Source organism: Sodalis sp. RH15, from assembly GCF_047324255.1.
Lineage (GTDB): Bacteria > Pseudomonadota > Gammaproteobacteria > Enterobacterales > Enterobacteriaceae > Acerihabitans > Acerihabitans ligni.
On sequence record NZ_CP178738.1, the window covers coordinates 2,817,298 to 2,874,968 of the forward strand.

The 57,671-nt window shown below is 57.1% G+C and carries 48 protein-coding genes (1 of these 48 running past the window's edge); 33 read left to right on the forward strand and 15 right to left on the reverse strand.

The window, feature by feature from the left end:
- The 4 genes from ACL2XO_RS13000 to ACL2XO_RS13015 form a co-directional block, all read right to left on the reverse strand.
- A protein-coding gene (locus ACL2XO_RS13000; RefSeq protein WP_203521737.1) for an ABC transporter ATP-binding protein crosses the window boundary here: on the reverse strand, positions 1 to 315 show its beginning. The gene continues 453 nt to the left of window position 1, outside the view; 315 of the gene's 768 nt are visible here — the first part of the coding sequence; it begins with the start codon at positions 313 to 315; its stop codon lies off the left edge, out of view.
- On the reverse strand, positions 312 to 1,043 hold the full coding sequence (locus ACL2XO_RS13005; RefSeq protein ID WP_413742890.1) for a GntR family transcriptional regulator: 732 nt from the start codon (positions 1,041 to 1,043) through the stop codon (positions 312 to 314). The genes ACL2XO_RS13000 and ACL2XO_RS13005 overlap by 4 nt, the downstream gene beginning before the upstream one ends.
- 311 nt (positions 1,044 to 1,354) lie before the next feature.
- Entirely contained in the window at positions 1,355 to 2,188 is an 834-nt protein-coding gene (locus tag ACL2XO_RS13010; protein WP_413742891.1) for a glycosyltransferase family 8 protein, read from the reverse strand.
- A 60-nt stretch (positions 2,189 to 2,248) separates the two neighbouring features.
- Positions 2,249 to 3,631 (reverse strand): D-arabinono-1,4-lactone oxidase, encoded by a 1,383-nt coding sequence (locus ACL2XO_RS13015; RefSeq protein ID WP_413743059.1) that lies wholly within the window; start codon positions 3,629 to 3,631, stop codon positions 2,249 to 2,251.
- A 262-nt stretch (positions 3,632 to 3,893) separates the two neighbouring features.
- Between ACL2XO_RS13015 and ACL2XO_RS13020 the strand changes: the two genes are divergently transcribed.
- Together ACL2XO_RS13020 and nirB are read left to right on the forward strand one after the other, a co-directional pair.
- On the forward strand, positions 3,894 to 5,177 hold the full coding sequence (locus ACL2XO_RS13020) for a nitrate- and nitrite sensing domain-containing protein (RefSeq protein ID WP_413742892.1): 1,284 nt from the start codon (positions 3,894 to 3,896) through the stop codon (positions 5,175 to 5,177).
- Positions 5,178 to 5,406: 229 nt separating this feature from the next.
- Complete coding sequence (nirB, locus tag ACL2XO_RS13025) at positions 5,407 to 8,337, forward strand: nitrite reductase large subunit NirB (protein ID WP_413742893.1); 2,931 nt, start codon at positions 5,407 to 5,409, stop codon at positions 8,335 to 8,337.
- Positions 8,338 to 8,527: 190 nt separating this feature from the next.
- Here the strand turns inward: nirB and ACL2XO_RS13030 are convergent, their stop codons facing one another.
- The 4 genes from ACL2XO_RS13030 to narX form a co-directional block, all read right to left on the reverse strand.
- Positions 8,528 to 9,103 carry a hypothetical protein gene (locus tag ACL2XO_RS13030; RefSeq protein WP_413742894.1) on the reverse strand — a complete coding sequence of 192 codons (576 nt, stop codon included), beginning with the start codon at positions 9,101 to 9,103 and terminating at the stop codon, positions 8,528 to 8,530.
- A gap of 101 nt (positions 9,104 to 9,204) precedes the next feature.
- Entirely contained in the window at positions 9,205 to 13,185 is a 3,981-nt protein-coding gene (locus ACL2XO_RS13035) for a hypothetical protein (protein WP_413742895.1), read from the reverse strand.
- Positions 13,186 to 13,464: 279 nt separating this feature from the next.
- The gene (gene narL / locus ACL2XO_RS13040; protein WP_132921931.1) at positions 13,465 to 14,115 is read right to left on the reverse strand and encodes a two-component system response regulator NarL; all 651 of its coding nucleotides are present in this window, start codon (positions 14,113 to 14,115) and stop codon (positions 13,465 to 13,467) included.
- On the reverse strand, positions 14,112 to 15,929 hold the full coding sequence (gene narX, locus ACL2XO_RS13045) for a nitrate/nitrite two-component system sensor histidine kinase NarX (RefSeq protein WP_413724222.1): 1,818 nt from the start codon (positions 15,927 to 15,929) through the stop codon (positions 14,112 to 14,114). The genes narL and narX overlap by 4 nt, the downstream gene beginning before the upstream one ends.
- A 308-nt stretch (positions 15,930 to 16,237) precedes the next feature.
- Between narX and ACL2XO_RS13050 the strand changes: the two genes are divergently transcribed.
- From ACL2XO_RS13050 to ACL2XO_RS13140, 19 genes are all read left to right on the forward strand, one after another.
- Entirely contained in the window at positions 16,238 to 17,656 is a 1,419-nt protein-coding gene (locus tag ACL2XO_RS13050; RefSeq protein WP_413742896.1) for a NarK family nitrate/nitrite MFS transporter, read from the forward strand.
- Between the two features lie 204 nt (positions 17,657 to 17,860).
- Complete coding sequence (locus ACL2XO_RS13055; protein WP_413724224.1) at positions 17,861 to 21,637, forward strand: nitrate reductase subunit alpha; 3,777 nt, start codon at positions 17,861 to 17,863, stop codon at positions 21,635 to 21,637.
- The gene (gene narH, locus ACL2XO_RS13060; RefSeq protein ID WP_413724225.1) at positions 21,634 to 23,178 is read left to right on the forward strand and encodes a nitrate reductase subunit beta; all 1,545 of its coding nucleotides are present in this window, start codon (positions 21,634 to 21,636) and stop codon (positions 23,176 to 23,178) included. Before ACL2XO_RS13055 ends, narH begins: the two co-directional genes overlap by 4 nt.
- Positions 23,171 to 23,905 carry a nitrate reductase molybdenum cofactor assembly chaperone gene (gene narJ, locus ACL2XO_RS13065; RefSeq protein WP_413742897.1) on the forward strand — a complete coding sequence of 245 codons (735 nt, stop codon included), beginning with the start codon at positions 23,171 to 23,173 and terminating at the stop codon, positions 23,903 to 23,905. Before narH ends, narJ begins: the two co-directional genes overlap by 8 nt.
- Positions 23,906 to 23,907: 2 nt before the next feature.
- The gene (gene narI, locus ACL2XO_RS13070; protein ID WP_413742898.1) at positions 23,908 to 24,585 is read left to right on the forward strand and encodes a respiratory nitrate reductase subunit gamma; all 678 of its coding nucleotides are present in this window, start codon (positions 23,908 to 23,910) and stop codon (positions 24,583 to 24,585) included.
- 30 nt (positions 24,586 to 24,615) lie between these two features.
- Positions 24,616 to 24,960, forward strand: coding sequence for a nitrous oxide-stimulated promoter family protein (locus ACL2XO_RS13075; RefSeq protein WP_413724228.1), 345 nt, complete (start codon positions 24,616 to 24,618; stop codon positions 24,958 to 24,960).
- The gene (locus ACL2XO_RS13080; protein ID WP_413742899.1) at positions 24,957 to 25,313 is read left to right on the forward strand and encodes a DUF488 domain-containing protein; all 357 of its coding nucleotides are present in this window, start codon (positions 24,957 to 24,959) and stop codon (positions 25,311 to 25,313) included. Before ACL2XO_RS13075 ends, ACL2XO_RS13080 begins: the two co-directional genes overlap by 4 nt.
- 85 nt (positions 25,314 to 25,398) lie before the next feature.
- Positions 25,399 to 26,064 (forward strand): iron-sulfur cluster repair protein YtfE, encoded by a 666-nt coding sequence (gene ytfE, locus ACL2XO_RS13085; RefSeq protein ID WP_413742900.1) that lies wholly within the window; start codon positions 25,399 to 25,401, stop codon positions 26,062 to 26,064.
- Positions 26,065 to 26,549: 485 nt separating this feature from the next.
- Entirely contained in the window at positions 26,550 to 27,425 is an 876-nt protein-coding gene (locus tag ACL2XO_RS13090) for a MurR/RpiR family transcriptional regulator (protein ID WP_132921920.1), read from the forward strand.
- A 55-nt stretch (positions 27,426 to 27,480) separates the two neighbouring features.
- The gene (locus tag ACL2XO_RS13095) at positions 27,481 to 28,449 is read left to right on the forward strand and encodes an agmatinase (RefSeq protein WP_413742901.1); all 969 of its coding nucleotides are present in this window, start codon (positions 27,481 to 27,483) and stop codon (positions 28,447 to 28,449) included.
- A gap of 139 nt (positions 28,450 to 28,588) precedes the next feature.
- Positions 28,589 to 29,374: a transporter substrate-binding domain-containing protein gene (locus ACL2XO_RS13100; protein ID WP_413742902.1), complete on the forward strand. Its 786-nt coding sequence runs from the start codon at positions 28,589 to 28,591 to the stop codon at positions 29,372 to 29,374.
- Positions 29,375 to 29,392: 18 nt separating this feature from the next.
- The gene (locus ACL2XO_RS13105; protein WP_413724234.1) at positions 29,393 to 30,784 is read left to right on the forward strand and encodes an MmgE/PrpD family protein; all 1,392 of its coding nucleotides are present in this window, start codon (positions 29,393 to 29,395) and stop codon (positions 30,782 to 30,784) included.
- Positions 30,781 to 31,455: an amino acid ABC transporter permease gene (locus tag ACL2XO_RS13110; protein ID WP_132921917.1), complete on the forward strand. Its 675-nt coding sequence runs from the start codon at positions 30,781 to 30,783 to the stop codon at positions 31,453 to 31,455. The genes ACL2XO_RS13105 and ACL2XO_RS13110 overlap by 4 nt, the downstream gene beginning before the upstream one ends.
- Positions 31,452 to 32,114 carry an amino acid ABC transporter permease gene (locus tag ACL2XO_RS13115; protein WP_203521712.1) on the forward strand — a complete coding sequence of 221 codons (663 nt, stop codon included), beginning with the start codon at positions 31,452 to 31,454 and terminating at the stop codon, positions 32,112 to 32,114. The genes ACL2XO_RS13110 and ACL2XO_RS13115 overlap by 4 nt, the downstream gene beginning before the upstream one ends.
- Positions 32,107 to 32,856 carry an amino acid ABC transporter ATP-binding protein gene (locus ACL2XO_RS13120; protein ID WP_413724236.1) on the forward strand — a complete coding sequence of 250 codons (750 nt, stop codon included), beginning with the start codon at positions 32,107 to 32,109 and terminating at the stop codon, positions 32,854 to 32,856. The genes ACL2XO_RS13115 and ACL2XO_RS13120 overlap by 8 nt, the downstream gene beginning before the upstream one ends.
- Positions 32,857 to 32,905: 49 nt before the next feature.
- Positions 32,906 to 33,313 carry a RidA family protein gene (locus tag ACL2XO_RS13125; protein WP_165934117.1) on the forward strand — a complete coding sequence of 136 codons (408 nt, stop codon included), beginning with the start codon at positions 32,906 to 32,908 and terminating at the stop codon, positions 33,311 to 33,313.
- 11 nt (positions 33,314 to 33,324) lie between these two features.
- Positions 33,325 to 34,473: an acetylornithine deacetylase gene (argE, locus tag ACL2XO_RS13130; RefSeq protein WP_413742903.1), complete on the forward strand. Its 1,149-nt coding sequence runs from the start codon at positions 33,325 to 33,327 to the stop codon at positions 34,471 to 34,473.
- A gap of 216 nt (positions 34,474 to 34,689) precedes the next feature.
- Positions 34,690 to 35,892, forward strand: a complete 1,203-nt coding sequence (locus ACL2XO_RS13135) for a hypothetical protein (protein ID WP_413742904.1) — start codon at positions 34,690 to 34,692, stop codon at positions 35,890 to 35,892.
- Between the two features lie 550 nt (positions 35,893 to 36,442).
- Positions 36,443 to 37,624, forward strand: a complete 1,182-nt coding sequence (locus tag ACL2XO_RS13140; protein ID WP_413742905.1) for a hypothetical protein — start codon at positions 36,443 to 36,445, stop codon at positions 37,622 to 37,624.
- A 96-nt stretch (positions 37,625 to 37,720) separates the two neighbouring features.
- Here the strand turns inward: ACL2XO_RS13140 and ACL2XO_RS13145 are convergent, their stop codons facing one another.
- The gene (locus ACL2XO_RS13145; RefSeq protein WP_413742906.1) at positions 37,721 to 38,473 is read right to left on the reverse strand and encodes an IclR family transcriptional regulator; all 753 of its coding nucleotides are present in this window, start codon (positions 38,471 to 38,473) and stop codon (positions 37,721 to 37,723) included.
- Between the two features lie 477 nt (positions 38,474 to 38,950).
- Here ACL2XO_RS13145 and ACL2XO_RS13150 point away from each other — a divergent pair, with 477 nt between their 5' ends.
- From ACL2XO_RS13150 to ACL2XO_RS13205, 12 genes are all read left to right on the forward strand, one after another.
- Positions 38,951 to 39,343 (forward strand): RidA family protein, encoded by a 393-nt coding sequence (locus ACL2XO_RS13150; protein ID WP_132921911.1) that lies wholly within the window; start codon positions 38,951 to 38,953, stop codon positions 39,341 to 39,343.
- Between the two features lie 131 nt (positions 39,344 to 39,474).
- A complete protein-coding gene (locus ACL2XO_RS13155) occupies positions 39,475 to 40,257 on the forward strand; it encodes a transporter substrate-binding domain-containing protein (RefSeq protein WP_413726929.1) in 783 nt (260 codons plus the stop codon).
- 37 nt (positions 40,258 to 40,294) lie between these two features.
- Positions 40,295 to 41,017, forward strand: a complete 723-nt coding sequence (locus ACL2XO_RS13160; protein WP_203521705.1) for an amino acid ABC transporter permease — start codon at positions 40,295 to 40,297, stop codon at positions 41,015 to 41,017.
- Positions 41,014 to 41,661, forward strand: coding sequence for an amino acid ABC transporter permease (locus tag ACL2XO_RS13165; protein WP_132921908.1), 648 nt, complete (start codon positions 41,014 to 41,016; stop codon positions 41,659 to 41,661). The genes ACL2XO_RS13160 and ACL2XO_RS13165 overlap by 4 nt, the downstream gene beginning before the upstream one ends.
- On the forward strand, positions 41,658 to 42,410 hold the full coding sequence (locus ACL2XO_RS13170) for an amino acid ABC transporter ATP-binding protein (protein ID WP_132921907.1): 753 nt from the start codon (positions 41,658 to 41,660) through the stop codon (positions 42,408 to 42,410). The genes ACL2XO_RS13165 and ACL2XO_RS13170 overlap by 4 nt, the downstream gene beginning before the upstream one ends.
- A 55-nt stretch (positions 42,411 to 42,465) precedes the next feature.
- On the forward strand, positions 42,466 to 43,743 hold the full coding sequence (locus ACL2XO_RS13175; protein ID WP_413742907.1) for an alanine racemase: 1,278 nt from the start codon (positions 42,466 to 42,468) through the stop codon (positions 43,741 to 43,743).
- Between the two features lie 352 nt (positions 43,744 to 44,095).
- Entirely contained in the window at positions 44,096 to 45,244 is a 1,149-nt protein-coding gene (locus tag ACL2XO_RS13180) for a hypothetical protein (RefSeq protein ID WP_413742908.1), read from the forward strand.
- A 95-nt stretch (positions 45,245 to 45,339) separates the two neighbouring features.
- Positions 45,340 to 47,133 (forward strand): thiamine pyrophosphate-requiring protein, encoded by a 1,794-nt coding sequence (locus ACL2XO_RS13185; protein ID WP_413742909.1) that lies wholly within the window; start codon positions 45,340 to 45,342, stop codon positions 47,131 to 47,133.
- 106 nt (positions 47,134 to 47,239) lie between these two features.
- Positions 47,240 to 48,247 carry a TRAP transporter substrate-binding protein gene (locus ACL2XO_RS13190; RefSeq protein ID WP_413742910.1) on the forward strand — a complete coding sequence of 336 codons (1,008 nt, stop codon included), beginning with the start codon at positions 47,240 to 47,242 and terminating at the stop codon, positions 48,245 to 48,247.
- 6 nt (positions 48,248 to 48,253) lie between these two features.
- Positions 48,254 to 48,748, forward strand: a complete 495-nt coding sequence (locus tag ACL2XO_RS13195; RefSeq protein WP_132921903.1) for a TRAP transporter small permease — start codon at positions 48,254 to 48,256, stop codon at positions 48,746 to 48,748.
- Positions 48,745 to 50,031, forward strand: a complete 1,287-nt coding sequence (locus ACL2XO_RS13200; protein ID WP_203521698.1) for a TRAP transporter large permease — start codon at positions 48,745 to 48,747, stop codon at positions 50,029 to 50,031. Before ACL2XO_RS13195 ends, ACL2XO_RS13200 begins: the two co-directional genes overlap by 4 nt.
- Positions 50,032 to 50,056: 25 nt before the next feature.
- Positions 50,057 to 51,289, forward strand: a complete 1,233-nt coding sequence (locus tag ACL2XO_RS13205) for an aspartate aminotransferase family protein (protein WP_132921901.1) — start codon at positions 50,057 to 50,059, stop codon at positions 51,287 to 51,289.
- A 79-nt stretch (positions 51,290 to 51,368) separates the two neighbouring features.
- Here the strand turns inward: ACL2XO_RS13205 and ACL2XO_RS13210 are convergent, their stop codons facing one another.
- The 6 genes from ACL2XO_RS13210 to ACL2XO_RS13235 form a co-directional block, all read right to left on the reverse strand.
- Entirely contained in the window at positions 51,369 to 52,256 is an 888-nt protein-coding gene (locus tag ACL2XO_RS13210; RefSeq protein ID WP_413724246.1) for a LysR substrate-binding domain-containing protein, read from the reverse strand.
- A gap of 98 nt (positions 52,257 to 52,354) precedes the next feature.
- Positions 52,355 to 53,491 (reverse strand): ABC transporter ATP-binding protein, encoded by a 1,137-nt coding sequence (locus ACL2XO_RS13215; RefSeq protein ID WP_132921899.1) that lies wholly within the window; start codon positions 53,489 to 53,491, stop codon positions 52,355 to 52,357.
- 18 nt (positions 53,492 to 53,509) lie between these two features.
- On the reverse strand, positions 53,510 to 54,337 hold the full coding sequence (locus ACL2XO_RS13220) for a carbohydrate ABC transporter permease (protein WP_132921898.1): 828 nt from the start codon (positions 54,335 to 54,337) through the stop codon (positions 53,510 to 53,512).
- Positions 54,330 to 55,190 carry a carbohydrate ABC transporter permease gene (locus ACL2XO_RS13225; RefSeq protein WP_132921897.1) on the reverse strand — a complete coding sequence of 287 codons (861 nt, stop codon included), beginning with the start codon at positions 55,188 to 55,190 and terminating at the stop codon, positions 54,330 to 54,332. Before ACL2XO_RS13225 ends, ACL2XO_RS13220 begins: the two co-directional genes overlap by 8 nt.
- 3 nt (positions 55,191 to 55,193) lie before the next feature.
- Positions 55,194 to 56,462: an ABC transporter substrate-binding protein gene (locus ACL2XO_RS13230; protein ID WP_413742911.1), complete on the reverse strand. Its 1,269-nt coding sequence runs from the start codon at positions 56,460 to 56,462 to the stop codon at positions 55,194 to 55,196.
- Between the two features lie 25 nt (positions 56,463 to 56,487).
- On the reverse strand, positions 56,488 to 57,501 hold the full coding sequence (locus ACL2XO_RS13235) for a Gfo/Idh/MocA family protein (protein ID WP_413724249.1): 1,014 nt from the start codon (positions 57,499 to 57,501) through the stop codon (positions 56,488 to 56,490).
- Positions 57,502 to 57,671: the final 170 nt, after the last annotated feature.

Consider the following 57,671-nt stretch of genomic DNA (forward strand, 5'->3'; position numbering starts at 1 on the left):
TTTGCCCACCGTGCGCCAGGGCAATAAGCGGTCCTCCTGAAACAGATAGCCGACGGTCTGCCAGCGGTTGAACTGCGCCGCGGGCCGGTCCTGGATAAGGAGCTGGCCCTCGTCCGGCGGCAACAGGCCGGAGAGGATGTTCAGCAGCGTGCTTTTGCCGCAGCCTGAGGCCCCCAGCAGGGCGATGATTTCTCCCGGACGCACCTGGAAGGAGATATTTTCCAATACCCGCAAGGGTCCGAAGCTTTTACCGATGCCCTCGACGCGAATAACCTCCGCCCCGGCTTCCTGTGGTTCCCGTAACGAGACGCTCATTGGAACAGGCTCCTGTCGAGGATGGGCAGCAGCGCACCCTCTTTGCTCAGGGTGGCGTAGACTTTTTCCAGCGTCATGGCCTGGAAGGTTTCGATATGGCGCCGGGCAATCAGCTCCACCCGCCGGGCATCCCCTTCTTCGAACGCCGCAATCATGGCGTTATGATCGTGTTTGATCTCCGGCTTGACCTTTTGCACGTTGAACCCCAGCGCCACCAGCCGGGACATTTCGTCCATCAGGCTGGACAGCGTACGGATAAGATGGTTGTTGCCGGAGGCTTCGACGATGGCCAAATGAAACCGCTTGTTGGCGTTCATAAAGACCGTGATCTGCTCAGGCAGCGGCGCCTTTAGCTCAACGCGACAGGCGGCTTCCAACTCTTTGAGCAGGCTGATATCCACCCGACCTACCGCCAGCCGGGCGGCCAGGGGTTCGAGCTGGGCCCGCAGAGTAAAGATCTCCTCCACGTCCTGCACGGTGATGGGGGCGATGCGATAGCCTTTACGCGGGCGGGATTCCACCAGATGCTCATGACACAAGCGCGCCAGCGCCACCCGACAGCTGCTTTTGCCAATCAGGTACTTTTCCATTAATCCCGCCTCGGTAATCAGCGAACCCGGTAATAACCGGCAGCGCAGAATATCGTGGCGAATATGCTGATAAGCGCTATCCCCTAAGGACAGCTCTTTTCCTGCCGAAGCAGCGGGCGTCTTGAAATCTACTGACATCTGACCATCTCTTCATTATTTTGTGAGCAGCTCACAGAATATCTCTGAGGTGCTTAACATTGAGGGAGTCTAAAAGGTAAATTATCACCAGCGCCAATAACAAATATGTATTTGCTTAGCTGTAAAAAGACTTTACTGAGCAGCTCAGAGAATTAACCTTGCTATAATAAAGGTTATTATTCGCCGCAGTGAGCTGCTCACGGAATTAACTTTTTAAGCAAAGAGAATTTATGATCTGATGGCTTTTAGAGGGAGCCGGAACGGAGGCTCCCCATATCTCCGGCATAACGACGGCGCTGGCGATTTTAGCGTTAGCCGATTTGGCGATAGGTTTTCCACCATAGCTGGTGCAATTCATTATAGGGGTTGTTGTCGTCCTTGCCGTTATTATCCTGCCAGGGTTTGGATAAAATATAATGAAGATTTTTTACCTCGAATATATTCCATAGGGAAGCATGCTGTACGGAAAGCGTTTTTAACGCATTATAAATATAAGGCAACGGCAGCCAGCGGCCGGTAAAATACTCATTTAACAGATCCTGCTCGGGAAATTGATAAGCGGCGAGATCGCTAATGGCGGCAACCTTGTTTTCCAGCTCTGTGGCGGTGGAGTCGTTCGGCGCCAGCAGCATGAATCCGGAATTGAAATAGGGACTAAATCGCCGTGGCAGCGGCGCGCCGTTGTGTTCCGGCAGGTAGCTGTAATAACAGTTGGCCGGTACCCAGTCCCGAGGATAGGTGGCGATGCGATGCGGGTTGCAGCGGCAGGCGTGGCAGGCGGCGATATGTCCGTCAGGCAGCGGAAAATCAAAGACTTCGTCGATGTTTTTCATCGCCAGCATATCCGCATCCACAAAGGCCAGCCGCCCGAATTCCGTTATCCGCCAGGCCGCCAATTTTGTCCAGACTTCTGAAAACCGGGGATTGGCGTAATTTCCCGGCACCCCGGAACGGGGGGCAACGGGCTTCACCTGACGCACCAGACAGCCTTCATCCGTTAATAACCGGCGGCTGTGTTCATCGATATTTTCCGTTACCATCACCACCAGGGGATAACGGGTGCGGGTATTTTCCAGGGATTTACGCAGGGTTCTGACGCCCGGCAGATAGGACGGCTGAGTGAATAGGGTTATCCAAGCGGGCATATTTTTTCCTCCCGTCAGAGGGCGGCTGTTTAATAGGAAAGTGGACTTATAGCTAAATCGTTAATGAAAAAGTTCGGCGATAAAAGCATTGGCGAATTTCCCCTCGGGATCCAAGGCGGATTTTACCCGGCGAAAATGGTCCCATTGCGGATATAGCTCCCGCCAGCGATAGAGATCTTTATCGTAATATTTCCCCCAGTGGGGTCGTCCTCCTTCCTGCGCCAGCAGTTTTTCCGCTTCGTTAATAAAGCGCGCGCCGTCCGGCGATAGCGAACCGTCTTCGGCGTAATACACCACAAAGCCGAAAAAACAGGTGGCTTCGCCATAGGCCGGACTCAGCCAGGCGGCGGAAGGGCCGGTACATCTGAGGATAATGGGGTAATGCATATGGGGGTTGGTGTCTTTATGCCATTGCTTTATCTTATTGATGACCCGGCCGGCACGATGCAGGGGAATACCGATTTCGATATTGATCTGCGGCGTGGCGATGCCCCGGCAAAAAAGCTGATAGATATCGCCGGTGACGTCGGAAAAATCCTTGAAGCGGGTGACGGTTTGGTAGGGTTTGCCTTCTTTCTCTTTTATTTTGGTGTCGTCCTGCATATGGCGCAGGGTACGGTCCACCGTGGCATTCAGGCTGCTGTCGCGGCTGGGGCGAATCACCGGCTGCCGTTTGTTGAGCCGGTAGCGCGCTTCTTCATCGGCGGTGGCGTTACGGGCGCACCAGACATGCACCTGATTTTCAGCGGGAAACCACCAGGCTTTATTGAAAGGAAATTGCTCATTCCATTCGTACAGTTTGCTGTGCAGATGCTCAGCGCTGCTGGCGCTTTTCTGGCAGGTATAGAGGCGCGCCGCACAGGTGCGCAGGGTAATTTCGGTGATAACTCCCAGAGCGCCGAGGGCCAGCTGAACGGCGCCGAAGCGGGGATCATCGGCGGTGAACTCAATGATTTCGCCGTCGCCGCGAATCAGGCGAACCCGCACGACTTCGTCCGCCAGCGAGCTTTGTTCCAATCCTTGGCCGTGGGTGCCGGTGGCGATGGCTCCGGCCAGGGTTTGCAGCGCAATCACCCCCGGCGAGCAGGGCAGCATCCGGTCCATTTCCGTCAGCGTCCGGTAAACCTCGTGCAGCGGCGTGGCGGCGCCGAAGGTCGCGGTCTGTGCCGTGGAAGCCATTAATCCGGACAGGGCCGAAGGATCGATAAGCGTATCCCCCGGTCCCTGGATACGCAGCAGTTCGCCGGGAGAAAGCCGGCTGCCCATGACCTTGATTTTCCCCGGGCAGGCGGCGACGATTTTTTGCAGCCGCGCTTCATTTTCTGGACGCTGTACCGCCGTCCGGGGGCCCACCGGATAGTTCCGGGCCCAGTTCCATACCTGCGGGTCGCTGTCCGCCGTCTGGGGATGTCTTCGAGGATAAAGTTCCGCTTCTTGTGCCATCACACCTGCTCCGTGAGTGAATCCAAAGGGTAATCCGCGCATCGGTCATTATTTCTTATGCCGTTCAATAGTAGCGTAGACCATGTGGCGGCTTTGCAGGTAAAACCGATGCTAACCCGGAGGAATTTCTGTACCGATAGCAAGAATAGCGATAACTGTAGTAACATCAGGGTTATGCTTCTCGGTGCGTGTTTGAAAAGAACAGCAAAAACATATCATTAAACCGCGCTGTTCCACAGGTGCTTAGCCGGACGGAAACCCCATGCGTGCAGACTCCTCCACAGCCATTCATTTTCTTCTCGCTTCGCGCCGGTGCGAAGTCAATAACCTGCGCCATCTGCTGAAAAACGGTGAGCTGGTGGGCAAGGTAAGCCAGCTTATCCATACGCTGCAGTGCGAACGCGGGGCATCCAACCTCTATCTTTGCTCCACGGGCCCCGCTTTTGCCGATGAGCTCGCCCGGCGGGTGGAGGAGGCGGATATCGCCCAGACGCCGGTGCTGGATTCCCTGGCCCGGCTGGAAAAAACCACGGCGGCCCTGCCGCAGTCGTCACGCCTGTTCAGCGGGGTGGCAAGCGTGGTTTACGCCCTCGCCATGCTGCCGGCGCTGCGCCGGCAAATTCGCGATCGCGCCCTGCCGCAGCCGGCGATGACGGCTTTCTATAACGATATCATCCGCCATTTGCTGGCGCTGGTGTCGGAGGTGACGGATACCGCCGCAGAACCGGCCGTGGCGCGCGCGCTGATTGCCATGCTCAGCTTTATGCGGGGCAAGGAGTTTGCCGGGCAGGAGCGGGCGGCGGGTGCCGCCGCCTTCACCGCGGGACATTTTGACGATGGCGTCCGGCAACAGCTGGTGGGTCTTATCCACAGCCAGGAGCAGTGTTTCGAAAGATTCGTCGATTTCGCCGATGAAGAGAGCGCACAGCGCTGGTTGAACCAGAAGGCGGACAGCGGATTTGAACGTCTGCGGCGGATAGCCTGCACCCGCACCGAGGCGGGATCGGCGCCGCAGGAAGAGGGCCTGAGCTGGTATACCCTGGCGAGCCGGCGCCTGGACGGCATGAAGCAAATAGAGGACGGATTGGCGCGGACGCTGATGGCGCGGTGCCAGGGAAGTATTGACGCCGCCGAGCGGGCATGCGATGACCAGCAGGCGGATATTGAGACCCTGATGAGCCGCCGGGGGGAACCGGCGCCGGACTATGCGGTGTTTGTCGCCGGCGGCGAGGGCGGCGGCCTGGCCGAGGGCTGGCTTAGCGGCGACGGTCTGCGCCCGCATCTGGGGCGTTCGCTGCTGGGTCTGATCCAGCAGCAGGATCGGCGTTTGCAGTCCCTGGACCAGGAGTTGTCCGCCCTGCGCGTTACCCTCGGGGAGCGCAAGCAAATTGAACGGGCGAAGGGTTTATTGATGCAGCACAGGGGATTGAGCGAGGAAGAGGCCTATACTGCCCTGCGCAGGTTGGCGATGAGCCAGAACAAGAAACTCATCGACATTGCCGCCGCGATGCTGACCATCGCCGATGTTCTGGCGAATCATCCCTAAGGGGGCGGAGAAGTTAAACGCCCGGGGCTGATAACGGGGGATTTACTTCCGGGGAAATGTCACCGGACGGCAGGCGGCAAAGCGGCAAAACACACATTCAGTTCCGCGGGCTAATGAGGGTTCGCGGGACGCAAAAGGGCAAAGGCGTCCATGGTTATGCGATTAGTCGTATAGCTGTGGACGCCTTTTTTGTTTTCAGGGGCGGCTGAGGGCTGCAAGGACTGATGTCATGAGTAAACCGGTATTAATCGTTATTGGCCACGGCATGGTGGGTCATCATTTCCTGGAACGGCTGGTGGAGCAAGACCTGCACAAGCGCTACAGGATTGTGGTCTTCGGCGAAGAGCGCTACCCGGCCTACGATCGGGTTCATCTGTCGGAGTATTTTGCCGGGCGCAGCGCGGAGTCCCTGTCCCTGGCGGAACCGGGATTTTTTGTCGACAACGGCATCGAGCTGCGCAGCGCGCAGGAAATCACCCGCATCCATCGGGGGCGCCGCTGCGTTGTGGATGCACAGGGCAGGGAAATCCCCTACGACAAGCTGGTTATCGCTACCGGATCCTATGCTTTTGTACCGCCCATCACCGGCAGCGAGCGTGAAGGTTGCCTGGTTTACCGTACTCTGGACGATCTGGACGCCATTGCCGTCCGGGCGCGCCGTTCGGAAATCGGGGTGGTGATTGGCGGCGGCCTGCTGGGGCTGGAAGCCGCCAATGCCCTGCGGCAACTGGGGCTTGAGACCCATGTGGTTGAATTTGCGCCCAGGCTGATGGCGGTGCAGCTGGATGACGGCGGCGCGGGCATGCTGCGGCGGAAAATCGAAGCGCTGGGGGTCCTGGTGCATACCGGCAAGGACACGCGGGAAATCACGGTGGGCAACCACGGCCGGCTAAGGCTCTGCTTTGCCGGCGGCGACACGTTGGATACCGACCTGGTGCTGTTCTCCGCCGGCATTCGCCCACGGGATCAGTTGGCCAGGGAGTGCGGCCTGCAAATCGGTCCGCGCGGCGGCATTGTTATCAACGACCAGACCTGCACCTCCGATCCGGATATCTTCGCCATCGGCGAATGTGCGGTCTGGCAGGGGCGGAACTTCGGCCTGGTGGCGCCGGGCTACCAGATGGCGCGCACCGCCGCCGCGGTGCTGGCACAGCAGGACGCGGTTTTCCGGGGCGCGGATATGAGCACCAAGCTAAAGCTGCTGGGGGTGGAAGTGGCCTCGGTGGGGGATTCCCTGGCCGTTACGCCCGGCAGCCAATCCTACCAATGGACCGACGGTCCCAATGAAATCTACAAAAAGATCGTGGTTTCCGCCGACGGCAAGCATTTGCTGGGGGCGGTGCTGGTGGGGGACAGCAGTGACTACAACACTTTGCTGCAAATGGCGCTCAATGACATGGCGCTGCCGCCCCATCCGGAAAGCCTGATCCTGCCCGCCGGCGACGGCCAGGCCGCCAAGGCCCTCGGCGTGGCGGCCTTGCCCGACCAGGCGCAGGTTTGTTCCTGCCATAACGTCAGCAAAGGCGATATCTGCGCAGCCGTAAAAGACGGCTGCATTGATCTCAACGCCGTCAAGGCCCGCACCAAAGCCGGCACCGGCTGCGGCGGCTGCGTCCCCCTGGTGAAACAGATCATGGAGTACCAGCTTACACAGCTGGGGGTGGAAGTAAAAAAAGACGTCTGCGAACACTTCGCCTATTCGCGGCAGGAGCTCTACCACCTGGTGCGGGTCAATAACATCCGAACCTTCGATGAGCTTATCAGCCGTTATGGCCGGGGCATCGGCTGTGAAATCTGCAAGCCGCTGGCGGGATCAATCCTGGCGTCCTGCTGGAACGACTACCTGTTGCAGCCCGACCATTTGCCGCTGCAGGACACCAACGATCGTTTCTTCGCCAACATCCAAAAAGACGGCACCTATTCGGTGGTTCCCCGCATACCGGCGGGAGAAATCACACCCCAGGGCCTTATCGCCATCGGCCAGGTGGCGCAGCGCTATCACCTCTACCTTAAAATCACCGGCGCGGAACGGGTGGCCATGTTCGGCGCCCGCCAGGAACAGCTTCCCGCCATCTGGCGTGAACTGGTGGATGCCGGCTTCGAAACCGGCCATGCCTACGGAAAATCCCTGCGCACGGTAAAATCCTGCGTCGGATCCACCTGGTGCCGGTTCGGCGTGCAGGATTCCACCGCACTGGCGATCCGTCTGGAGAACCGCTACAAGGGACTGCGCTCGCCGCACAAATTCAAAATGGGCGTCTCCGGCTGTACCCGCGAATGCGCCGAAGCGCAGGGCAAGGATATCGGCGTTATCGCCACCGATAAAGGCTGGAATCTTTACGTCTGCGGCAACGGCGGCATGAAACCCCGCCATGGGGATCTGTTCGCCAGCGACCTGGACGCCGACCAACTGATACGCACCATCGACCGGGTATTGATGTTTTATATCCGGACCGCCGGCCGGCTGCAACGCACCAGCACCTGGCTGGACAACCTGGAGGGCGGGGTGGATTACCTTAAAGAGGTTATCCTGCAGGACAGCCTGCAGCTGGTGGACGAACTGGACCGGGAAATGCAGCAGGTAGCGGATAGCTATCAGTGCGAATGGCGTACCACTGTGGAAAGTCAGGATCGGTTGCCGCTGTTCCGCGCATTCCTTAACAGCGATAGCTCCGACGAAGCGGTGGTCATGGTGCCCGAACGGGGACAAATCCGCCCGGCCCGCATTGAAGAGAAGCCCGCTGCGGATACCGCGCCGGTCATACCGGCAACGTCTGTGGCCGGCGGCGATCAATGGCAGCAGGTGGGCGAACTGGCGGATATCCCAGCTAACGCCGGCATTGCCGTACGGGTAGCCCAGCGGCAGATTGCCCTGTTTTACCTGCCGCGCAATCCGCAGCAGGTCTACGCCCTCGACAACCTCGAGCCGGGGAGCGGCGCTAACGTCTTGTCCCGGGGCATTATCGGCGATATCGCCGGGGAACCGGTAGTCATCTCTCCGCTGTATAAAAAACGCTTCCGCCTGCGTGACGGCGTCAGCCCCGACGATAGCGGCCTGCGGGTAAACGCCTGGCCGGTGAAAGTGGAGCAGGGCCGAATCTGGGTGGGAAGCCAGCCCCTGGCCGCGGCGGATATCCCGGACGGGGAGATTGCCTGCTAAGGCGGCGGGCTGTACATCCGGCCCGCTTTGATGTCCTGAATAATTCGGGGGAAAGATCGCTTGCCGGCTCGCGCCCACGCCACCTTTTGTTAGCGAACCCCGCCACCGCGTTGCCTCACGGGATACTATGACGGCGTGGCGGGATCGACGCTGAAAGTTTGGCTGAGTGCAGGATGAGTCGCCTGTTTGGTTATTTTTTAGCCATTCTTGAACATAATTGACTTACCTGCAAGCTTGCCCAACCCTTATTTGCCGTAGAAATTGGATGGGAAGGGTAATGGGGTACCGTAGTGTTATCCTCAAAATTCACGTTGTCCATAAAATCGAAATGCAATGATTTCTTAAACTTTATGCTAAGAGGATTCCCGATCAAATTTAATTCCTGCACCTGAATGAGTAACTTCCGGGGTAATTTTTCAATTTTATTATAGCTCAGATCGATTTTAAGCATCTGATCAGGGTAGGGAAGAGGCAATCCGGTTAACTTATTGTGGCTGGCATTAAGAATTTTCACAAATAAAGGTAATATCGGCAGGCAGCTCAGGCCGAGATGAGATAAATCCAGCTCTTCATGCCGATTGTCATAACAATTGTGTATTCTCTTCAAAGCTTCTTGTCGGTTTCTTTTTTCTTCAAACCAAGCTTCTTTGGCCCAACCTGCCCATTCACCGTGATAATTAGGAACCCAGTCCCAGTTTCTTATCCTGGCATTACCATCTGAAAAATCTTGTTTGGGACAACAGGTGAAATATTCCACTAGTCGCATAATTAATACTCTCCTCACTTATTTAAGGATCTAAACACAACAGTTTATCAGCGCTAAAGGCATGCTTACCCACTCACGGATATATTACATTATCATGAAAATTAAATTTTATTTTTTTTATCGTAGGTTAAAAATAATTTAATAACCTTGTCTGTCATATCATTCGGTTTAACGTAATATGGCCTAATAAAATAATGATCACTCCCTCTCATTATGGCATATTCTTTTCTAAAATGATTTTCAGAAATAAGGTCTTGTCCATTGCCAATTATGTATTCATTTTTTTTAAAATCATATAATTCTTTTGTTATTGGATCGCGAAAGCTGATACCAGTGATCAGGGCTTCTTCGAGCTCTGACCCTCCGCCGGCAATGGTTATCTCTGCTGTCTTATCTGCCGTCTTTGTTATTGAAGTTCCTTTAATTGCTGTAGCTTCACCCACTGGCCTAAACTTGGCAGGATGTGTATTATAATAAATATGTAATAATTCATGGTAAAGAGCAATGGCGGGATCTCGATTACGCCAGGGCTCCGCCTTGAGTGTTGTGCCGTCGCCAATGATAAAGTTTCCAGGATCAAACGCGATGGCGCCGCCAGCACTGTTTTTGGCGTAAAATATACCGTCCTTGACACGCTCTATGGCGCTCATGGTCGGGGGATGAATGGTGAAGGCTTTTTCTCGCAAAGCCAGTAATATTTTTTGTCCCAGCGGGGTCTGTTTGATGCCGTTCAATACATTTGTGACCAAAGAAATAAAAAATTCATTGCCCGAGATGGCGATTTTTGTCGCGGTTCTTGTCCCCTGCAGGACGAGATTATAATGTAAAGTTTTTGTATTCTCACCATAATGCGGCATGGGTGTGGTGGATAATTCATCCAAGGCATACGCGAATTTTCTAAAAATACTTTTTGACTCCGATGGGTGAAGATAATTGATGATTTTTTTACAAAATACCGATGTTTCCACAAACAATTCATGAATATCATCCACATCAGCCTTCGTATTGGTTTTCAACGGCAGGCTGATATTCTCTACCCATGCCTCTTGCATGGCTGTTATCTTTACCGTTGCAAGATTAACCTTTTCATCCCTGAACACGCATTTCTTTATAAAATCAATGGCGAGCTGCTTTAACTGGCGTATCGAACCCGCTTCGTATTGCCTGTGTTCCTGGAAAGCTTTATTTATATGGTGAGCGCTTTTCAATATCCGATTGTTCGCTATATCCTGTTTGGCCTTATCAAGTAATTTTTTTATCTTAATCTTCTGTTTAAGAAACGTGTTTTGCTGGCCATATTTTACCAGCTCTTGAGGTTGAACGCTTAGCTGTCTAAAGAGCCCATCCTTATAGTGCAAGGACAATACATGCAGGCGATCCTGGGATCTGATTTCGTAACAATTGATATAGTCTTTCGACGGTGAAACGCCTACAAACCTCTCCTTGATGCGCAAATAACTTTTTTGGTCTTTAGTCCACTGTAAGCCCCGCTCATCCGGAGCGGATAACATGTGTTCCGTGCAATGAGGGTCAATCATGTCGGATCTGATAGCATCCAACAAGGACGGATCGATTTCTTCCGCGGTAGGCGTTTGCAATCGCCAGCCATCGTCATTGAACGACAGGGCATACTGAATGTCCGGTTTGCTTTCGTCGATCATGGCATACTTTATTCCATGCGCCTTGGTGCTCGTCAGTTTGACGGCGGCCTTTTCGCCGTATATCTCGATATAATGCCGGTAAACCGGTTGCGAAAAGGCGGCGTCTTTGGTCACCAATTCATAAATAGGCGCCTGTCCATAATAGTCAGAATCAACGTACGGCTTTAGTACCCCTTCTTCGTTGGCGGCGAGCTTGATTTTGCATTGGTCAATGATATTTTCTATCGAGCGCGCCGGCGCGTCAGGCCACGCACGGGCGCTCAAACCGGCGCCGGCCCCCGTAAATCGGACGGCTTCTTGGGCATGGCCTGCCGCCGCGCGTGCGACGGGCAGGGGAGCGATCACCGCCTCACCACGCGCAGGGCTGTTAAGCGGCGATTGTTCCCTCGCGCCGGCAACAGTTTGTTTGCGGCCGGCTAACGGCACGTGGCTCTCAGGCGCCTTTTCCCCAGGTTTGGCTAACGGCACGTGGCTCTCAGGCACCTTTTCCCCAGGTTTGGCTAACGGTGCTTGTCTCTCAGGCAATATCTCCCCGGGAAGCGGGGGAAGGCGCGCCGCCGGCTTGGCGGGGGGAGCCGTTTTTATTACCAATGGTGGCCGCTTATCACTGCCGAGGGACGGTTGCAGCGTCTTAGGCGGGACATTCCCCGGCGACATAACGGGTGCGTCGATATGATTATGACGCATGATTGTCAAGAGGTCGGCGATATCGTTATTAACAGTGAGGGCAGGCTTATTAGCTAATGCCTTACGATGAATATCGCGCTCTATAAACGGAGACAAGGCGGCAAAATCATCGTAGCGCGAAGCGCTTTTGACGCCGGCATTTTTTACAATGGCGGCGGCACTCCCGCCCGCCAACACGATGCCGCCACCCGCGGCCTTGGCTCCTGCGCGTACCAGCGCGGTGCCTCCAGTGGCCGAGGCGCCCGTTTCTGCGAGCACCGCGCTCCCGCCTGCCACGGCGCCCGTTTCTGCGAGCACCGCGCTCCCGCCTGCCGCGGCGCCCGTTTCTGCGAGCACCGCGCTCCCGCCTGCCACGGCGCCCGTTTCTGCGAGCACCGCGCTCCCGCCTGCCGCGGCGCCCGTTTCTACGAGCACCGCGCTCCCGCCTGCCGCGGCGCCCGTTTCTGCGAGCACCGCGCTCCCGCCGGCCGCGGCGCCCGTTTCTGCAAGCACCGCGCTCCCGCCGGCCGCGGCGCCCGTTTCTGCAAGCACCGCGCTCCCGCCGGCCGCGGCGCCTGTCCCTGCGAGCACCGCGCTCCCGCCTGCCGCGGCGCCTGTCCCTGCGAGCACCGCGCTCCCGCCGATCACGGCAAGAATTGGCCTAGGTGCTATGAACTCTTCAGGTAGCGGCCTCTCAGCCACCTTACCGCCGGGATCTTGCCATTGCCCGCTAACCGGCGATTCCAAGGATGCAGGCGCGGGGTGCTCATCAACAGCGGACAGCTGGACGGTATCCTGCTTCGCGGCCCGGCCCGAAGAATCGAACCTCTGACTCGGGTCTTGCCGTCCTTGCCGCTGTTCAATCGTGGATTCGTCCTGCGCGATAGCGGCGGGGATCTTTTCCGTTCCCTCGCTAACCTGTGGCTGGTACGGGATGTCGGAGACGGGATTGCGTTGCGTTGCGAGACGACTGCTCGCCTCCCTGTGTGGGTTGGGGGAGGGCTTCGCCATGGGTGCGTCCGGCGGCAACAGGGCCGGCACCGATTGAGGCTTCTTATAGATGGGCCGGGCGAATAAGAGCGGGGCCGGATAATGGGGATATTCCTCGTGCGGCACGGTAAAAAACTGGAATGAAATCCCATTGTTGTTTTTTTTATTTATAGGCTGTTGGGGTTTTACTTCCGGCGGTAAAAGGGACGGCGCCGCCTGACGATTTTTATAGATTGGCACCGCAAAAAAGCGAGTGCCTTTATAAGCTGAATATTCGTTATCAGGCAAATACATCAAATTGAACGAAACCTCAGTATTATTTCTCTTCGACAAATTCGGCTGGGGATCGATATTTCCGTGCTGATGGTTGGAAGACGTCCCTGCGGTGATATCGGCCGGAGGATAGGCTAAAGCAGGATTATCTGCCCCACGGCCGCTGACACGGCCGGCCCGCGAATTATCCACAGCCGGCGGGGCCAGCGCTTGCGTCGCATAAAGCCCGACCATCGCTGCCTGGGTCACGCTTTGAATACGCATTTTTGCCGCAGGCGAATTTTCATAAGGAGGGATGGTTGGGTTATTTATCCCTTGCGCCAGTTGATAAAGCGCCCGGCCCCCGGCTCGGTATTCTTCTTCCGGTGCCCTGTCCTCCGCCTGGGGGAGGTTGCGAGCCCTGGCGATTGGCAACATGAACAAGGACAACACCGGTGAATAAATAAATACATCTGTCATTAATTCTTGAAAATATAAAGTGAGCTTTGTCACAGTGACGGACCCCGGTAAAATGTAATCTATATTGATATTGTAAATTGAATGGAGTAATTCGCTTTATCGATACGTATTTAATTGCTTATAATTAATGTGACTTTATATAGGGCTTTATAACGGACTAATAAAAATCACAAGGATTAGGCAAGACAATAACAGAACATTTCCCTTCCCGGAAGGGAAAACTATTCTTATATTAATTCCATTTAGGGAAGCCAGACCGTTAAACGCGGTATGATTCCGCGAGTGCTTTATTCTGATTTTGCCACGAATCAGCTAAAGCATTCTGTTCTGCAATGCCCACACCGCCGCCTCGACCCGGGACTTGAGACTCATTTTCTTCAGCAGATGCTTCACATGGACTTTCACCGTGCTTTCGGTAATATCCAGCTTGCGGGCAATCAGCTTGTTCGATAGTCCATGGGCCAGCAGCTTAAGGATATCCCGCTCCCGCGGGGTCAATGACTGGATATCCCGCTCCGCGCCGGGGCGGTTTTCACGTAGTCCCGCCGCCAGCACCGGCATCAGCGCCGCGCTCAGCACCATCTTTCCCGCCGCGGCCTGCCGCAGCGACTCCAGCAAATCCTCCGGCTCCATGTCCTTAAGCAAATAACCGTCGGCGCCGCGTTTTATGGCGGTGATCACATCGTCTTCGTGGTCGGACACGCTAAACACCACGATCCGCCCGGAAAGGGGAATGCGGCGCATTTTATCCAGCGTATCCAGCCCATTCAGCCCCGGCATATTTAAATCCAGCAGAATCAAATCCGGATCCCACTCCGCCGCCAGCCGTACGCCTTCTTCACCATTGGTGGCTTCCGCCACGACTTTCAGACTGCCGTCCAGACTGATTAACTGCTTGACCCCGCTGCGCAGCATCGGATGATCGTCGATCAGTAAAATGGTGGCGGGATCTTGCGTGCTCATGCCGGGCTCCTGTATTCCCGCTCCGGGGACGATGTCTGCGGATAAATCACCACCCGCACTTCGGTGCCGCCGGCGGCGCGCCGTAGCACCCGGCAGTGTCCGGGCAGTCCGGCGGCGCGATCCCGCATGATCATCAGACCGTAATGATGGGGCCGCTGCTGTACGTCCGGCAGGCCGCGGCCGTTATCGCAAATGCTCAGCACAATCTCATCGCCCTCTTTGGCCGCCGTCACGCTGACCCGGCTGGCCCGTGCGTGTTTAAGCACGTTATTCAGCGCTTCGCGGCTGATATGAATCAAATGAATCACCTGGTGCGGCGTAAAGGTGCCGGCGGGTAATTGATAATCGAAATCTATTTGGAACCCCAGCTTGGCCGAAAATTCATCTACCGCCGTCTTCAGCGCCGCACGCAGGCCCGGCTCGGTCATACTCAGACGGAACGTGGTCAGCAGTTCCCGCAGCTGCCGGTAGGCGGTATTCATTTCCTCGCGCATCTGCTGCATCAGCAGCTTGTTTTCCGGCGCGCTGTCCTGGCTTTGCATTTGCAGGCAGCCGATTTGCAATTTCAGACAGGACAAAGACTGGGCAATACTGTCATGCAATTCCGCGGCGATGGCGGTCCGCTCCGCCATCAGCAGCATCTGCTGGCGATGCTCGGCCTGCCGCTCCAGCGCCAGGGTACTGGTTAATTGTTCAATCAGCGTGGCCATCAGACGCTGCTGGGCCTCGTTCAACGGACGCTCCGCCGGATTGCGCGCCAGCACCAGGCCATAGTTGCCCAATTTATCCCGCAGGCTCCAGCTCAGCGGCTGCAAATCCTCATCGTTCGCCGGGCCGGCGGAATAGCGGATATGCGTCACCGGCGTGGGGCCTTCTTCGGAGAGTCCGGCGGCCAGGGAAGCGTCGTCGAACTGAGCCTCGCCGTTGCTTTCGTAGAACCTGATCTGGATTTCCCGCAGCGGCGTGAAGGACTGCAACTCCTCCAGCACCGGCAACAGACGCTGGCTTAGCGGCTGGTTATTGTGCAATTGACGGCTGGTGCGATAGAGATAATCCAGCACCCGGTTTTTTTGCTGTAAATCGTCGGTTTTCTGCGCTACCCGTTGCTCAAGTTCAGCATACATTTGCGACAGGGAGTGTGACATAGTGTTCAATGTCAGACCAAGCAGGTCCATTTCATGATGGCCCCGGCTGCCGGAACCGGCGGGCAGCGGATAACGCTGGCTAAAATCCCCAGCGGCCACGGCGTTGGCCTGGCGCAGCAGCCGACGCCAGGGCTGCAGCAGGCGGCGGCGCAAATAGAGTATCGTCCCCAGCAGCACCAGCAGGGAAAGGGCTATCTCCGTTTTTTGCACCTGCGCCACCAGCGTCAGCCGGCGTTCGGTTTTCCGGTCGATGGCGGAAACCAGCCCATCGATCTGGCGGACAAACTCCGCCACCTCGGCGGCGGCCTCCTCGGGGCGGCGAGCCTGCTGCAGCCGGGGTTTCAGCCGCGTCTGCCAATAATCGCGCAGGGCGGCATATTGACTCGCCAACCGTTCCCGCCGTACCGGCTGCTGCAAGTCATCGCTTGACTGATCCTGTTCCAATTCCGCCATCAGCGGGGCGCTGTCGCTCCCCAGGGGCACCCGCGACAGCAAACGGTAGCTTTGCATCCGCAACGAGCCGGCCTTGTTAATGGCATGAGCGTTGCCCTGCATGCCGTGGGCCATCCACAGCGAGAGGCCCATACCGCCGATACCGAGCACGCTCAGCGTCAGCATAAGCAGCGTCACCTGGCGAACAATGGAAAGCGGAGCGGAAACCTGTTTCATAAGCGGGTGTTCCTTATTCAGCGACGCACATTGTTTCCCATTGTTGGAAATTACCCTATACCCCTTATGGAGTACCCCCAAATAGCCGGTAGGGAAGAAACAATACCCCAGTTCTGCATGTGGTTTTTTACCATGCTGAAATATAAATGATTTTAAGGATAATACCGCATACTTACTAAGGATAAGAGACCCCGTGACGGGGTTTTATGGAACGCCGCCGGCTTGATTTGCATCAATTCCCGCCGGTGAAAGGTTGCCTAGGGTAGCGAGAAATAACACGACTCTTCTTACCCTGAGCGAGGCTTTTCATGAATCCTCTTACCCGACCCGTCAGCGCACCCCGTGGCGCCGTTATCGAACAGTGGCAGCCGGAGCAGCCTGAATTCTGGCGTACTTACGGACAGCCCGTCGCCCGGCGCAATCTCTGGATTTCCATTTATTGCCTGCTGCTGGCGTTCTGCGTCTGGATGCTGTTCAGCGCGGTGGCGGTCAACCTGAATAAGGTTGGTTTCCATTTTACCACCGACCAGCTGTTTTTGCTTACCGCGCTGCCCGCGGTGTCGGGCGCTATCCTGCGGGTGCCGTACTCTTTTATGGTGCCGCTGATGGGCGGGCGCCGCTGGACCGCCATCAGCACCCTGTTCATGGTGATTCCCTGCCTGTGGCTTGGCGCCGCGGTGCAGGATCCCCGTACGCCGTTCGGCGTCTTCGTCGCTATCGCCCTGCTGTGCGGCTTCGCCGGCGCCAACTTCGCCTCGAGCATGGCCAATATCAGCTTTTTCTTCCCGAAAGCCAGACAGGGCAGCGCGCTGGGGCTCAACGGCGGCATGGGTAATCTGGGCGTCAGCGTCATGCAGCTGGTGGCCCCGCTGGCCATCTCCTTCTCGATGTTTTCTTTTTTCGGCGGCGCCGGCCAACTGCAGGCGGACGGCAGCCGGTTATGGCTGGAAAACGCGGCTTGGATCTGGGTGCCGCTGCTGCTTATCGCCACCGTTTTGGCCTGGTTCGGCATGAACGATCTCGCCACCGCCCGTGCGTCCCTCAGCAGTCAGCTCTTGGTGCTTAAACGCGGGCATATGTGGGTTCTCAGCCTGCTTTACCTGGCGACCTTCGGTTCCTTTATCGGCTTTTCGGCCGGGTTCGCCATGCTGGCGAAAACGCAGTTCCCCGCCATGCAAATCCTGCATTACGCCTTTTTCGGCCCGTTTGTCGGCGCGCTGGCGCGTTCCGCCGGCGGCGCTTTGTCGGACCGGCTCGGCGGTATCCGGGTAACGCTTGTGAATTTCATCCTGATGGCGGTATTTGTCGCGCTGCTGTTCCTTACGCTGCCCAGCCACGGCCAGGGCGGCTCCTTCGCCGCGTTTCTCGGCGTGTTCCTTTTGCTGTTCCTTACCGCCGGACTGGGCAGCGGTTCCACTTTCCAAATGATCACGGTGATTCTGCGGCGGCTGGCGGTATCGCGGGTACTGGCCCAGGGCGGCAGCAATGAGGAAGCGCAGCGGGAAGCCGCCACCGAATCCGCCGCCGCGCTGGGGTTTATTTCCGCCATCGGCGCGGCGGGGGGCTTTTTCATCCCCCAGGCGTTCGGCATGTCCCTGGCGCTCACCGGCTCGCCGGCCGGGGCAATGAAGCTGTTTCTGGTGTTTTACGTGGTATGCGTCCTGATCACCTGGTTTGTCTACGGCCGCAATATCAATAACGGCCTGGCCACCAGAAAACCGCGTTGATCGTAGTTCCAGACAGCTGACAGATATGCTCGGAATCAATAAGGAGGGACAGGATGCCGGAAGAGTAAACCGTCCGCGCCATGGATGGATTCACGGCAGGACTTACCGTATTGATACGATCCGGCATCCTGTCCCGACCGGGCACTATGTCATTGAGCTCAAACTGCATGGGCAGCCTTTCATCATCAACCTGGAGACACCCGGATGAGCAAATTTCTCGACAGGTTCCGCTATTTCAGCCAGCTGGACAAGCCCTTCGCCGACGGCCACGGCCAGACGCTGAATACCAACCGCGATTGGGAAGACGGCTACCGCAGCCGCTGGCAGCACGACAAAATCGTGCGGTCCACCCATGGCGTGAACTGTACCGGCTCATGCAGCTGGAAAATCTATGTCAAAAACGGTCTGGTGACCTGGGAAACCCAGCAAACCGATTACCCCCGCACCCGGCCGGATATGCCGAACCACGAGCCGCGGGGGTGCCCGCGCGGCGCCAGCTACTCCTGGTATCTTTACAGCGCCAACCGGCTGAAATATCCCCAAATGCGCAAGCTGCTGCTCTCTTTATGGCGCGAGGCCCGTGGGGCGCATGAAGATCCGGTGGATGCCTGGGCGGCCATCATGGACAACCCCGCCGCCGTCCGGCGCTACAAACAGGCGCGCGGACGCGGCGGATTTGTCCGCACCACCTGGGAGGAAGCCAATGAGCTGATTGCCGCCGCCAATGTCTATACCGCGAAAACCTACGGCCCGGATCGCATCATCGGCTTTTCCCCCATCCCGGCGATGTCGATGGTGTCCTACGCCGCCGGCACCCGTTATCTGTCCCTTATCGGCGGCGTTTGCCTGAGTTTTTATGATTGGTATTGCGATTTGCCCCCCGCCTCGCCCATGACCTGGGGCGAACAGACCGATGTGCCGGAAGCGGCGGACTGGTACAACTCCTCCTATATCATCGCCTGGGGCTCCAACGTACCCCAGACCCGGACGCCGGACGCCCACTTTTTCACCGAGGTCCGCTACAAGGGCACCAAAACCGTCGCCGTGACCCCCGACTATTCCGAGGTGGCCAAGCTGTGCGACCTGTGGCTGCATCCCAAGCAGGGCACCGACAGCGCGCTGGCATTGGCCCTGGGCCATGTGATTCTGCAGGAGTTTTATATCAACCGGCAGAGCGCATATTTCCTGGATTATGTCCGCCGTTACACCGATATGCCCATGCTGGTGCTGCTGGAGCAGCGGGACGGCTATTATGCCGCCGGCCGGTTGCTGCGGGCCGCCGATCTGGTTGAAGGCCTGGGGCAGAGCAATAACCCGCAGTGGAAAACCGTGGCCATTGATGCCGGCAGCGGCGAACTGACGGTGCCGCTGGGTTCCATCGGTTTCCGCTGGGGCGAAAAGGGCAAATGGAATCTGCAGCAGCTGGACGGCGATGGCCGGGAAACCACCCTGCAGCTGAGCCTGCTGGACCGCCATGACCGGGTGGTGGAGGTGGGGTTTCCCTACTTCGGCGGTACCGAACGGGAACATTTCAATTCGGTGCCGCTGGATAATATCCTGCGGCACCGTTTACCGGTGAAATCCCTCACTCTGGCGGACGGCAGCGAAGCGCTGGTCACCAGCGTCTACGATCTGACTCTGGCCAATTACGGCATTGATCGCGGATTGGGGGATGAAAACTGCGCCGGCGATTACGATGACATCAAGGCCTACAGCCCGGCCTGGGGCGAAAAGGTCAGCGGCGTTTCCCGGGCGAATATCATCCGCGTGGCGCGGGAATTCGCCGATAATGCCGATAAAACCCATGGGCGCTCCATGATTATCCTCGGCGCCGGCATTAACCACTGGTACCACATGGATATGAGCTACCGGGGCCTGATCAACATGCTGGTTTTCTGCGGCTGCATCGGGCAAAGCGGCGGCGGCTGGGCGCACTATGTCGGCCAGGAAAAGCTGCGGCCGCAAACCGGCTGGCTGCCGCTGGCCTTCGGCCTGGACTGGCAGCGCCCGCCCCGGCAAATGAACAGCACCTCGTTTTTCTACAACCACTCCAGCCAGTGGCGTTATGAGACCCTGTCGCCCCAGGAACTGCTGTCCCCCCTGGCGGATAAGTCCCGCTTCACCGGCAGCCTGATCGATTTCAATATCCGCGCCGAACGCATGGGCTGGCTGCCTTCCGCGCCGCAGCTCAATACCAATCCGCTCTCCATTGCCCACAGCGCCAAAGCCGCCGGGCTCACGCCGCAGGAGTACAGCGTGAAGGGGCTGCAGGATGGCTCGCTGCGCTTTGCCGCCGAGCAGCCGGATGACCCGCAAAACTTTCCCCGCAACCTGTTTGTCTGGCGCTCCAATTTGCTCGGATCCTCCGGCAAAGGCCATGAGTACATGCTGAAATACCTGCTGGGCACCGAGCACGGCATCCAGGGCCAGGATCTCGGCCGGCAGGGGGGCGTGATGCCGGAAGAGGCGGAGTGGCGGGAGCAGGGGGGCGAAGGCAAGCTCGATTTGGTGGTGACGCTGGATTTCCGCATGTCCAGCACCTGCCTTTATTCCGATATCGTGCTGCCCACCGCCACCTGGTATGAAAAGGACGATTTGAATACCTCCGATATGCACCCCTTTATCCACCCCTTTTCGGCCGCGGTGGACCCGGCCTGGGAATCAAAAAGCGATTGGGAAATCTATAAAGGCATCGCCAAGGCGTTTTCACAGGTTTGCCGGGGGCATCTGGGGGTGGAAACGGATGTGGTGACACTGCCCATCCAGCACGATTCCAATGCCGAACTGGCGCAGCCCTATGGCGTGACGGACTGGAAAAAGGGCGAATGCCCGCTGATTCCGGGTAAAACCGCGCCTCATCTCATGGTGGTGGAACGAGACTACCCCAATACCTATGAACGCTTCACCTCTCTGGGTCCGCTGATGGATAAGCTCGGCAACGGCGGCAAGGGCATCAACTGGGATACCCTGACGGAAGTGGATTTCCTGCGCAAGCTGAACCGCGCCAAGCTCGACGGCGCCGCCGCTGGCCGTCCCAATATCGATACCGCCGTTGATGCCGCGGAAGTGATTCTGTCGCTGGCGCCGGAAACCAACGGCCAGGTGGCGGTAAAGGCCTGGACGTCGCTAGGGGTCGCCACCGGCCTTGACCACCGCCATCTGGCCCTCAATAAAGAAGACGAAAAAATCCGTTTCCGAGATTTGCAGGCGCAGCCGCGTAAAATCATCTCCAGCCCCATCTGGTCCGGACTGGAGGATGAACATGTCTCCTACACCGCCGGCTATACCAATGTGCATGAACTCATTCCCTGGCGCACCTTGTCGGGCCGGCAGCAGCTCTATCAGGACCATGAGTGGATGCGCGCGTTTGGCGAAAGCCTGCCGGTCTATCGCCCCCCCATCGATACCCGCGCCGCCGTGTCGCAGCTGAATCTTAAACCCAACGGCAATCCGGAGAAGGCGCTGAACTTTTTGACGCCGCATCAGAAATGGGGCATTCACTCCACCTACAGCGACAACCTGCTGATGCTGACCCTCTCCAGGGGGGGACCGATCCTCTGGTTAAGCGAGGATGACGCGCGGGAACTGGGCATTGCCGATAACGACTGGGTGGAAGCGTTCAACGCCAACGGCGCCCTCAGCGCCAGGGCGGTGGTGAGCCAACGCATTCCCGCCGGCATGATCATGATGTATCACGCCCAGGAGCGGATCATGAATCTCCCCGGTTCGGAAATCACCGGCCAGCGCGGCGGTATACATAATTCCGTGACCCGGGTCTGCCCGAAACCCACACATATGATCGGCGGTTATGCCCAGTTGGCCTACGGCTTCAACTACTACGGCACCGTCGGCTCCAATCGCGATGAATACGTGGTGATCCGCAGAATGGACCGTATCGACTGGCTGGACGGCGAAGGCAATGACGACGCCCAGGGCAACGCGGCGGCGGGAACCTCACACTATACGGCGAGGGTAAAATGAACATTCGCTCCCAAGTAGGCATGGTGCTCAATCTTGATAAATGCATCGGCTGCCACACCTGTTCGGTGACCTGTAAAAATGTCTGGACCAGCCGGGAAGGCATGGAATACGCCTGGTTCAACAACGTCGAGAGCAAGCCCGGCATCGGTTATCCCAATGCCTGGGAAGACCAGGAAAAGTGGCAGGGGGGCTGGATTCGCACCATCAAGGGCCGGCTGCAGCCGCGCATGGGCAGCCGCGTCGGGCTGCTGTCGAATATCTTCGCCAACCCCCATATGCCGGAAATCGATGACTATTACGAGCCGTTCGATTACGACTACCAAAATCTGCATACCGCGCCGGCGGGTAAACACCAGCCGGTGGCGCGTCCCCGATCGCTGCTGTCCGGCCGGCGAATGAAAAAGATTGTCGGCAGCGCGAACTGGGAAGATATCCTCGGCGGCGAGTTTGAACAGCGCGCCCGGGACCGCAACTTCGATAATATGCAAAAAGCCATGTACGGCGAGTATGAAAACACCTTTATGATGTATTTGCCCCGCCTGTGCGAGCACTGCCTTAATCCGGCCTGCGTGGCGACCTGCCCGAGCGGCGCTATTTACAAGCGCGGCGAAGACGGCATCGTGCTTATCGACCAGGACAAATGCCGCGGCTGGCGCATGTGCCTTACCGGCTGCCCCTACAAAAAGATTTATTTCAACTGGAAAAGCGGCAAGTCGGAGAAATGCATTTTCTGCTATCCGCGTATCGAAGCGGGACAGCCCACCGTCTGCTCAGAAACCTGCGTCGGGCGCATCCGCTATCTGGGGGTTCTGCTCTATGACGCCGACCGCATCGAACAGGCGGCGCTGGCGGAAGATGAGCAGCATCTCTACCAAAGCCAGCTGGATATTTTTCTCGATCCCAACGATCCGCAGGTTATCGCCCAGGCGCTGCGGGACGGCATACCCCAGGGGGTAATCGACGCGGCCCAGCAGTCCCCGGTCTATAAGCTGGCGGTGGACTGGAAGCTGGCGCTGCCGCTGCATCCGGAATACCGTACGCTGCCGATGGTCTGGTATGTCCCGCCGCTGTCCCCCATCCAGTCCGCCGCCGACGGCGGAAATTTGCCCCTGAGCGGCGTGCTGCCGGATGTGGAAAGCCTGCGCATACCGGTGCAGTACCTGGCCAATATGCTCACTGCCGGCGATACCGCGCCGGTGCTGCTGGCGTTGAAACGTCTGTTGGCCATGCGCCATTACAAACGCGCCGAAACCGTGGAGGGGATATCGGATATCAGCGCCTTGGACGAGGTGGGACTCACCGAGGCGCAGGCCCGGGAAATGTACCGCTACCTGGCCATCGCCAACTATGAGGATCGTTTCGTGGTGCCCTCCAGCCATCGGGAGCTGGCGCGGGAAGCCTTCCCGGAGAGCAGGGGCTGTGGTTTCAGCTTTGGCGACGGCTGCCGCGGCGGCGACAGCCGTTTCAATCTGTTCGATACCCGCCGTATCGACGCCATCGATATCAGCGGTAACACCGCCCGTGGGGGTTCCCATGATTAGCCTGAAGATTATCGGCATGTTGCTGGATTATCCGCAGCAGGATGTCCGGGATAACCGGGCAGAGCTTAACTCGGCGGTCCGGGCCGCCGCTGAGCTTACCGCCGCCCAACGCGCGCCGCTGACGGATTTTATCCGGCGGTACTGCGACGGAACGCTGCTGGACGCCCAGGAAGCCTATTGCGGACTGTTCGACAGAGGCCGCGCCATGTCGCTGCTGCTGTTCGAGCATGTCCACGGCGAATCACGCGATCGCGGCCAGGCGATGGTGGATTTGCTGCAGCAGTATCGCGATGCCGGTCTGCGGCTAGACAGCCGCGAGCTGCCGGACTTTTTGCCGCTGTATCTGGAATACCTCTGCCTGTGCCCGCCGGATGACGCCCAGGAAGGGCTGCGTGATATCGCGCCCATCCTGGCTCTGCTGGGGGCGCGGCTGCGGCAGCGCGAGAGCCGCTATGCCGAACTGTTCGATCTCCTGCTGAGCCTGTGCGACAGCGAACTGCGCAGCACGACCCTGCGGGAACAGATTGCCGGCGAAGCGCGGGACGACACCCCGGCGGCGCTGGACGCGGTGTGGGAAGAGGAGCAGGTCACGTTCCTGGGCGGGGAGGGCTGTGACACGGCGGAGCAGACCCGGCACCAACGTCGTTTTGCCGGCGCGGTGGCGCCGCAATATCTGGATATCGGACAAGCCCCGGCGCGGCCGGCCGCCGACAGCAAAGGACAATAATCATGGCATTTCTCAAAGCATTCTTTTTCGATATCTATCCCTATATCGCCGGCGCGGTATTCCTCATCGGCAGCTGGATTCGCTATGACTACGGGCAATATAGCTGGCGGGCCGGATCGAGCCAGATACTGGACAAAAAGGGGATGCGCCTGGCGTCCAACCTGTTTCATATCGGTATCCTCGGCATCTTCTTCGGCCATTTGTTCGGCCTGCTGACGCCCCACTGGGTCTATGAGCCCTTTTTGTCCGTGGCGCTGAAACAAAAGCTGGCCATGGGGGCCGGGGGGATTTGCGGGCTGCTGACCCTGGCGGGGGGCGGGCTGCTGTTAAAACGCCGATTGTTGAATCCGCGCGTGCGGGCCAATTCCAGCTTTGGGGATATCATGATCCTCACCCTGCTGGTGGTACAGGTCTGCCTCGGCCTGCTGACCATTCCGTTTTCCGCCCGGCACCCGGACGGCAGCGAAATGATGAAGCTGGTGGGCTGGGCGCAGGCGGTGGTGACTTTCCATACCGGCGCCTCGGCGCACCTTGCCGGCGTGGCGTTTATCTACCGCCTGCACCTGGTGCTGGGCATGACGCTGTTTCTGCTGTTTCCGTTCTGCCGGCTGGTGCATATCTGGAGCGCGCCGGTGGAGTACCTGACCCGGCGTTACCAACTGGTGCGCAACCGGCACTAAGAAAAGCGTGTTTCGTTGAGGATGCCTACAATGACAGGAAAGCGGATTTTGCGAGAGAAGCTCACCCTTTACAAAATGATTGAGCTCTATGCGCGCCGCAGCCCGGAAGCCTTGCCCGATCCCTTTCATTATCAGGCACTGTATGAATACGCCGCTAAACGCCTCGATTGCTGTGTCTTCGGCGAAGAAAAACCGGCCTGTAAACACTGTCCCGTTCACTGCTATCCCTTCGCCAAGCGGGAAGAAATAAAGCAAATCATGCGCTGGGCCGGTCCCCGGATGTTATGGCGTCATCCGCTATTGGCCTTGCGACATTTGCTGGATGGCAAACGTCCTGTTCCGCCATTACCGGAAAAATACCGGAGTAAAAAATGACCATATCATGCAAACGGGTCTACGATCGCGTTGAAAAAGACGATGGTTATCGGGTGCTGGTGGACCGCATGTGGCCGCGGGGATTAAAAAAAACCGACCTGGCCTATGACGAATGGTGCCGGGATGTGGCGCCGTCCAGCGGCTTAAGAACAGCCTTTCATAGCTCATCGTTAAATTTTGATGAATTTGGCACAGCCTACCGCCGGGAGCTTGGGACGAACCAACTTGCCTGGACCCCGTTACTCGATCGCGCCGGGCATGGGAACGTCACGCTGCTGTATGCCTCCCGCGACAGGGAGCGTAACCATGCGCGGGTGCTGGCGGCGTTTCTTCTTGAGCAACTGCCGGTATAAGGTCTACCAACAAGGGATTATGGTGAATTGCTATAAGATGCATTTATAATGCATCTTAAATTTACCTAGTCTATGAGGTGTTATTATGCAATATCGTGACCAGTCGCTAGGTTCACTGGCAATCTCTATCCCCCGTGCCACCAGACTCTTTCGCCAGTACGATCTGGACTTCTGCTGCGGTGGCAAACAGACCCTGCTGTGGGCCGTCGAAAAAAACCATCTGGATATCCAAAAGGTAGAAGCCCAATTGACGGCGTTAACGCAGGAATCCGACGTTCCCCAAGGCTGGCAGGACAGCCCTTTGGGAGAGCTGATTGGCCATATACTGGTACGTTATCACCAGCGTCATAGGGAACAGCTGCCGGAACTGATTCTGATGGCGGAGAAAGTAGAACGGGTGCATCAGAGCAAACCCTCATGCCCGCGTGGATTAGCCGCGCAATTGACCGTTATTAGCCATGATTTAAATAATCATATGGAAAAGGAAGAGCAGGTTTTGTTTCCCATGATTAAACAAGGTATGGGATCCAGAGTGGCCGGGCCGATTGCGATGATGGAACTTGAACATGATGACGCCGGGCGCCAGCTGGATCTCGTCAGGCAACTGATCGACAACGGCACCCCACCGGCCATGGCCTGCACAACCTGGCGCGCCCTCTATGCCGGCATCAATTCGTTCACCGATGATTTCATGGAACATATTCATTTGGAAAATAACCTGCTGTTTCCCCGGGCGCTGAGGGGAGAATAGGCAACGGCCTGATTTTCTGTGACTTGATGGTGCCCGATAACCGGCGCCGGTGTCGGGCTTGGCGCAGGAAGAGTGGCTGAAATAAGGGTTTTGCCAAACGGCAATAAGAAAAAGGGGGGCACCGACAATCGCCATTCCCCCCGCCGCCGGGCTCAATCGCCAATGCGATCTGGACTTGTCCTTATTGGTGCGATGAGACGAAAATGCACTGGCCTAGTGCAGCCAAGGCCCGCTTATCGTGCAGGGTACCGTCCGGGTTACATGGATTTTTCACTGCCGATCTGTCAGCGAAAAAATTAAATTCAGTCAAATTTGAATCAAATAAATCACCCCATTTAACCTCCTGGCTCATTATTTCTCCTGATGTTACTCCTGGTAGTCCGCCCTCCGGCCGCATCGCTAATGAATCAATTGAATCATAATGAATCATTATTGGCATATCCGTTGCAATTATGATTGGGACGAATCAAAAAACGGATAACCCTATGGATCAGCTTGCTCTGTGTCAGGCCATTAAAGCGCAATACGAATCCTTGCCGAAACAGGTGCGGCAGGCGGCCAGTTTTGTCCTTGATCATCCGCAGGAAGTGGCGGTGATGTCCATGCGCGAGCAGGCCCGTCTGGCGGGTATCCCTCCGTCCACCATGACCCGGCTGGCGAAACGCATCGGTTTGTCGGGTTATGACGATATCCGGGACATTTTTATCAACGCCGTGCGTACCAAAGGTCATGAATATGGTTCTCGGGTGCCGGCGCTGGTGGAAATGAAACAAAAGGTGGGAGAAAGCTCCCTGCTGCTGGATCTGGCCAACACCACCACCGGCCATATCCAGCAGCTGTGCCGGCCCGATAACCTGGCGGCCATCGTGCGGGCCGCCAAAACGCTGTCGTCGGCGCGGGATATCTACTGTCTGGGGCTGCGATCGTCGTTCCCGGTGGCGTTTCATTTCTGCCATGTGGCCGCCTATTTCCAGCATAACGTCCATTTGGTGGAAGGGGCGGGGGAGAGCGGCATCATGTCCCTGATGAGCAATATGGGTCCCAGGGACGCCCTGCTGGTGTGCAGCCTGTCGCCTTATGCGCGCCGCTCCGTGGCCCTGACCCGCTATCTGTCCCAGCAGAAAGTCAAAATCGTCGCCATCAGCGACAACGCCAGCTCGCCGGTGGCGCGGCTGGCCGGCGAGACGATCCTGGTGAAAAAACAGACCACGTCCTTTTTCGATACGCTGACACCGGCTTTCCTGGTGAGCGAACTGCTGGTGGCCCTGATGGCCGCCACCGCTAAGGTGGATGTGCGCGCCTCGGTGAGCGATACCGAGGAAAAATTATGGGCTATGGGCGAGTGGTGGAGCACCGAGTGATACCTCCTTGACCGGCCCAACCCCCAGCGTGATGAAATTTTTATAGGAAAACAACATGAGTGAATACAAACCGGAACTGACCACCGCGCCAAAGCACGGCCACAAGAGCCTGCTGTACTCCGAAGTCGTCAGTGATTTAAACAGCCTCGACTCGGTGGATATCGCGGTGCTGGGCATACCTTACGGTTCGCCTTATTCCATTGACGACGTCACCTGCGATCAGACCAATGCCCCCACCGCGGTGCGCCAGGCCTCCGATCGCGCGGTGCGCAGCATAGAACGCTACGATTTTGATATCGGCGGCCCGCTGATGGACAACCAGCCGATCCGCATGGTGGATTGCGGCGATATCGTCGGCGATGCGCGCGCATTGGGCGGGCATTATGCCGCCGCCGAAGCGGTGATACGCAAAATCCTCTCCCTCGGCGGTTTGCCGCTGGTGATCGGCGGCGACCACGGCGTGCCGATTCCGGTGCTGCGGGCCATGGACAGCATGGGTCCCATTACCCTGATTCAAATCGATGCCCATCTGGATTGGCGGCAGGAAGTCAACGGCGTGACCGACGGCCTGTCCAGCCCTATCCGCCGGGCGTCGGAAATGGAACATATCGGCGATATTTTCCAAATCGGCCTGCGGGCCAATGGCTCGGCCCGCCAGGAGGAAGTGGACGCCGCGCTGGCTTACGGTTCGCACCTGATTACCGCCGATGAACTGCATGATGTCGGGGCCGAGGCGATTTTAAGCCGCATCCCCGACGGCGGTAACTACTACCTGACTTTGGATGCCGACGGCATTGATCCCACCATTATGCCCGCCGTCGCCGGCCCGGCTCTTGGGGGCGTCACCTATTCCGAGGCGCGTAAAATCATTCAGGGCCTGGTGAAAAAAGGCCGGGTGGTCGGCATGGATATCGTCGAAATCACCCCGAAAAAAGATCTTAACGGCATTACCGCTATCACCGCCTGCCGGTTTTTTGTCAACCTGATCGGTACCGCGGTTCGGGCCGGATACTTTAAAAAATAGCGCGGCGCGTCCTGCGCCGGGACAGGCCGGGACAGCTGCGGAAACAGTGTTATGCCTTGCGCCGGTCAGGCAAGGGGGCCTTCAGGCCGCCCTGCCTTCCACACCCTATCTTAACCTTTGACTATTCAGGATTTGCATAATGAAAAGACGTTTTGCGATATCAATACTGGTGGGCACGCTGGCCGCTTTTTCCATGATGACGGCCAACGCCGCCAATCTGCTCGATACCATCGTCAGCCAGAAAACCCTGCGGGTGGCGGTGCCGGTGGATTATCCGCCCTATGGCTATGTGGGCGGCGATATGGTGCCGCAGGGGCTGGATATCGATGTGGCCAACCTGATTGGCGAGAAGCTCGGGGCAAAGGTGACCCTGGTGCCGGTGACCGCGCCGAACCGGGTACCCTATCTGCAAACCAGTAAAGCGGACATGACCATTTCGTCGCTGGGCAAAACCGCCGAACGCGCCAAGGTCATTGATTACAGTATCGCCTATGCGCCGTTTTTTGATGCGGTCTTCGGCGGCGCCAAGACTCCCGCCAAGAGCTATGCGGAACTGGCGGGTAAAACCGTTTCCGTGACCCGCGGATCGATGCAGGACGAAGAGCTGACCCGTCTGGCGCCCAATGCCGAGGTGAAGCGGTTCGAGGATAACAACAGCACCATCTCGGCGTTTCTCTCCGGCCAAACCCAGCTGACGGCCATCGGTACCACGGTAGCCGCCGCCATGCAGCAAAAACACCCGGGGCTGGATTTGCAGCTGAAAGTGATTTTGTCCAATTCCCCCTGCTATGTGGGTATGCCCAAAGGCCAGCCGGAACTGGTGAATAAAGTCAACGAGATCCTGCGCGCCGCCAAGGCGGACGGGACACTGGACAAGATTTCCCAGAAATGGCTGGGCGCGCCGGCCGGCGACCTGCCGGAATAAATGACAGGACCTGATGAGATGACGACGACAAGCGGTACCCTAACCCTGGCGCACTGGCTGACGGCGCTGACGCCTGCGGACGTGCCGGGCGCGGTAGGCCGGGTGGCCACCCGCTGCCTGATGGATACGCTGGGGGTCATGCTGGCGGGTTCGGCCACCGCCGTCGCCGGGCGGGCTCGCCGGGTCATCGCGGTGAATGCCGCCGCGGGCGGCGCCGCGGTGGCGGGGGACGCTCTGCTGGTGAGCGCGCCGGCGGCGGCTTTTGCCAACGGCGTAGCCGCCCACGCCCTGGATTTTGACGATAACTGCTACGCCGGGTTTGTGCATGGTTCGGCGGTGATCGTGCCTGCGGCGTTAGCCGTCGCGCAGACACGCCGCGCCGGCGGCCCGGCAATGCTCACCGCCCTGGCGGCGGGAGCGGAATGCCAGTACCGGGTCGGTATGGCGTTGGGCCGCCCCCTTTACGATCGCGGCTGGTGGACCACCGGCGTGCTGGGGGTGATTGGCGCCTGCGCCGCGGCCGCAAAACTCATGGCGCTGGACGCTGAAACCACCGCCCGCGCCCTGGGGCTGGCCATTGCCGGCACCGGCGGCATGAAAAGCGTGTTCGGCAGCGATGCCAAGCCGCTGCTGGCGGGCCGTGCCGCCGAGGCCGGCGTGACGGCGGCGCTGCTGGCGGAGCAGGGCGCGGGGGGGCCCCTCGATGTCCTGGAGAATGCCTACGGCCTGGCGGCGCTGTGTAACGACGGGCGGCTTGACGGCGGCTGGCTCACTCCGCCGGGGGACGACTGGTGTTTGTTATCGCCGGGTGTGGACGTCAAGCGCATCCCGGTATGCCTGTCGTCCCATGCGGCGGTGGACGGGGTGCTGAAGCTGGCGGCGGACCACGGCATAGCATGGCCGCAGTTAGCCGGCATCGTCTGTGATGTGCCGCCGGTGGTGGCGGCCAATCTTATTTATTCCCATCCCCGCAGCGGACAGCAGGGGCAGTTCAGTTTGCCTTTTGCCGTGGCGGCTTCCCTGCTGTACGGCGAACTGACACTCGAGCATCTGGACGATGCGCTGATGGCGGATAAGACGCTGACGGCCTTAATGGAACGGGTAAGCATGATAACCGGCCCGCGCTGGGACGATCCCGCCTTGCTCACCGTCGCGCCGGAAGGGGCCGAGGTTACGCTCAGTCTGCATGACGGCAAGACCTTCAGCTGTTTTATTCCCAAGGCCACCGGCAGCGCCGATTACCCATTGAGCGATAAGGCGCTGGAAAACAAATTCCTGCGCTGTGCGGGCAGGGTCATGGAACCGGCGGCGGCAAATCGGCTGGCCGGGACGCTGTGGGGGCTGCCGGCGTTGGACGATGTGAATGCCCTTTCGGGAATGATACAAATACCCAAGGAGCCCGGGCGATGATATTTGATTTTTCCTCGGTACTGCAGCAGTGGCCGCTGCTGCTCAAGGGGACCCTGATCACCCTGGCGATGACGCTGGTGTCCACGGTGCTCGGCCTGATTCTCGGCATCGCCTGCGGCTGGGCGAGGGCCCACGGCAGTGCCTGGCTGCGCCATCTGACGGGATGTTACATCGAGCTGGTGCGAAATACGCCTTATATCGTGCAGCTCTTTTTTATCTACTTCGGCTTGCCGGCGCTGGGCCTGCATTTATCCGCCATCACCGCCAGCATTTTGTCGCTGATCCTCAACCTGGCGGCCTATGCGGGGGAGATCACCCGCGCCGGTATCGACGCCACGCCCCGCAGTCAGGTGGAAGCGGCGCAGAGTCTGGCGATGAACCGCTGGCAGATATTCTCCCGGGTGGTGCTGCCGCCGTCGCTGTCCAGGGTCTGGCCGGCACTGATAAGCCAGGTGATTATCATTATGCTCGGGTCAGCGGTATGCAGCCAGATTTCCACCGAGGAGCTGTCGTTCAGCGCCAATCTCATCGCCAGCCGCTCATTCCGCAATTTTGAATCATTTATTATCGCGGCGGTGATTTATCTGGCGATGGCGGTGTTTGTACGCCAGTTCCTCGGCTGGATAGGGCCGCGGTTTATTTTCGGACCGGCAGCGAGGAAACGGCCATGAGCGATTTCACCCTATGGGATATTTTTCGCAATCTGCTGCTGGCGCTGCGCTGGACCGTGGGATTGTCCGCCATTGCATTTGTGGGCGGCGGTATCGTCGGCGCCCTCTTGCTGATTATGCGCCTGTCGCACCGAAGATGGCTGCAATGGCTGGTGATCCTGTATGTAAATCTGTTCCAGGGCACGCCACTGCTGATGCAGTTGTTTCTCACCTATTTCGGCCTGGCGCTGTTCGGCATCAATACCACACCGCTGTTTGCCGCCAGCATTTGCCTGACGCTCTATGCCAGCGCGTACCTGACGGATATCTGGCGCGGCAGCGTGGAGAGCATACCCCGCCAGCAGTGGGAAGCGTCCGCCAGTCTCGCGCTCTCTTTCGGCGAGCAGCTGCGCTATGTCATTTTGCCCCAGTCGTTCCGGCTGGCCCTGGCGCCCACGGTGGGTTTCCTGGTGCAGGCCATCAAAGCCACCGCCCTGGCGTCGGTTATCGGCTTCGTGGAGCTGACGCGCTCGGGGCAAATCATTTCCAATGCCACGTTTTCACCTTTCCTGGTCTACGGCAGCGTGGCGCTGCTCTATTTTGTGCTGTGCTTCCCCCTCTCCTGGTGGAGCCGGCATTTGGAAAAACAGTTAACCCGTGGAGCCAACCGGCATGAGTGAACTTTCGACGGATAAACCTTTCGCGGTGGTGGATATCCAGGGCCTGCACAAGCGCTTTGGCGATAACGAAGTGCTCAAGGGCATTGATTTGCAGATTAAACGCCAGGAGGTGGTATGCATCCTGGGCAAAAGCGGCTCGGGCAAAAGCACGCTGCTGCGCTGCATTAACGGCCTGGAAAGCTTTGAAGAAGGGACGCTGACCGTGGACGGGCAGGCCATCAAACAGCATGACCCGGCCGCCATGCGTGATTTGCGCCAGAACGTCGGCATGATTTTTCAAAGCTTTAATCTTTTCCCGCATCTGACGGTGGGCAGAAATATCATGCTGGCCCCGTCGCTGGTGAAAAAAATGCCGAAGGAAGTGGCGGAGCGCGCGGCCCGGACGTTATTGAAACGCGTCGGACTGGAAGAAAAATTCGACACCTGGCCGGATAATCTCTCAGGGGGCCAGCAGCAGCGCGTGGCTATCGCCCGGGCCCTGGCCATGACGCCGGAGGTGCTGCTGTGCGATGAAATCACCTCCGCTCTGGACCCGGAACTGGTGGGGGAGGTCCTGCAGGTTATCGAGGCCCTGGCGGCGGAGGGAATGACCATCATCATGGTGACCCATGAGATGAATTTCGCCCGCAAGGTCAGCGACCGCATCGTATTTATGCATCAAGGCAAAGTCCACGAGGTGGGCACGCCAGCGGAGATTTTCGACAATCCGCAAACCCCGGAGCTGAAGCAATTTCTGGCCTGATGGCCCGGTTGCCGGCAAACGTACCAACATGAAATTTGGAGAAACAAACATGGTCCATACCCGTATTCGCCCGTTCAATACTAAGCAAACCTATCCGGAACAGAAGCTGGATAACGATTTATGCCAGGCGGTGGTGGCGGGGAATATGATTTTCCTGCGCGGCCAGATAGGCCAGGACCTCGATACCCGCGAATCGGTGGGCATCGGCGACGTGGCGGCGCAAACCGAACAGGCGATGTACAACATCAATATGCTGTTGGAAGAAGCCGGCAGCAAGCTGGAAGACATCTGCAAAATCACCGTGTATCTCACCGATGTACGCTATCGTGAAACGGTCTACAACATCATGGGACGCTGGTTAAAGGGCGTTTTTCCGGTCTCCACCGGGTTGATGATAAGCCACCTGGCCCGCCCGGAGTGGTGGGTGGAAATCGACGTGATCGCCGTTAAACCTTAAGGAGCATGCCAATGGGCACCGCGATTGAACTGTTATCGGCGCTGGTGGCTTTTCCGACGCTGAGCCGCCGGTCGAATCTTGAGCTAATTGATTTCGTAGAATCCTACCTGGCGGATTACGGTATCGGCGCCCGCAGAGTCTACAGCGAGGATGGCAGCCGGGCTAACCTTTACGCTACCATCGGACCCGCAGATCGGGGCGGCATCTGCCTGTCGGGACATTCAGACGTGGTGCCTGCGGACGGCCAGCCGTGGAGCAGCGATCCCTTTACGCTGCTGCGGCGCGGCGATCGGCTGTACGGCCGGGGCAGCGCCGATATGAAAGGTTATCTGGCGTGCGTATTGGCCATGGTGCCCCGTTTTATCGAGGCCACCCGCGCCGCCGATGCCCGGCCGGTGCATATCGCCATCAGCTATGATGAAGAGATCGGCTGCGTCGGGGTGCGGGGGCTGCTGGATGAGCTGGCCCTGGACGGGGCCCGTCCCACCGGCTGCATTATCGGCGAACCGACCCTGATGCGAATCGCCACGGCCCATAAAGGCAAAAGCGCCTGGCATTGCCGGGTGCGGGGGCAGGCGGCCCATTCCTCGCAAAATCATTTGGGGGTGAATGCCATCGAATACGCGGCGGAGCTGATGCTGTTTTTGCGCAGCCAAGGCCGCGACTGGCGACATGATTGCCGGGACAACCGCTACGACCCGCCCTGGTCGACGGTGCAGGTGGGCACCGTTCGCGGCGGCAGCGCGGTGAATATCGTGCCGGATAGCTGCGAATTCGACTTCGAGATCCGCCCGCTGCCAGGCACCCGGCATCACCTGCTGGCGGAAGCCTTGGGGGCGTATGCCAAACGGCTATTGCCGGAAATGCGCACGGTGTCGGCGGCGGCGGATATCCTGCTGGAGCGGCGGGCGGAGTATCCCGGCCTGTTGGACGACGGTTCCCTGGATGCGCTTAAACACAGCTGCGCCGGCGCGCTGGGACAAGAGGGTTTTGACTCGCTGAGCTTTGGCACCGAGGCAGGATTGTTCCAGCAGGCGGGCATTCCCACCGTGGTATGCGGGCCGGGCTCCATCAACCAGGCCCACAAAGCCGACGAATATGTGGATATCGAACAGTTGGAACAGTGCCGCCGGTTTCTGGGGAAAATCGTTGCTTGTTGAGCAGGGATAAGAGAAGTAAATCGCCGCTTTCCTCTATCATTAAGTCGGACCCGTATCTTAATAGGGGACTGACTTTTCGTGACGGCATAAGGCTAATCATATAAATGATAGGATTAAAAACTGCAATTTTTTATAAGAAAAATGGGGCAAAATATTAACATGTTTATCTTATGAATTCTTATAGATATTGACGTTTTATTCAGCCAGGAAAATAAAGTGAAAATGATTTCTTTTACCGCCAGCGCTCTCGCTAGGGAGCAGACGATGCAATCACCAGAATGCCATAATTCTGAGTGGCCGTCATGGTTATTAGGATTACTGCAAGTTGCTAATACATCATTAAATAGACAAAACCAAGTCAGCCACGATAATGGCTTTTTTAATCCGCCATACGAGTCAATGCTCTCTCGCTGTTTGGCTGGTGCGGGGGTAGCCAACCCTGAAACTCAGTATTGTCCCGTGGCAATCTTTGGTACGTCTGACGAAGCAAATAAACTGTGGGACTTATGTGAAACCGTACTCCAAATGAAAAGGATAGCTTGTGTTAGTGATTATAATAAGGCAGTCGGTATAGAATATTCAGGCTGCTTTCAAAATGACCAGGACGATTACGAAGAAACAGCGTTTATGTTTTTTCTGAAAAATATTCTTATAGTTAATGAATTTGGTAAAGATCCTAAAATTACCGGCCAGGTTCCATTCGTCCATGCTGCAAAAGTCGGTTCTTCATCTTTTGATATTGACAAGGAACATGTACTTTGGAAAAGGTACCTCTATGATAACAAGCAAAAACTTGATCCTTTGCTGCGCGTCCAAAAATTATTGGCAATAAATCCCACCGAAAAACACGCAGACCTTCTCAAACAATTTATTGTTAAAAACACATTTTCAGACGCCGACGTTGAAAAGCTTGCTGACAATTTGCTCGCCTTGATCAATCGCTTCAATTGCACAACCAGCAGCGAGATTAAACATGCTTTGAGTGATTATAAAGAGTCGAAGGGTGAACCTTTTTTGAGTGGGCCCGATTATATAGACCTTGCTAACTTCTATCAGAATCATTTTTTCAGAAATACCAGCAAACTGGGCCTGGCGTTTTTTGCCGGCCGTGGATATGATATTAATTTTGCGTGGAATGTGGGTGATAATACCTTGGTTGATCTGAAGGTAGTTCAGGATAAGCCTTGGAAAAGAGGGGAGCGTCGATTAGATGAAGAGCCAGAATGGATTACTGCATCGGAGATGCGTTCCGTCTTGAAAAATATAAACGGCCTTTTCAACGATAAAGTTTTCAAAACTGGGTTTTTCAAAAATTCGATGATGATTTCCAAATCCTTGACATCCAATGCGTGGCAAGGTTTTTTTTATGATGACAAAGTGAGTAATCAAAAGCGTCCGCCATCAGAGGTTGAAAACTAAGGAAATAAAAAGAATCTGAAAACAATATACCTATCAGCCAATGGATCCCGGCCCTGTTGGATTGCGCGGTTAAATGCCTTCCTTGACAAGGGTGCCGTCCATGATTGCTTGGAGAGGATGTAAACATTCAAAATTAAACTACCACTTCGCATTCTGATATCAGAATCTGGCGGCAATATGCTTTGCTTGATTTAAAAAATAGATGTAAAACTAGGCAGAGCTGATACAGAAACTGCATAACAACATGACATGTTTATTGTTGGGTAAAACCGGTTGTTTGCATCTGCTTATGCTTTACATGAAGCATGTTTAAAAACACCAGTAAACTGGTTTTGTGTTTTGGGTCAGCGGAAAAAAATTCGAAGCACGGTGAGCGGCGTTAAAATTTTATGAATTTTTTAGTATCAATGTATTACTCGATATCATATTGTGATTTTACCTTTTAAGGGGACAACGTTAATTTGTGCAGATAAAAACTAATCGCAATGCATGTACATAATGTTATTGATTAATCTGGTTCAATATAGCTAAAAAAACTAAAGGGAATTAAATGAATACATATCCTATAAGCATCCACGGTCCCACTGTCGACCGGTCAACGGGATCATTGGAAAGCAATTGGCCCGGAGGGGGGGCATCTCTTCCAAGTTTGCTAAGCGTTTCCAACACGCCCTTAGACGTATTAGCAAGTAAAGAAAGACATACCGATCAAGGTCTTGTCAGTATACCGTCGGCTAAGTCGGTGCTCTCAAGCCTGGCCATAGGCCGGAAGAATGTTACTGTAAAACAGCAAAATTGTCCCGTGGTAACGTACGGTATTTGTGACGAAATACGAGTTTTAGACAAAATTTCAAAAGACCTGTTGAAGATCAATTGGTCGACGGCTGTGTGTCAATATAACGAAGCAATAGGTTTGCATTATGAGTTGTCCGATCAAAACTGCACTGACTATAGCAGCGAAGCATTTTTTAATCTATTTCTGAATAATCTCATGAAGATAGAGGAATATGGCACAAACTCCGCCATTATCGGCCTGCCTTCGCTCGCTGACATACCCCTTGCGGATAGGTCAACTTTTGTTGATAGTTACGAACTTAATCTCTGGAAAAAATATTTATTTGAACACAAAGAAAAACTTGATCCGGTACTTCGCTTAAAAAGACTCATGACTATGAATGCTACCATAGAACGCGAAGTAATCTTGAATCAGTTCATTGTGAAAAATACTATGGCAAACATAGATAACGAAAAACTGGCTTGTGTTTTTATGGATTTCATTGATCGCTTCAATTGCACAACTCACTTAGAAATAAAGCATGCATTAAACGATTATAAAAAGTTGAATGGCGTGTCTTTTTTTTCAGAGTCTGATTATGTGGGGCTTGCTGAATTGTTTGGGAATCATTTTGCCAGAAATACCAGCAAGCTGGGTCTGGGATTTTTTGCCCTTCGTGGCTTTGATATTAATTTTTCATGGAATGTGAACAAGGATACCTTGGTTGATCTTAATGTTATTCAGGATAAGCCTTGGAAAAGAGGGGAGCGTCGTTTTGATGGGGGACAAGAATGGATTACAGCATCGGAAATACGTTGCGTCCTGCGAAATACAAGCGGTATTTTCAACGGTAAAGTTTTCAAGACGGGGATTTTCAAAGATGCGATTATAATTTCCAACTCCCTGACATCTAATGCGTGGCAAGGTTTTTTTTATTATGACAGCGTGATCAAATGAGCCCGCCAACTTGATTCCTTAATAAAGGCGCGCTCGTGCCGATATTTACCGGCTGCGGTTACTCTCATCCATTATCGGCGTTGATGCATAAACGTATCATGACAGATCGGACAGCTTTTGCGCCGAGGCGATCAGTTCCCGTAGCAACATTTGCCGCCGCGGCTCATCCGTGTCGCGGCTCACCATAAAACAAAAGGCCGCAATGGCATGGCCGCCACGCGAGAGGACCGGCGCCGCCATGCAGCAGGTAAAGCTGTCCGATAACCCTTCGGTCATGGAATAACCCTGCTGCGCGGCGCGCCGCACATCCTCAAGAAACTGCCCGCTGTCGATGGTGCGTCCGTCCGCCAGGATAAAATCCTCCTCCGGGATCAGATCGAGAATGTCCCGGGCCGAGAGGTGTCCCAGCAGCAACCGTCCTGAGGCGGTCCAGGGGATAGGCACCTTGACGCCGATATCCGAGGTGATTTTAAACGGGCGGGAGCTGCTCTCCGACAGCACCACCGTATATTTATTTCCTTCCAGTATGCAGAGCTGAACGGTTTCACCCAAACGGTTGATAAGCTCCAGCATCAACTGATGGGCGCGGCGCAGCAAATCGTTTTGCATGGCATAGTCCGCACCGTAATAGTGCATTTCCCGACCGAAAAACACACTGCCGTCCGGCAAGGTTTCCAGCCAGTCCGCTTCCGTCAGCAGGCTCACCAGCTCGTAAATACTTGACCGAGGCGCATCGGTGGATGCGATCAGTTCCCGCATGGTCATGGGTTTTCTGGCGATATGCAACTGCCGGAATAATTCAATGATCCGGTCTACTCCCCTGGCCCGAGGCGGGTTGGCTGAGGGCATGGCTGTTCTCCGTGGTATCGCCGGCCGGCGTAAAAGTGATGATGTCGGGACCGAAAGGTCAAGGGTTGCACACCGAACCGGCCGCTGGCTAATGCGTGGGGTTATCATACACGGAATTATCAATATCCACAGCGTCGGTTCATTTTTGCTTAATGATATTCCATGCACTTTTTTGGGGCCCTGTTATTTTGCATGAATCATAAGGCTTATTCCAGATGGTGAAACGGTACTGAAAAGAGTAAACGGATTAACGTGTAGACGCAGCGGGAAATAACGGCTTAATCGTGACAGTTCTGAATACGGGCATATAAATTTTGATTGGTTATTGCAAATTTAATTCTTTTATGACAGTCTGAAATTGTCCGGTATCCCGGAAACAAATCTGGTATATCGGACAAGGCGCAATAACAATTACTTAAAATAATTTGAACAAACAGGGCGGACAAAACCAGATTTTGTGGCGCGGGAGACATTTTTATGGCGATAAAACGATACGGTACCGAAGGCGGCGTGGGTACCGGTGGGCAGAAACTACCCTTTGCCCGCGCGGTTGAGGCGGACGGCTGGCTGTACATCTCCGGCCAGACGCCGATGACCGACGGCGAGATAGTGGAAGGCAGTATTATTGAACAAACCCGGCTGGCATTTGATAACTGCCTGCGCATTGCCCAAGAGGCGGGTTATGAAGCCAGCGACGTGGTGCATGTTACCGCCGTGCTTACCGATGCCCGTTATTTCGGATCATTCAATAAAGTCTTCGCCGAATATTTTTCAGCGTTTCCTCCGGCGCGTATTTGCAGCGTTCAGGATTTGGTGGTGGATTGTAAGGTTGAAGTGGATATGAAATGTTACCGCGCCGATAAGAAATAAAAATTCCTACCGGCGGGCTTGTTTAAATCCGGCAATTTCTGAATTAACAAATAATCAATTATTCGGGGGAATAAAAAATGAATTGTCTTAATTATAAGACGCATGCAGCCTGTCTTATTACCGCCGCCGGCATGCTGTCCGTTATCGGCTGCACGCCGACCGATAACGGCAAGGCGAAAGACGCCGCGCCGGCCTCCACACTGCAAACCGTACTGCAACGGGGCACGCTGCGGGTGGGGGACTGCTTGTCCTTTGCGCCGTTCGGTTTCAACAATAAAGACGGCCAGCCTGACGGCTATGATGTGGATCTGGCCAAAGAGCTCGCCAAGGATATGGGGGTGAAGCTTGAAGTGGTGGACACCACCAGCGCCAACCGTATTCCCAATTTGCAGACCAACAAAGTGGACGTGGTATTCTGTAATTTCACCCGCAATCTGGAACGGGCCAAGGAAATCGGCTTTACCGCGCCTTATGTGGTGGCCAGCGAAGCGATGCTGGTGCGTAAGAACAGCGGTATCCAGTCCGCCAAGGATATGGGCGGCAAAACCATCGCCACGGTTAAGGGCTCTACTAACGGCGATGAAGTCCGCTCCATGGGCATCCCGGTGAAGATCCAGGAGTATGACAGCTCCCAGGCCGCCATACTTGCCGTCAAGCAGGGACAGGCCGACGCCATGATTGAGGATAACAACTTCCTGGCGTACCAGGCCAAGCTCGATCCTACCCTGGTGGTCACCAACGAGGCGCTGGTACCGCTGGAATATAACGCCTTCGGCGTAAAAGCCGGCGATCAGCAGTGGATCAATTATCTCAATGAATTCCTGTTTGAAATCAATGCGTCCAAACAGAACGCCGCGCTTTATCAAAAATGGTTCGGTACGGCGCCCCGTTATCCGCTGAATCCTCAGTATTGATGACCGGCGAGGGGATTATCCGCCGACGGAGGCAGACATGAGCTATCAATGGTTAACCCTCATCAGCTATTTTGATGTGTTTCTCACCGCCGCATGGGTGACGCTGCAGGTGACGGTGCTGGCATTTATCCTGGCGATGGCGTTGGGTTTGCTGACTGCTCTGGCCCGATCCTGCCGTTTTTCCGTTCTGCGGTTTATTGCCGCCGCCTACGTTGAAATCATCCGCAACACGCCGGTGCTGCTGCAGATATTTATCGTGTTTTTCGGCCTGCCGTCCCTGGGATTGACCATGGGCGCCTGGACCGCCGGCATTATCGCTCTTGGCGTGAATGTGGGCGCGTACCTGGCGGAAGTCTTCCGCGCCGGCATTCAGTCGGTGCCGCGAGGCCAGCAGGAAGCGGCCATGATCCTCGGCATCGGACGGCGGGATATCTTTCTTCAGGTGGTATTGCCGCAGGCGGCGCGGGCGGTCTATCCGGCTATTATCAACAATCTGATCCAACTGCTGCTGGGCACATCGCTGCTTTCGGCCATTGCCCTGCCGGAACTCACCGGTACGGCAACGGTGATTAACGCCCGGACGCTGCTGTATATCCAGACCTTCACCGTGACGCTGGCGGCTTATTTGATTCTGAGCAATGCCCTGGTGTGGATTGGCGGTTTTTTGGGACGGCATCTTTTCACGCCGCCGGTAACCGCCATCAAAAAATCCGGTCCGTGGTTTGGCCGAAATAAAGTCAAAAGCGGGGGAACGGCATGAACGAGTTATTAATCACCAGCGCGCCGCTGCTGCTCAAGGGGCTGGGAGTGACGCTGCTGCTGTCGGCGGCCTCCATTATCGGCGGCACCCTGCTGGGACTGCTGGCGGCCGTGCTGCGCAGCAGCCGCAACACGCCGGCTATCGTCGTCGCCCGGCTGTATACCGAGCTGTTTCGCGGATCGCCGGTGCTGATTACGCTGATGTTCATCTATTTCGGCGTAGCCTATTTTGGCTATGACATTAATATCTTCGCCGCCGGCGTCATCGGCCTGAGCGTTTATCAGGGCGCCTATATTGGTGAAGTGTTTCGCGCCGGTATCGAGGCGGTGCCGAAAGGGCAGTGGGAAGTGGCGCAGATCCTCGGCATGAATAAGCGGCACACCTTTTTGTCGGTCATCCTGCCGCAAACCCGGCGAATCGTCCTGCCCCCGCTTATCGGCCAATATCTGTCGCTGATAAAAGATACCTCCATTATCAGCATGATCGGCATGTCCGAACTGCTGCGCCAGGGGCAATCCATCGTCGATCGCGTCGGCCAGCCGGTGGCGGTGTACGGCCTGGTGGCCGCCCTTTATTTCATTATCTGTTTTCCCATCTCCCGCTGGGTGCAGCATCAGGAAAGCAACAGGAGTCTCTTATCATGACGGCTATTGTCAGCCCCAAACCCGCCATCGCCTTAAGCGGCGTATCGAAATCCTTCGGCAGCACCCAGGTGCTCAAGGGCATTGATCTGGCGGTGAGCCCCGGCGAGGTGCTGGTGCTTATCGGCGCCTCCGGCTCCGGGAAAAGCACCGTGCTGCGCATTATGAGCGGCCTGGAAATCGCCGACGCCGGCGAAATCTGGGTCAACGACGTGCCGCTGCATGACAGCCGCCGGGCCAAGGAGATTCGCGGACATGTGGGCATGGTCTTCCAGCAGTTCAATCTGTTTCCCCATAAAACCGCCCTGGGCAATGTCACATTGGCCCTGATCAAGGCGCGCAAAATGTCGAAAGCCGACGCCGAGCGCACCGCCATGGCGGCCTTGAACCGGGTGGGCCTGGCGGACCGGGCCGGCCATTACCCTTCGCAGCTGTCGGGAGGACAGCAGCAGCGGGTGGCTATCGCCCGCGCCCTGGCGGTGGAGCCGAAGATCATGTTTTTCGACGAAGCCACCTCGGCGCTGGATCCCGAACTGGTGGGGGAGGTGACCGAAGTCATGCGCGAACTGGCCCGGGAAGGCATGACCATGGTGGTGGTCACCCATGAAATGGGCTTTGCCCGTAAAACCGCCGACCGGGTGGTGTTTATGGATAAAGGGGTAATTGCCGAGCAGGGGGCGCCGGAGCAGATTTTTGTCCATCCGCAAAATGCCCGCACCCAGCAGTTTTTAAGCCGGGTGCTTGAACACTGAGACAACCGATAGCCATCAGGACCGCCAAGCGGTCCGATATCAAGGGAAATCCATTATGTCCGATGCCACAGATTTTTATACCGCCGACGGCAGCTTGAATCCAATGACGCCGGGACCGCTGTACAAATCCGCCGGGGGAGACGGCCGCTCGGTATTGGCCGCCGCCACCCCGCTGTTTGCGGACGACGCGGTCTTTTCTCCGGTCATGATCCTCAAGCAGGCCGCCTACGAACAGAATATCGCCGCCATGGCCGACTATTGCCGCCAGCAGGGAGTGCTCCATGCGCCCCACGGCAAAACCTCCCTGGCGCCGGAACTGCTGCGGGGGGCGATACGCCAGGGGGCCTGGGGACTGAGCGCGGCCACCCCCGCCCAGGTGCGCGCCTTTCGCTCCTTCGGCATCAAAAACGTCTTTCTGGCCAATGAACTGGTGGATCCGGCGGGCATCCGCTGGATAGGCCGCTATCAGCACGACCACCCGGAACAGCGGTTTATCTGTTATGTGGATTCCCTGGCCGGGGTAAGGATACTGGAACAGGCCCTGGCGGATATTGATGTCCGCCTGACGGTATTGCTGGAAGTGTCGGTGGCCGGCGGCCGTACCGGCTGCCGCTCCCTGGCGGAGGCGCTGGATATCGCCCGTTTGGTGCGGGACAGCCATAAGCTGCAGCTTATCGGCCTGGCGGGTTATGAAGGCGCGATAGCCGGCGATCGCAGCGCCGAATCCCTCGCCAAGGTACGGGACTATTGCCGCTGGATGATGACCGTGGCCGGCGCCGTGGACGGCGAGGGGCTGTTTGAGGCGGAGCACATATTACTGAGCGCCGGGGGCGGAACCTTTTTTGATATCGTGGTGGAAATGTTCAAGGCGGTGTCCCTGTCCCGTCCCGCCCTGGTAATGATCCGCTCAGGGGCCTATATGGCCCATGACGACGGTCTTTATGCCCGCATCGCCCCGTTTGCCCAGCAAGGTTCGGCGTTTCATCTCCGGCCGGCGCTGGAAATCTGGGGCCGGGTGCTGTCGCGTCCGGAACCGGAGCTGGCCATCCTGGATTTCGGCCGCCGCGATGTGCCGTTCGACCAGGATTTGCCGATGCCCCACAGCTTCCGGGAGGCTAGCGGAGATGTGGTTCGGGACGCCCGCGGGGCATCGGTGACGGCGGTAAACGATCAGCATGCCTATTTGCGCGTGGCGGCGGACGACCCCCTGCAGGTGGGTGACTGGGTGGGCTGCGGTATTTCCCATCCCTGCACCGCCTTTGACAAATGGCGCTACCTGCCGCTGGTGGATGATAACTACGTCTGCGTCGGACAGGTGACTACCTGCTTTTAATGACTTTTTTTATCTGCGCTGGTCGTCGGTGATAGCCCATCATCGAAGGCTTAAGCGCAGGAAAACGTATGTTGCAAAAAAAGCTGTAATCCTGTCCTAACATGGAATGTCTGATACCGCACTTTGCGGGAATATTTCATAAATTCAACGAGTGATTTGTATCTAAAACAATCACTGTTCGTTAAAAAACCAAATTTGCAAGTTCCAATGCTTGGACTCCTTTAAAGTAAGAATTAATGGATGGGTGATATCAACTACCCATTCTCTGATCTGCTTTAATGATTGTCATTTTGTCCGTTAATGCCTTTGGATTGACATTTGCCTAAACTGATAGATTAAGGAAGAAAAAAGAATGATAAATTCCAACCCTCATTCCGTAATGGGTGCAACGTTTTGTCCGGTATCTACTGAAGAAAACCCTGATGATAAAGGGTTGGCGATGATTGCTAAAACCATCAATGTAAGCAATACCCCTTCAGCGATGCCGCAGTCGACTTATTCTCGAAGCGCCAAAGATAATGTTAAGCCAAAGTACACCCTATCTTATTTTCATGCCGCATACTCTGGGAAAAATAATTTTACTTTAAAACATAAATATCATCCTGTGGCTGTATTTGGCTTAAGGAAAAAACAAGATGATCTTAAATTTCTTTTGGAAAAAGGTTTAGGATTAAAAAGGGTAAAAACAATTAATATACTTAATACACAGATAGGACTTAATGGACCGCCCCAACCCTGGGAAAAACTTGGTTATCCCTCCAAAGATCTTTTTGATCGTTCTATTGAAAATATTTCTAAAATCAGTGTTCGCGCGCCTTCGCAACCCTCAAAAAAATCCCATGGAGACTTAAAATCCCGTTGGAAAAATTATTTATATGCCAATAAGGAAAAGCTTGATCCCATCATCCGAATCAGAACTCTTCTTATGCAAACTGCGGCTAATGGCAATAAAGATAATCTGGAACAATTTATTCTTAAAAACACTGAAGCAGATTGTAATATAGATGAGCTGTGCAAACATCTTAAATACCTTATCCTTAAGCTTGGTTGTAAAAACAGTGCTGAGTTGGAACAGGCCTTGGAGTCTTACAAAACAGAGAAAGGGGAATTATTACTGTCATCCGAAAACTATAAGGATTTATATCATCTCTATAACTTTCATTTTTTTAGAAATACCAGCAAGCTGGGTTTGGAGTTTTTTGCCGAGGAGCGCTTTGATATTGCGTACGCATGGAATACGGAGGAAAACGCTGAAATTAACCTCGACGAGGCAAACTATAAACCGTGGAAAAATGGAAAGAGACGTGACGACATACATTTAAATCGACCCGTGCATGAATGGATTACATATTCAGAAATTCGATCAATTCTACGTGATAAAAATTCCGTATTTTCTTCCAATAAACCTTTTAAGTTTTTCTTTGCGTTCGATTATCGCATGAAGAGATTTAATGTTGAAATGGCGTCGTCGTTACGTTCTGATCATTGGGTTAAGCTCTAACAAGTTGTAAAGGTACATTCATAGCGAGGTGCCCCGCCATCGGCTGCGTCAGCTATCCTTATTATTCAGGAAACATTTTATGACGGGGGGATTTCATGGCAAAGCTGACCAGCGATTTTTTTGTTGAGCGCCTGCGGGCCTGGGGCGTGACCCGGATATTCGGCTACCCCGGCGACGGTATTAACGGCGTGCTCGGCGCGCTGCAGCGGGCTGAAAAGCGAGGGCAGGGCATCGAGTTTATCCAGGTGCGCCATGAAGAGATGGCGGCTTTTATGGCCAGCGCCCATGCCAAGTTTACCGGCCAGATCGGCGTCTGTCTGTCCACCGGCGGCCCCGGCGCCACCCATCTGCTCACCGGCCTGTACGATGCCAAAATGGATCATGTGCCGGTTCTGGCCATTGCCGGCCAGGCGGAGGCCACCGCCCGCGGTTCCAATTATCAGCAGGAACTTAATCTCGATCGGATATTCGCCGATGTGGGCAGTTTTGTTCAGGAGGCCGCTTCTCCCGCCCAACTGCGCCATCTGACGGATCGCGGCGTGCGCATCGCCGTGGCCCAGAACGGCGTCACGGTGCTGGTGTTGCCCAAGGACGTGCAGGATGAACCTTGGCAGGAGCCGCAGCAGGCCCATGGTTTTACCCGCTCGGGTCCCGGATATCAGCGGCCGAAAGTGGTGCCTTACGAACAGGATCTGCAGCGGGCGGCTGATGTGTTGAACGCCGGTAAAAAAGTGGCGATTTTGATTGGCGCCGGCGCGCGCGGGGCGGCGGTGGAAGTGGTGCAGGCCGCCAACCTCCTGGGAGCCGGCGTGGCCAAGGCTTTGCTGGGCAAAGATGTGCTGCCGGACGATGCGCCCTTCGTCACCGGCTCCATCGGCCTGCTGGGCACCGAACCCTCGTCGGATATGATGAAGGAGTGCGACACGCTGCTGATGATCGGCACCGGTTTCCCCTGGGCGGAATTCCTGCCGGCGGACGGACAGGCGCGGGCGGTGCAGATTGATATCGATCCGTCGATGCTGGGACTGCGTTATCCGGTGGAGGTGAATCTGCACGGGGATGCGGGCGAAACGCTGCGGGCGCTGCTGCCGCTGCTGCGCCATAAAGACGATCGTCGCTGGCAGGAAAACATCGCGTTGGGCGTCAAAGCCTGGTGGCTGAAGCTGGAAGATCGGGCCATGGCAGAGGCGCATCCCGTCAATCCGCAGCGGGTGGTGTGGGAAATGTCCCCGCTGTTGCCCGAAAACGCCATCGTCACCTCCGACTCCGGCTCCTGCGCCAACTGGTTCGCCCGGGATTACCGGGTGAAACAGGGCCAGCGGGCGTCGCTGTCGGGAGGGCTGGCCTGCATGGGGGCGGCGGTGCCTTACGCCATCGCCGCCAAATTCGCCCATCCTTCGTCGCCGGTGGTGGCGCTGGTGGGGGACGGCGCCATGCAAATGAATAACATGGCCGAACTTATCACCATCAAGAAATATTGGCAGCGCTGGCAGGATCCGCGGCTGATTGTCTGCGTGTTCAACAACGAGGATTTAAATCAGGTCACCTGGGAACAGCGGGTGATGGAGGGCAATCCCCGCTACCCGGCCACCCAGTCGGTGCCGGACGTGGGCTATGCCCGTTTTGCGGAATCACTCGGCCTGAAGGGCATCTTCGTCGACGATCCCGCCAGACTGCATGGCGCCTGGGTGGAAGCCCTGTCCGCCGACCGGCCGGTGGTGCTGGAGGTCAAAACCGATCCCGAGGTGGCGCCCCTGCCGCCGCACATTACCCTGGAGCAGGCAAAAGCCTTTATGTCTTCCATGGCGAAAGGCGATCGCGGCGCCGGGAAGGTGATAGCCGATACCGCCCATCAGATTTTGCACGGGATAATGCCGGGCAAGTCTTAATGGTGCATAAATATTTGTAGCGCACCATTAAAACTCTTTATTTCCCTTATGGGACGTATTCCCTATGCTGGATCCATACGCACCGCAACCCAGCAATAGAGGATCGATGATGTCAGCACCCAAGCGTACCTTTGTTCGCCATGCGCTCCCGGCGCTTTTATTGACAGTCTGCGCCGCCGGCCTGTGGCATCCGTCGCCGGCGCTGGCCGCCGAAACCCTGCGCCTGGCCCATGCCTCCAGCAGCGACAGCCTGATCAACCAGGCGATGGTGCGCTTTGCCGCCGAGGTGAAAGAGAAAACCAATGACCGGCTGGAAATCCAGATCTTCCCGGACGGCCAACTGGGGGATGAAGGCGCCATTGCCGATTCAGCCGGCTCCGGCGCCATCGCCATGGGGCTGGGCGGGGTGGTGGACGCCATCGATCCGCGCCTGAACGCGGTGTCGCTGCCCTTTCTCTTCAAGGATGCCGACGCGGTGCATCATTTCCTGGACAGCGCGGCGGGCAAAAAATTCCTCTCAATGGGTGAGGACCGCGGCTATGTGATGCTCTCCGCCCTGGACTCCGGCTTTCGCCAGTTCGCCAACAGCAAGAAAGCCATTGTCGAGCCCGCCGACCTCGCCGGATTGAAAATCCGCACGCCCCCCAATCCGGTGATCCTCTCCACCATCAAGCAGTTGGGCGGGTTGCCCCAATCTATTCCCTTCGGCGAGGTGTACACCTCTTTGCAATCCGGCGTAGTGGACGGTATTGAGCCCGAACTGCGGGATTTCAGCGATCAGCGCTGGTACGAAGTGGTCAAGCACGTCTCCATGGCCAACTATATCTGGTCGGCGAATTTCTGGTATATGAATAAAGCCGCCTACGACGGCCTGGCGGCCGCCGACCGCCAGGCGCTGCAACAGTCCGTGGCCGATACCACCGCCTGGTACCGTGACCAGTTGTCCCAGGTCTACGCCAAGCTCACCGAGCAGTTGAAAAGCAAACAGGTGGTGTTCAACGATGTCGACCGGGCGGCGTTCCTGGCCAAGTCCGGTCCGGTGTACGACCAGTTCTCCAAGACCTGGGGCGCGGACTTTATCAAACAGCTGCGCGCCGACGCCGCGGCCGAGTAACGCATCATGACGACGCTCCATTATGCCCGGTCCAGCGGACCGGCCTGGCTCCGGCAGTTGCTGATGTGGGCGGGCTGCCTGCTGTTTTTGCTGACCCTCGGCTCGACGCTGCTGGGTATCGTCGCCCGCTATTTCGGCTGGAACGGCGTTGAGTGGACCTTCGAGACCGCCGAGATAAGCTTTATCTGGGTCACTTTTATCGGCGCGACGCTGGCGGAACTGCGCGGGGAAAACGTGCGTTTCACCAGCCTGGCGACGCTCCTTCCCGTTGCGGTTCAACGCGCGCTGGATCTGTTCGCCACGCTGGTGCTGCTGGGATTGAGCGGCTGGCTGCTGCAAAGCGCCATTCGCGTATTGGACGGCTCGGGCCGGGTGCCGACGCCGGTCATGCGTCTGCCCAGCGGTATCATCACCTTATCGCTGGTGAGTTTCTCCGCCATGCTGATGTTCGTTTCCCTTTGGCGCATCTGGCACTTTTTCCGTAAGGGAGCGGCTGAATGACCGTTATTATCCTCATCGCGGCGTTCTTGATTTTATTATGCGCCGGCGTCCCCATCGCCTGGTCCATCGCCGGCGGCAGCCTGGCCGCCCTGGCGCTGGGGGATTTCCCCATGCCGCCTACCTGGCTGGCGCAGCAGACCATCCGCGGCGCCGACACCGCGTCGCTGATTGCCATTCCGCTGTTTTTGTTCGCCGGCGAACTGATGAACCGCGGCGGGCTGACCCATCGCATTATGCGGGTGGCGGAGCATCTGTTCGGCCATTTCCGCGGCGGGCTGGGCCTGGTGAACGTGGCCACCGCCTTTGTCTACGGCGGGCTTACCGGCTCCGCCACCGCCGACACCAGCACGGTGGCCAAGGTAATGATCCCCATCATGGAGAAGATGGGGTATCCGCGCGACTTTGCCGCGGCGGTCACCGCCGCCTCAGGTACCCTGGGTATCGTGGTGCCCCCCAGCGTCATCCTGCTGCTGTATGGGGTCCTCACCAACACTTCCATCGGCGGCCTGTTCGTGGCGGGTATCGTGCCCGGCTGCCTGCTGGCGCTGGTGTTTATGTTTACCGCCTGGGTCATCGGCGTGCGTGAAAACTTCCCCCGGCTGGAAGGCCGCATCGATTTTCCGCAGTTTTGGCGCGATCTGTGGCGGGCCTTGCCGGCCATGTGCATGCCGGTCTTCGTGCTCGGCGCCATCGTCGTCGGATTTGTGACCGCCACCGAAGCGGCCGGATTATCGGTGGTTTATGCGCTGTTGGCGGGCGGGGTATTTTACCGCGAGCTTTCCTGGCGCGATATTATCCCGGCCATCGTCGAATCGGTGGCCATCACCGGTTCGGTGATGATTATCATGGCGGTGGCGGTTCCCTTCGGCTGGCTGTTGACGGTGACCCAGGTGCCCCATATGGCGGCCGCATGGATCACCTCATTGCACTGTGGTCCGCTGGTGACCGTGCTGCTGGTGATTTTGCTGCTGAAAGTGGTGGGCTTCTGGCTTGATTTGGGGCCGGCCATGATCATCCTGGCGCCGATCCTGGTGCCTATCGCCAAACAGGCCGGACTGGCGCCGTACCAGATCGGGCTGATTTTCACCTTGACCCTGGGCTGGGGGCTGTTTACGCCTCCGGTGGGCAGCAATATCTTCGTGGTGTGCAACGTGGCGAAAATCGATATCGGCCCGGTATCCCGCCGGCTGATCCCTTTTTGGATAGCCACCGCTTTCGCCATCGCGCTGCTGGTGCTGTTTCCTTCCTTAACCGAGTGGTTGCCCGCATTGCTGGGTTACTGACGCGCTATTTGATACGAGAACCGAGATGACACATTTAGTGGGTGGAATATCCAGCGCCGGCCGCGCTTTGCCTGAAATCGACGGCCGACCGCTATTGATTGAAAAAGCCGCTGGTCCCTGGCTCTGGGATCGCGACGGTCAACGTTATATCGACACCGCCCTGGGCTTCGGCGCCACGCTGCTGGGGCATAACCCGCCGGAAGTCCTGGACGCCCTGCGGCAAACCCAGGAAAAGATGCTGATGCCCGCTTATTCCCATGGGCTGGAGGAAGAGGCGGCGACGCTGTTAAGCTCGTTTACCGAAGAATTGGACCAGGTTATTTTCGTCAATTCCGGCAGCGAGGCGGTTCATCTGGCCGCACGCGCCGCCCGCGCCGCCACCGGCCGCCATAAGGTGGTGAAATTCGCCGCCGGTTATGACGGCTGGTTCGACAGCGTGGCATTCGGCAACGCCGGCACGCCGGACGCGGCGATGTCGCAGCCGGCGCGTCCCGAAAAAGAGGGCATGCTGCTGCTGCGCTACAATGATTTCACCGATGTGGATCGGTTATTCGCCGACCACGGCGATATCGCCGCGCTGATTGTGGAGCCGGTCATGGCCAATGCCGGCTGCATCGAACCGGCGCCCGGCTATTTGCAGTATCTGGCCGACAGCGCCCATCGCCACGGCGCCCTGGTGATTCTGGATGAAGTGCTGATGGGGTTTCGTCTGCATGCGGGGCTGACCGGACATTTGTTGGGTATTGACGCCGATTTCGCCACCGTGGGCAAAGCCATCGGCAGCGGCACGGTAGTGGCGGCGCTGTTGGGAAAATCGGCTTATATGTCGGTATTTGAACGCGGACTGGCGACGCGGGCCGGCACTTACAGCGGCAATCCGCCGGTGTGCGCGGCGGTGATAGCCACCCTGACAACGCTTAAAAACCGGGATTACCGGCAACTGCTGCGTCAGGGGGATGGGCTGCGCCAAAAAATCATCGACGGCTGCCGGGCCCGAGGCACGGCGCTATGCTCCACCGGCTACGGTTCGGTGTTCACGTTCTGGCGTTCAAATGTGCCGCCGCTGGATTACCGGCAAGCGGCGGCAACGGCGGACAAAGCCTGGAGCCTCAAGCTGCATTTCGCCCTGCGCCGCCGCGGTATTTTGGTGATGCCCTTTGCCTTCGGCCGCTTTTACCTTTCATTCAGCCACGATGAAGCGGTGCTGGAAACCCTGGCCGCCGCCTGCATTGAGTCGATTTCTGAATTGTCTGAATAGGCCGCCGCATCACTGTCCCTATCGCGGCGAATACCGGGCAGCCTGGATGGACCGCGGCGTGAAGCCCGCTTTGCGGCGATCACCTGACAATCTGAATAGGCCGCGGTATCCCCGCCGCGGGCTGGGAGATAAGCTCGCGGATAAACTGCGCCAGCCGCCGGGTGCCCACATGGGCATCGGCGGGCAGCAGCAGCGCCAGATCGAGGGGTTTTAGCGCCGGCAGGCGGTCATTTTGTCCTAAGATGCGCCAGTCCGGTGAAATCACCGAGGCCGGCAGCACCGTCAGCGCCGCCCCCACGCGCACCGCGGTTTCCACTCCGGTCAGGTGGGAAGAGGTGCAAACGATGCGCCAGCGCAGCCCGGCCTGGTCCAACGCCGCCAGCACCTGCGGCCGCGACCGGCAGCCATCGGGGAACAGCACCATCGGCAGCACCGATTGCCGCTCCGGATAGCAATGTGGGGCCGTGCACCAGAGCTGGGCTTCATGGCGCAGGAACTCCCCCTGTTCCTGGCCCGGCTGGCGGGTGACTATCGCCAGATCCAGATGGCCTTCCTCCAGGGATTTTTGCAGCTTGAAGGAGAAGTCGCTGACGATTTCCACCTGAAGCTGCGGATTGCGCTGGGAGAAGTTCTCAATCAGCGCCGCGCCCACGGTGCCCAGGTAATCATCGGGCATGCCGATACGGATGCGCGTCCTGGCGTCATAACAGCCCAGGGCGGACAGCGCCTCCTCTTCCAGCATCCGCATCTGGCGGGCGTAGCCGATGAGTTTTTCACCGGCGGGCGTGAGGGTGATGCCCTGGCGGGAACGCTCCAGCAGCCGCTGGCCGAGATGTTTCTCCAGCCGGCTGAGCATGATACTCACCGCCGCCTGGGTTTTTCCCAATTGCTCGGCGGCGGCGGTAAAACTGCCGTGATCGTACACGGCGACAAAGGCGGCAAGGGTATCATTATCGAGATGGCGCATAGTGCTTTCCGGTGGAGAAACAGGCAGTGGAGCAATGCAAGATTTATTCCAGATTCCTCCAGGTAACTCGCCTTCCATTCCGGCATGGCTTGCGGTCCTCACACCGGCGCCGGAAGCGTTTCATGGGCTCTGCGCGCAAATGCCTCTCCGCCGGCGTCGAACAGGTGCGCATGGCGCGCCGGGATAAACAGGCCCACCTCATCGTCCAGGCTAAGCTGCCGCTGCTCGCCGTGGCGCACCACCAGCGTCTCGAAGCCCGGCACGGCGATATAATAATAGGCCGCTTCCCCCAGGTGCTCGATATGCTGGATCCTGCCAGACAAATGCGCCTCCCGCGGCGGGCATAGCTGCAGATGCTCAGGGCGTATGCCGACTTTCACCTCATCCCGCGCGGCGGCGGCGGGGGCGGCCACATGCACCCTAACCACCTGCGTTCCCGCCAGCATAACCTGCACGCCTTCCCCGTCGCTGCCGATAAACCGGGCGGGCAGGAAATTCATCTTCGGCGAACCGATAAATCCCGCCACGAATTCATTCACCGGATGATGGTAAAGCGTCAGCGGATGTCCCACCTGGGCAATGGAACCCTTGTTCAGCATCGCCGCGCCGCTGTTAAGCAGTACTATCTTATCCGCCAGCGTCATGGCTTCCACCTGATCGTGGGTCACATAAATCATGCTGTTGCCTAACTGATGGTGCAGCTTGGCTATTTCCACCCGGGTGGCTACCCGCAGCGAGGCATCCAGGTTCGACAGCGGCTCGTCGAACAAAAACACCTCGGGATCCCGCACGATGGCGCGGCCGATAGCCACCCGCTGGCGCTGGCCGCCGGACAGCGCTTTGGGCAGCCGCGCCAATAACGGCTCCAATTGCAGAATCTTCGCGGCGTTCAGCACCCGGCGCTGGATTTCTCCTTTGTTTACCTTGGCCAGCTTCAGGTTAAAGGCCATATTGTCGAAAATGGTCATGTGGGGATAAAGCGCATAGCTTTGAAACACCATGGCCACCCCGCGTTCCGAGGGCGGCAGTTTGTTCACCAGCCGATCGCCGATATAGATTTCCCCCTCGGTAATGGTTTCCAGGCCGGCAATCATACGCAGCAGCGTGGATTTGCCGCAGCCGGAAGGGCCGATAAAGACATAAAATTCCCCATGCTTGATTTCAAGGGAGACGTTATTAATCACCGGCGTGTCGTGAAAGCGCTTATTGACATTATTCAGGCGTATGGTGGACATGGTCCGGTTCTCCTCGTTTTATTTCACGCCGCCCATGGTTAAGCCGCGGACCAGATGTTTTTGTACCAGCAAACCCAACACCAGCATCGGCAGCATCACCAGCGTGCCGGCGGCGGTAAGGGGCCCCCATTCCGTGCCCTGGAAGGTCAGGAACGACGTTATCGCCACCGGCAGCGTCTGGGTGGAATCGCCGGACAGGGTGAGCACGATCTGGAACTCGTTCCAGATGAAAAACAGCGTCAGCACGCCGGAGGCCGCCAGGCCGGTGCGGGCCAGGGGCAGCATGACGCGCAGGAACACCGTCCACTCCGAGGCGCCGTCCACCAGCGCCGCTTCCCGCAGCTCCGGCGGAATATCCTCGAAAAAAGTGGTGATCATCAGAATGGTGAAGGGCACGTTCGCCACGGTATAGACCACGATCAATACCCAGTAGCTGTCGGTGAGCCCCAGGGTGGTAATCAGGTAATAAACCGGGATCACCAGCATGATCACCGGCGCGAAGCGCAGGCTCATGACGAACTGTTTAGCCCGTCCCTTGCGCTCGATAAAAAACACCAATCCGTAGGCAAACAGCGCGCCGGTAAACAGGCACAGCAGGGTGGCGCTCAGGGAAATCAGCACGCTGTTGCCGAAGGCGCGGATAAAATCGCCGTTGCCCAGCACCTCGCGGTAGTTATCGAGGATCGGGTGGAACCACAGCTTCGGCGGCATGGCGAAGGCATCGATGCCGTTTTTCAGCGACATGGTCACCAGCCAATAAATCGGCAGCAGGAAAAACAGCAGAATCACCGCCAGCACCAGGTAAAACAGCGTGCGGCGCCCCAGATACTTTATCCGTTCAAACATCTTTCATTATCCGTTTACTGGCCAGGGAGAGGACTGCTATCACCAGCAGCGTATTGATGATGGCAATCACCACCGCCTCGCTGATGCGAAAGTCCTGAAAACCGGTGAGATAGGCGAACATATTGGTGGTTTCCGTCGCCAGCGCCGGCCCGCCGCGGGTCATGACATAAATCAGATCAAAGGACTTGAAGGCGTCTATCATGCGCAGAAACAGGGCTATCAAGATGATGGGCTTGATCATGGGCAGCTTGATAAACGCCAGCAGCCGCCAGCCGTGGGCGCCGTCCAGTTCGGCGGCCTCCAGCGGCTCCTGGGGCAGGGCGTCCAGGCCGGCGGATACCAGCAATATGATAAACGGCGTCCACTGCCAGACGTCCGCCAGGATGAGAGAAGCCATGGCGATGTCGGGATCCCCCAGCCAATCCACCGGCGCCATCCCCAACAGGCCGAGCAGATAGTTGAACAGCCCGGCACCGGGATCGTAAAAAATGCGCCAGATAAGTCCGCCGACGATGGGCGTGACAATCATCGGCAGCAGCAACAGCGCCCGCACCAGACGGCGGCCGAAAAAATCGCCGCTGATAAACAGCGCCACGGCGCAGCCCAGCACCAGTTCGATAAGCGTCGAACCGGCCACATATACCAGGGTATGCCACAAGGAGTACCACAGCCGCGGCTGTTGCAGCACATCGATGAAGTTGGCCAGGCCGCTGAAAACAAAGGGCGGCGCCGACATCAGGTCAATATTGTACACCGCCAGGTAAATGGAATATCCCAGGGTATAAAACGAGACCAGCAATAGTGCGATGAGCAGCGGCCAGGTAAACGCCAGGCGCGTGAGTTTGGCTCTCATGGCTTAGCGCGACAAGGCTTTGTCATTGTTGCTGTTGGCCTGCTGCAGCGCGCTTTCCACCGATTGCGTGCCCGCCAGCGCCTGTGACAGCGCAATGCCGGTATTATTGATAATCTGCGTGGACTGCGGCACTGCCGGCAGATAATTGGCATTGCCGTTTTTCAGCGCCGCCAGCATACCGTCCTTAAAGGCGCCGTAGCGCTTGGCGAACGCCGCGCTGTTGATGGCGCTAAGGGAACTCACGCCGGCATTGGGGTTGAGCTCGACGGATTTCATCTGCGTCTCTTTGTCGGTGGCCCAACTGATAAACTTCCAGGCCGCATCCTGATGTTTGCTTGCGCTGGCCAGATAGAGCCCGTGCACCTGCAGCGCGCCGCTGTTGCCCGGATGATTCCCCGGCTGGGCCGGAACCGGGGCATAACCCACTTTACCCACCACGCTGGATTCCTTCGGATCTTCGTTAAAGCCGCCGTTCACCGTGGAGTCGATGGTCATGGCCGCTTTGCCCTGCTGGAACACCAGTCGGTTTTCCTGCCAGCCGAAATTCGCCGCGCCGATAGGCCCATAGTTCTTCAACAGGCTGACATAGGCTTTGGTGGCTTCAATGGCCTGGGGCGAGGCGATGGCGGATTTCCTGCCGTCAATCCACTGCCCGCCGTAGCCCCACAGGAACGCCGCCCAGGCAAAGGTATTCTGGATGCCCTGTGCGCCGCGCAGGGTAATACCGGCAATTTTGCCGCCGCTCTTCTCCTTGATGGTTTTGGCCGCCGCCGCCAGATCGTCAAAGGTTTTCGGCACCGGGATGCCGTATTGATTGAACAGGTCCTTGCGGTACATCAGGAAGGTGCTTTCGCCATACACCGGCAGCCCGTAAAAGTGATTTTGGTAACGCAGGGTATCGGCATAACCTTTGACAAAATCATTGGCGTCGTAAAAGGCGGTATCCCCTGACATCCACTTGTCCAGCGGCAGGATATAGCCCGCGGACGCGTAACCCACGGCATGGACCCAATCGTCCATCACCACGTCGTAACGGCCGCTTTTGGAAGAAAACGCCAACAGCGCCTTGGAAGTCAGGTCGCTGTAGGGCACGATTTCCGCCTGCACCTTGATGCCGGTTTGTTTTTCAAACTCCGGCAGCAGGGCCTTGATGGAGTCGCTGGTACTGTGTCCTTCCAGCAGTACGCGAAGGGTTTCCTGGGCGCCGGCGTGACCGGAGAAGAACAACAGGGTGGTGACGGCCGCGCCGAGGCGAAGGGTCTTCATGCTCATGATATGACCTTTTGGTAGTAGGATTTCAGACGTGAACAATTTCGCCGCTGCGGGCGGAGTCCATAATGGCAAGAGTGATACGCAACGCCTCGCCGGCCTCTTCGCCGGTGGCCACGCTGGTGCCGCCGCTGCGCAGATCGCTGATGAACGCCATCAGTTCTTCCCGCAGATCCCCCTTGATTTCCCCCTGGCTCAGCGGCCAGTGCTGGGTATCGATATAGCGGTTCATCTCTTCGCTGGCGTAATAGAGGCCGGATTCGCCGCACTCCACCTCGAACAGGCCGCCGGTGGTCAGGATCGACATCTTGGCATCCAGCAGGGTGCGCGAACCCGCCGGCAGGGCCCAAGAACTTTCCAGGTTCACCACGGCGCCGTCGGCAAAACGGATAATGGCGAACACCGCGTCTTCCGTGCCCAAATGACCCAGGCGTTTATTGGTGGTCTGCGCATACACCGTCACCGGGCGGGTATGCTTGAGCAGCCACAGCACCATATCCACATCGTGCACCGTGACATGCAGCGGCAGCGGCAGGCTGCCGCCATAGCGGGCCGGTCCCTCGATGGCCGGGCTATTGCGCCGCGCCGCGATATGGCTGATTTCCCCCGCCTCGCCGGAGGCGATAATCTCCCGGGCGCGGGAATAACGGGGATCGAAGCGCAGCAAAAAACCGATGCCCAGCCGGACTCCGGCGTCGCGAGCGGCGTCGACGATCGCCTGGCCGTCCTCAAGCGTGGCGGCGATGGGTTTTTCCAGGAAAATATGCTTGCCGGCTTTAGCCGACGCCAGGGCCGGCGCCAGATGAAAGTCATCCTTGGTGCAGATGCTCACCATATCCAGGTCCGGCAGCGCCAGCATTTCCTGGTAATCGCTAAAGCATTGCACCGCCGGGATCCACTGTTTCAACGCTTCGCAGCGGGCCACATCCGGGTCGGCGATGCCGATAACCTCCACGCCGTACAACTGCTGATATACCCGGGCATGCATGGCACCCATAAATCCGGCACCAATCACGCCGACCTTGATAATGCGGTCTTTCATTCTGCATTCCTTCTTTTCATGGTTTCAGGAGTCCCTCGGGATGATGCCAAAAAGGGGGGTCCGGTAGGGTGATGATGATACAAATATCATGCCAGTATAATACCAGATGAATAATACTATTTAATTACATATACTTGTACTCATTCATGGCATTTTATTCGAGATAGAAG

Coding starts and splice junctions, on each gene's coding strand:
- ACL2XO_RS13005 (WP_413742890.1), bottom strand. CDS start 1,043: ATGTCAGTAGATTTCAAGACGCCCGCTGCTTCGGCAGGAAAAGAGCTG.
- ACL2XO_RS13010 (WP_413742891.1), bottom strand. CDS start 2,188: ATGCCCGCTTGGATAACCCTATTCACTCAGCCGTCCTATCTGCCGGGC.
- ACL2XO_RS13015 (WP_413743059.1), bottom strand. CDS start 3,631: ATGGCACAAGAAGCGGAACTTTATCCTCGAAGACATCCCCAGACGGCG.
- ACL2XO_RS13020 (WP_413742892.1), top strand. CDS start 3,894: ATGCGTGCAGACTCCTCCACAGCCATTCATTTTCTTCTCGCTTCGCGC.
- nirB (WP_413742893.1), top strand. CDS start 5,407: ATGAGTAAACCGGTATTAATCGTTATTGGCCACGGCATGGTGGGTCAT.
- ACL2XO_RS13030 (WP_413742894.1), bottom strand. CDS start 9,103: ATGCGACTAGTGGAATATTTCACCTGTTGTCCCAAACAAGATTTTTCA.
- narL (WP_132921931.1), bottom strand. CDS start 14,115: ATGAGCACGCAAGATCCCGCCACCATTTTACTGATCGACGATCATCCG.
- narX (WP_413724222.1), bottom strand. CDS start 15,929: ATGAAACAGGTTTCCGCTCCGCTTTCCATTGTTCGCCAGGTGACGCTG.
- ACL2XO_RS13050 (WP_413742896.1), top strand. CDS start 16,238: ATGAATCCTCTTACCCGACCCGTCAGCGCACCCCGTGGCGCCGTTATC.
- ACL2XO_RS13055 (WP_413724224.1), top strand. CDS start 17,861: ATGAGCAAATTTCTCGACAGGTTCCGCTATTTCAGCCAGCTGGACAAG.
- narH (WP_413724225.1), top strand. CDS start 21,634: ATGAACATTCGCTCCCAAGTAGGCATGGTGCTCAATCTTGATAAATGC.
- narJ (WP_413742897.1), top strand. CDS start 23,171: ATGATTAGCCTGAAGATTATCGGCATGTTGCTGGATTATCCGCAGCAG.
- narI (WP_413742898.1), top strand. CDS start 23,908: ATGGCATTTCTCAAAGCATTCTTTTTCGATATCTATCCCTATATCGCC.
- ACL2XO_RS13075 (WP_413724228.1), top strand. CDS start 24,616: ATGACAGGAAAGCGGATTTTGCGAGAGAAGCTCACCCTTTACAAAATG.
- ACL2XO_RS13080 (WP_413742899.1), top strand. CDS start 24,957: ATGACCATATCATGCAAACGGGTCTACGATCGCGTTGAAAAAGACGAT.
- ytfE (WP_413742900.1), top strand. CDS start 25,399: ATGCAATATCGTGACCAGTCGCTAGGTTCACTGGCAATCTCTATCCCC.
- ACL2XO_RS13090 (WP_132921920.1), top strand. CDS start 26,550: ATGGATCAGCTTGCTCTGTGTCAGGCCATTAAAGCGCAATACGAATCC.
- ACL2XO_RS13095 (WP_413742901.1), top strand. CDS start 27,481: ATGAGTGAATACAAACCGGAACTGACCACCGCGCCAAAGCACGGCCAC.
- ACL2XO_RS13100 (WP_413742902.1), top strand. CDS start 28,589: ATGAAAAGACGTTTTGCGATATCAATACTGGTGGGCACGCTGGCCGCT.
- ACL2XO_RS13105 (WP_413724234.1), top strand. CDS start 29,393: ATGACGACGACAAGCGGTACCCTAACCCTGGCGCACTGGCTGACGGCG.
- ACL2XO_RS13110 (WP_132921917.1), top strand. CDS start 30,781: ATGATATTTGATTTTTCCTCGGTACTGCAGCAGTGGCCGCTGCTGCTC.
- ACL2XO_RS13115 (WP_203521712.1), top strand. CDS start 31,452: ATGAGCGATTTCACCCTATGGGATATTTTTCGCAATCTGCTGCTGGCG.
- ACL2XO_RS13120 (WP_413724236.1), top strand. CDS start 32,107: ATGAGTGAACTTTCGACGGATAAACCTTTCGCGGTGGTGGATATCCAG.
- ACL2XO_RS13125 (WP_165934117.1), top strand. CDS start 32,906: ATGGTCCATACCCGTATTCGCCCGTTCAATACTAAGCAAACCTATCCG.
- argE (WP_413742903.1), top strand. CDS start 33,325: ATGGGCACCGCGATTGAACTGTTATCGGCGCTGGTGGCTTTTCCGACG.
- ACL2XO_RS13140 (WP_413742905.1), top strand. CDS start 36,443: ATGAATACATATCCTATAAGCATCCACGGTCCCACTGTCGACCGGTCA.
- ACL2XO_RS13145 (WP_413742906.1), bottom strand. CDS start 38,473: ATGCCCTCAGCCAACCCGCCTCGGGCCAGGGGAGTAGACCGGATCATT.
- ACL2XO_RS13150 (WP_132921911.1), top strand. CDS start 38,951: ATGGCGATAAAACGATACGGTACCGAAGGCGGCGTGGGTACCGGTGGG.
- ACL2XO_RS13155 (WP_413726929.1), top strand. CDS start 39,475: ATGCTGTCCGTTATCGGCTGCACGCCGACCGATAACGGCAAGGCGAAA.
- ACL2XO_RS13160 (WP_203521705.1), top strand. CDS start 40,295: ATGAGCTATCAATGGTTAACCCTCATCAGCTATTTTGATGTGTTTCTC.
- ACL2XO_RS13165 (WP_132921908.1), top strand. CDS start 41,014: ATGAACGAGTTATTAATCACCAGCGCGCCGCTGCTGCTCAAGGGGCTG.
- ACL2XO_RS13170 (WP_132921907.1), top strand. CDS start 41,658: ATGACGGCTATTGTCAGCCCCAAACCCGCCATCGCCTTAAGCGGCGTA.
- ACL2XO_RS13175 (WP_413742907.1), top strand. CDS start 42,466: ATGTCCGATGCCACAGATTTTTATACCGCCGACGGCAGCTTGAATCCA.
- ACL2XO_RS13180 (WP_413742908.1), top strand. CDS start 44,096: ATGATAAATTCCAACCCTCATTCCGTAATGGGTGCAACGTTTTGTCCG.
- ACL2XO_RS13185 (WP_413742909.1), top strand. CDS start 45,340: ATGGCAAAGCTGACCAGCGATTTTTTTGTTGAGCGCCTGCGGGCCTGG.
- ACL2XO_RS13190 (WP_413742910.1), top strand. CDS start 47,240: ATGATGTCAGCACCCAAGCGTACCTTTGTTCGCCATGCGCTCCCGGCG.
- ACL2XO_RS13195 (WP_132921903.1), top strand. CDS start 48,254: ATGACGACGCTCCATTATGCCCGGTCCAGCGGACCGGCCTGGCTCCGG.
- ACL2XO_RS13200 (WP_203521698.1), top strand. CDS start 48,745: ATGACCGTTATTATCCTCATCGCGGCGTTCTTGATTTTATTATGCGCC.
- ACL2XO_RS13205 (WP_132921901.1), top strand. CDS start 50,057: ATGACACATTTAGTGGGTGGAATATCCAGCGCCGGCCGCGCTTTGCCT.
- ACL2XO_RS13210 (WP_413724246.1), bottom strand. CDS start 52,256: ATGCGCCATCTCGATAATGATACCCTTGCCGCCTTTGTCGCCGTGTAC.
- ACL2XO_RS13215 (WP_132921899.1), bottom strand. CDS start 53,491: ATGTCCACCATACGCCTGAATAATGTCAATAAGCGCTTTCACGACACG.
- ACL2XO_RS13220 (WP_132921898.1), bottom strand. CDS start 54,337: ATGTTTGAACGGATAAAGTATCTGGGGCGCCGCACGCTGTTTTACCTG.
- ACL2XO_RS13225 (WP_132921897.1), bottom strand. CDS start 55,190: ATGAGAGCCAAACTCACGCGCCTGGCGTTTACCTGGCCGCTGCTCATC.
- ACL2XO_RS13230 (WP_413742911.1), bottom strand. CDS start 56,462: ATGAGCATGAAGACCCTTCGCCTCGGCGCGGCCGTCACCACCCTGTTG.
- ACL2XO_RS13235 (WP_413724249.1), bottom strand. CDS start 57,501: ATGAAAGACCGCATTATCAAGGTCGGCGTGATTGGTGCCGGATTTATG.